Here is a 57671-nt window from a genome sequence, read left to right as displayed (position 1 = left end):
CAGCCGGGCCCCCGAGCTGCTGCACGGCAAGACCTCCCTGGTGACCCACGAGGGCACCGGCGTCTTCCGGGGACTGCCGACGCCGTTCACGGCCACCCGCTATCACTCCCTCGCGGTCGAGCGGGAGACCTGGCCGGACGAGCTGGAGATCACCGCCTGGACGGAGAGCGGGGTCGCGATGGGCCTCAGACACCGCGAGCTGCCGGTCGAAGGGGTGCAGTTCCACCCCGAGTCGGTGCTCACCGAGTGGGGGCACCGGATGCTCGCCAACTGGCTGGTCGCCTGTGGTGACGCGGGGGCGGTGGACCGCTCGGCGGGGCTCGCCCCGGTGGTGGGCAAGGCCGGGGCGTGACCTCGCTCCGCCCCGAGCGGGACCCGTGGCGGACGCCACAAGGCTCCGAGCAGAGCCCGTGGCTGACGCCACAGCAGCATCAGGAGCCCTCCTGGTACCCGGCGAAAGGCTTGGGCCCCACGGAGCCCGTAGCGGCCACGGAGGGCCCCGCACGGGTGGTGTCCCAGCCACTGCCCCCCGAGGACCACGCGACGTTAACGCTGCGCCGGGTCCGGGAGCCGGCCACGGGGCCGCCCACCGGGGGGCGTGCGGAGCGGCGCAGAGCGGCCCGACGGGCGCGCAAGGACAGCGTCGGGGTGATCGTGAGCCGGCTGACGGGCGAGCTGTTCATCACCGTGGGCGCCCTGATGCTGCTGTTCGTCGCCTACCAGCTGTGGTGGACGAACGTGATCGCCCAGCGCCAGGCGGGCGGAGCCGCGAACAACCTCCAGCACGCCTGGGAGGAGAGCGGCGGCGAGGACCGGGCCGCCGGGGCGTTCTCCCCCGGCCAGGGCTTCGCGATCCTCTACATCCCGAAGCTGGACGTGAAGGCTCCCGTCGCCGAGGGCATCGGCAAGAAGAAGGTGCTGGACCGGGGCATGGTCGGGCACTACGCCGAGGGCCCGCTCAAGACCGCGATGCCGTGGGACGCGAAGGGCAACTTCTCGCTCGCCGGACACCGCAACACCCACGGCGAGCCGTTCCGCTACGTCAACCGGCTGCGTCCCGGCGACAAGATCGTCGTGGAGACCAGCAGCACCTTCTACACGTATGAGATGACGAGCCGCCTGGATCAGACCTCGCCGGCGAACGTCGCGGTCATCGCCCCCGTACCGGTCGGATCGGGCTTCACGGGGCCGGGCCGCTACCTCACCCTCACCACCTGCACTCCGGAATTCACCAGTACGTATCGAATGATCGTCTGGGGCAAGATGGTCGACGAGCGGCCCCGGAGCAAGGGAAAGCCGGACGCCCTCGTCGAGTGAGACAGCAGAGCGAAACGGGGTACGACGCGGTGGCACGGATCGACGACGACGGGCCCGGCCGCCCGGCCCGCACACGGGGGAGGATCGCCGCCGCCGTCAGCCTCTTCGGTGAACTGCTGATCACGGCGGGCGTCCTGATGGCCCTGTTCGTCGTCTACTCCCTGTGGTGGACGAACGTGCTGGCCGACCGCGAGGCGAAGAAGCAGGGCAACCACGTGCGCCAGAACTGGGCCAAGGGCCCGGGCGCCCTGGACACCAAGGACGGCATCGGCTTCCTGCACGTGCCGTCGATGAAGAACGGCGAGGTGCTCGTCCGGAGCGGCACGAGCAGCTCCGTCCTCAACGAGGGCGTGGCCGGGTTCTACCGCGCGCCGGTGAAGTCCGCGATGCCGTGGGACGCGAAGGGCAACTTCACGCTGGCCGCCCACCGGGACGGCCACGGCGCGAAGTTCCACAACATCCACAAGGTCAAGGTCGGCGACCCGGTCGTCTTCGAGACCCGCGACACCTGGTACGTCTACAAGGTCTACTCCGAGCTGAAGGAGACCTCGAAGTACAACGTCGAGGTCCTGGATCCGCTGCCGAAGGAGTCCGGCGCGAAGAAGCCCGGCCGCTTCCTCACCCTGACGACCTGCACGCCCGTCTACACCTCCGACTACCGCTACATCGTCTGGGCGGAGCTGGAGCGCACGGAGAAGGTCGACAGCGAGCGGACCCGTCCGAAGGAATTGCGCTAGCGGTGTCCTCAATCGCCGGACGGGCTTATTTCAGCCCGTCCGGCGATTGAGGACGCGCCCGCAGGGCGCCCGCCGCCGCAGGCGGCAAGACGGCCCGCCGTCGGCAGGACAAACCGCGGAGCGTCTAGTGACGCCGCCCGAAGGGCCCGCCGAAGAGGCCGCCTCCGTTGTCACCGCCGGTGGAGCCCGGAGTGCCGGTGGTGCCCGGGGTGCCCGTGTCCCCGGGAGCGCCGCCGATGGTGGTGAGGTTGACGGGCGTGTCCTTCGGGACCTGCGTGCCGCCCACCGGGTCGGAGATCATCACCACGGCGTTGTCGTCCTGCGGGCCGGTGATGCTGCCGACCTTCAGACCCGAGTCCGTCAGTGTCTTCTTGACGTCCTTGAGCTTCTGGCCGACCACACCCGGCACGCTGATCTTCTGGCCCGCCTTGGCGACGAAGAGGGTGACCGTGGAGTTCGGCTGCGCGGTGGTGTTGCCGTCGGGGCTCTGCCGGAGGACGTTGCCGGGCGGCTGGTCCGACTCCTCCTCGTCCTTGGCGACCTTGAAGCCGAGGTCGGTGAGCTGCTTCTTCGCGGCGTCGAAGGGCTGGCCGACGACGGACGGGACGGTCTTGGAGGCGGGGGTCGAGGCGACGGAGAGGGTGATCTCCGTGCCCTTCTCGGCCTTCGTGCTGCCCTTGGGGTCCTGGTCGATCACGATGCCGGCGGTCCGGTCGGACTCGACCTGCTTCTGCCGGACGGTGAAGCCCTTGGCCTTGAGCTCCGCCTCGGCCTCTTCGAACTTGGATCCCCGGACATCCGGCACGGAGACCTTCTCCGCGCCCTTGGAGAGCACGACCTTGACCTCGGAGCCGCGGTCCACCTTGGCGTTGGCCTTGGGGTTCTGGTCGCAGACCTTGCCCTTGGGCTGGTCGCAGAAGGTCTCGCCGTCCTGGGTGACCTTGAAGTCGCCGTTCTCGCCCATCTTCTGGGCGGAGGCCAGCGTCTCGCCGGTCAGCGTCGGCACGGTCACCTGGCTGTTGTTGCCACCGCCGCCGAAGAGCGACTTGCCGATGAAGATCGCCCCGACGAGCACCAGGACACCCGCGACGACCAGAAGGATCGTCGAGAGGTTGCTCTTCTTGGCACCGCCGCGCCGGCCGTCGCGGTCGTCGTAGCCGTAACCGCCGTCGTCGTCGCGCACGGGCGGCAGCATGGAGGTCTGCCCGGCCGGGTCCTGCGGGCGGAGCATCGTGGTCGGCTGGTCCTCGCCGTAGCCGCCGGGGGCGCCGTAGCCACCCGCAGCGTGCGAGGCCGTGGCCGCCACGGGCTGGCCGTCGAGGGCCGCCTCGATGTCGGCGCGCATCTCGTCGGCCGACTGGTAGCGGTAGTCCGGGTCCTTGGTCAGCGCCTTGAGGACGATGGCGTCCATCTCGGGCGTGATCTCCGGGTCGTGGACGCTCGGCGGGTTCGGCTCTTCCCGGACGTGCTGATAGGCGACCGCCACGGGCGAGTCACCGACGAAGGGGGGCCGGACCGTCAGCAGTTCGTACAGCAGACAGCCGGTGGAGTACAGGTCGGACCGCGCGTCGACCTGCTCGCCCTTGGCCTGCTCGGGGGAGAGGTACTGGGCGGTGCCGATGACGGCCGCGGTCTGCGTCATGGTCATGCCGGAGTCGCCCATCGCCCGGGCGATGCCGAAGTCCATGACCTTGACCTGGCCGGTGCGCGTCAGCATGACGTTCGCCGGCTTGATGTCGCGGTGGACGATGCCGGCGCGGTGGGAGTACTCGAGCGCCTGGAGGACGCCGATGGTCATCTCCAGCGAGCGCTCGGGCAGCAGCTTCCGGCCCGAGTGCAGCAGCTCGCGCAGCGTCGACCCGTCCACGTACTCCATGACGATGTACGGGATCGAGACCCCGTCGACGTAGTCCTCGCCGGTGTCGTAGACGGCGACGATCGACGGGTGGTTGAGCGAGGCGGCCGACTGGGCCTCACGGCGGAACCGGGCCTGGAAGGACGGGTCCCGGGCGAGGTCCACCCGGAGCGTCTTCACGGCGACGGTGCGGCCGAGCCGGGTGTCGTGGGCGAGATAGACCTCGGCCATGCCACCACGGCCGAGCACCGAGCCCAGCTCGTACCGGCCGCCGAGGCGACGCGGCTCTTCCATAGCTCCAGCCCTTCCGTTTTCCTGACCGCACCGGCGTGGGTCCGGCGGTGTGCTGTCCGGGCATACCGTACCCGGAGCACCGTGCGCCTCCTGGGCGCCACCGTCACCTGATATACGACCGGTACCGTCCGGGGACCGGACGGCCACGGAGGTGAGCGGCGTCACTTCTCCGTGCTGAGTACCGCCTCCATGACGCCCTTCGCGACCGGCGCGGCGAGCCTGCCGCCCGCGATGTCGTCACGGGTGGTCTCGGAGCCCTCGATGACGACGGCCACGGCGACCGGCGAGCCGTCCTTCCCCTTGGCGTAGGAGATGAACCACGCGTACGGGTTGCCGCTGTTGTCGACGCCGTGCTGGGCGGTACCGGTCTTGCCGCCGACGGTGACGCCGTCGATCTGGGCGTTGGTTCCGGTGCCCTTCTCGACCACCGTCTCCATGATCGACTGAAGCTTCTGCGCGTTGTCGGAGCTGAGCGGCTGGCTCAGCTGCTTCGGCTGGTGCGTCTCGATCACATTGAGGTTCGGGGCGCGCAGCTTGTCGACCATGTACGGCTCCATGAGCTTGCCGTTGTTGGCGACCGCGGCGGCCACCATGGCCATCTGGAGCGGCGTGGCGCGGTTGGAGGCCTGGCCGATGCCCGCCATGGCGTTCTGCGGGCGGTTGTCCTTGGGGTAGACGCTCTCGGCGGCGCGGACGGGCGTGTCGAGCTTCGGGTTGTTGAAGCCGAACTTCTCCGCCTGCTCGATCATCTTCTTATTGCCGAGGTCGGCGCTGACCTTGCCGAAGACCGTGTTGCAGGAGTACTGGAGGGCGACCCGCAGCGAGGCTTCCTTGCAGGGGATGTTGCCCTCGTTCTGGAGCTGCACCCGGGTGTCCGGCAGCGTCCAGGGCAGCGGCGAGTCGGTCTTGGCGTCGACGTCCTTGTACAGACCGTTCTGCAGCGCGGCCGCGGCCGTGACGACCTTGAAGGTCGAGCCCGGCGGGTAGGTCTGCTTGAGCGCCCGGTTCAGCATCGGCTGGTTCTTGTCGCTCGTCAGCTCCTTCCACGCCTTCTCGTCGTCGCTGCCCGCGATGCGCGAGGGGTCGTAGGAGGGCGTGGAGGCGAGGGCGAGGATCTTGCCGGTGCGCGGGTCGAGCGCGGCGACGGCACCGCGCTTGTTGCCCAGGCCCTTGAAGGCGGCCTCCTGGGCCTTGGCGTTCAGGGTGGTGATCACGTCACCGCCCTTCTTGCCCTTGCCGGTGATCATGTCGACCGTGCGGTTGAAGAACAGCCGGTCGTCGTCGCCGGTCAGCACCGGGTCGTCGAGCTTCTCCAGCTGGTTCGCGCCGTAGACCTGCGAGGCGTAGCCCGTGACCGGCGCCCACATCTCGCCGTTCTTGTACGTGCGCTTGTACTTGAAGTCGGTGTTGTCGGTCTCCTTGGACCCGGTGACCGTCTGGCCGTCGACGATGATGTTGCCGCGCGGCTGGCTGTAGCGGGCGATCAGGACCCGGCGGTTGTTCTCGTGGGTCTTGAGCTCCTCGGCCTGGACGAACTGGATCCAGTTGTCGCGCATCATCAGGGCGAGGACGAGAAGGCCACAGAAGATCGCGATCCGGCGCACGGGCTTGTTCACGGGCGGACCACCTGGGTCATCTCGGCGTCGGGGGACGGTGCGGGGGCCGGGGCCGGGCGGCGCGCGGTGTCGCTGATCTTGACGAGGATGGCGACGAGGGCCCAGTTGGCCAGGACGGACGAACCACCCTGCGCCATGAACGGCATGGTCATACCGGTCAGCGGGATCAGGCCCATGACGCCGCCGGCGACGACGAAGACCTGAATGCCGAAGGCGGCGGACAGACCACAGGCCAGCAGCTTGCCGAACGGGTCACGGGCGGCGAGGGCGGTGCGCAGACCGCGCTCCACGATCAGCCCGTAGATCAGCAGTATGGCCATGACGCCCGCCAGCCCCAGCTCCTCGCCGACGGTGGCGAGGATGAAGTCGGAGTTGGCGGCGAAGCCGATGAGGTCGGAGTGGCCCTGGCCCCAGCCGGTGCCGAAGACGCCACCGGAGCCGAAGGCCATCAGCGCCTGGGCGATCTGGTCGGAGGAGCCGTCCTTGAACGCGTCGAACGGGTGCAGCCAGGCGTCGACGCGCTGCTGGACGTGCGGCTCGAAGGTGTTCACGAAGACCGCGCCGCCGGCCGACATCAGCAGACCGAAGACGATCCAGCTGGTGCGCTCGGTCGCGACGTAGAGCATCACGACGAACATGCCGAAGAACAGCAGCGAGGTACCGAGGTCGGTCTCGAAGACGAGGATCAGGATGCTGACCGCCCAGACGACCAGGATGGGACCGAGGTCCCGGCCGCGCGGCAGATAGAGCCCCATGAAGCGACGACTGGCCAGGGCCAGGGCGTCGCGTTTCACCATGAGATAGCCGGCGAAGAAGATCGCCAAGATGATTTTCGCGAACTCACCCGGCTGCAGCGAGCCCAGACCCGGGATCGTGATCCAGATGCGCGCACCGAACTTCGCCGGGAAGAACATCGGCGCGACGAGCAGGATCAGCGCCACCACCATGGAGATATAGGTGTAGCGCTGGAGGATGCGGTGGTCCTTGAGGAAGATCAGGACTGCCACGAAGAGAGCGATGCCGAGGGCCGAGAACAGCAGCTGGTTGGGCGCGCTGGGGTGGAAGAACTTCTTCGCCATCAGCCGCGGCGCCTGGTCGAGCCGCCAGATGATGACCAGCCCGATCCCGTTGAGGAGGGTGGCCAGCGGCAGCAGCAGCGGGTCGGCGTAGCGGGCGAACTTCCGCACCACCACATGGCCGACACCGGCCAGCAGGCCGAGGCCGAGGCCGTAGCCGAGCATGCCGGAGGGCATCTCGCCGTCGAGGGCGAGACCGACGTTGGCGTACGCGAAGCACGGGATGAGCACCGAGAAGGCGAGCAGCGCCAGCTCGGTGTTGCGCCGGCTCGGCGGGCCCGCGGTGCTGATCGTCGTCGTGTTGGTGGTGCTCGACGACATGGATGGCATGGATGGCATTGATGGCATGGCTTTGATGGCCCCCTACGGCTTTACTGCTGAGCGCTGCTGCACTGCGGGACCAACTTCTGCTCTTCCTCGCTGAGGGTGGGACCCGGGGACGGGACGGGGGTGGCCCGGACGTCGGCCCGTTCGCCTGTCCTGGGGTCCTTCGGGGCCTTCGGGTCGTCCTGGGCGGCACCGGGCGCGTTGCCCGTCTTGTCGCCGTTCTGCTTCTCGGTCTCCCGCTGCTGCTGCTCGGCCTTGCGCCGCTCGTCCGCCTTCTTGCAGGCGCCGGCGAGCGTGCCGAGGTCCTTGATCTTCTGCCGGGCCTGGTCGAGGCTGCCGACTGCGATCGTGTCCTCGACACGGGTGCGCTGGTCCACGGGGAGGTACTTGAGTTCGATCTCGCGGTGGTCCTCGTAGACCTTGCTGAGGCCCACCCACGCCAGATCCTGGTTGATGCCCTGGTAGACGGCCACGTGGTCGTTGTCCTTGGCGCCCACGTAGTACTGCGTCTGGGTCCATTCGTAGCCGGCGTAGAGACCGCCGCCGACGATGCCGAGCACCACGGCGATGATGAGCGACCGCTTGAGCCACTTGCCACCGCGGGGCGGCTTGACGAAGTCCTCGTCGGAGAACGAGCCGAAGGCACCGTCCGGCGCGCCGCCTATGGCCGGGTCGCCGCTGCCGGGCGGGCCGAAGCCGCCCCCGGCCGCCCCGGGGCCCTGCGGCGGCACGGGCCGGTTGGCCCGGCCCAGCTCCGCTGCCCGGCCGGCCGGGGTCTGCATGGCGCCGTCGTCCCCCAGCTGGAGCTGGTTCTCGGCGACCGCGCCCACGATCACCGGGGTGTCGTTGAGCTGTGCCGTGAGGGTGTCGCCGCCGTCGATCTCCAGCACGTCCGCGACGATGCAGGTGATGTTGTCGGGACCGCCGCCGCGCAGGGCGAGCTGGATCAGCTCCTGGATGGTCTCGTGCGGGCCCTGGTAGCTGGCGAGCGTCTCCTCCATCGTCTGATGGCTGACGACGCCGGAGAGCCCGTCGGAGCAGATCAGATAGCGGTCGCCCGCCCGGACCTCGCGGATCGACAGATCGGGCTCCACGTGGTCACCGCTGCCCAGCGCGCGCATCAGCAGGGAGCGCTGCGGGTGGGTGGTGGCCTCCTCCTCGGTGATCCGGCCCTCGTCGACGAGCCGCTGCACCCAGGTGTGGTCCTGTGTGATCTGGGTCAGCACGCCGTCGCGCAGCAGGTACGCGCGCGAGTCGCCGACGTGCACCAGGCCGAGCCGCTGACCGGTCCACAGCAGCGCGGTCAGGGTGGTGCCCATGCCCTCGAGCTGCGGATCCTCCTCGACCATGGCGCGCAGCTGGTCGTTCGCGCGCTGCACGGCGGTGCCGAGGGAGGTCAGGATGTCCGAGCCGGGGACGTCGTCGTCCAGCGACACGAGGGTGGAGATCACCTCGGAGCTGGCGACCTCGCCCGCGGCCTGGCCGCCCATGCCGTCGGCGATGGCGAGCAGCCGGGGGCCGGCGTAACCGGAGTCCTCGTTGCCCTCCCGGATCATCCCCTTGTGAGATCCGGCGGCGAAGCGCAGTGACAGACTCATGCGCACCTCGCCCGACGGCTCCGGGTACATCCGCACGGTGCCCACCCTCCGGTCGTCATGGTCCTACTACTTCCGCAGCTCGATGACGGTCTTGCCGATGCGGATCGGCGCGCCGAGCGGGATCGGGGTCGGGGTGGTCAGCCGGGTCCGGTCGAGATAGGTGCCGTTGGTGGACCCCAGGTCCTCGACGATCCACTGGCCGTCGCGGTCGGGGTAGATCCTGGCATGCCGGCTGGAGGCGTAGTCGTCGTCCAGCACGATCGTCGAGTCATGGGCGCGGCCCAGGGAGATGGTCTGGCCCTGGAGGGCGACCGTGGTCCCGGTGAGGGTGCCCTCGGAGACCACCAGCTTGGTGGGGGCGCCGCGTCGGCCGCGCTCCGCACGTCGGCCGCCGGACTGTTGCTGCTGTCGCTGCTGCGGCGGCGCGGTCTGCTGCGCACGCTGCGGCTGGCGGTCCTGTCCACCGCGGCGTGAGCCGCGCTGCGTGACACGCGTGCCGAACAGGTCGCTGCGAATGACCTGGACGGCCACGATGACGAACAGCCACAGTACGGCGAGGAAACCCAACCGCATGACCGTGAGGGTCAGCTCTGACATTGCCCCCGCTTCACCCTTCGGCTTGCCGATAAACGATGGTGGTGCTGCCCACGACGACGCGCGAGCCGTCGCGGAGCGTAGCGCGCGTGGTGTGCTGCCCGTCCACCACGATGCCGTTTGTCGAACCCAGGTCCTGGATGGTCGCGGGGGTTCCGACCCGGATTTCGCAGTGCCGGCGGGATACGCCGGGGTCGTCGATCCGTACGTCCGCTTCGGTGCTGCGGCCCAGTACGAGGGTGGGCCGGGAAATCTGGTGACGTGTGCCGTTGATCTCGATCCAACGGCGGGTCTGGGTGCCGGGGACGGCGCCCGGCCCGGGGCCGCCCGCACGGGGCGCGGGGCGGCCGGGAGCGCCGGGCGGCGGGGACGAGGGCATCGGCGGCGGACCGGCCGGCTGAGCCGGATAGCCCGCGCCGTGCGTGATCCCCCCACCGGCCGCGCCGCGGGGTGCGGCGGGCTGCTGGCCCTGCGGGTCCTGCGATTCGCTGGAGGCGAGGGTGCGGCTGCGCACCCGGTACAGCCCGGTGTCGAGGTCGTCGGCCTTCTCCAGATGGACCTTGATGGTCCCCATGAAGGTGTACCGCTGCTGCTTGGCGTAGTCGCGGACCATGCCGGAGAGCTCGTCCCCGAGCTGCCCGGAGTACGGGCTGAGCCGCTCGAAGTCCGGGGCGCTCAGCTCGACGATGAAGTCGTTCGGGACGACGGTCCGGTCACGGTTCCAGATGGTGGCGTTGTTGTCGCACTCGCGCTGGAGTGCGCCCGCGATCTCGACGGGCTGCACCTCGGACTTGAACACCTTGGCGAAGGTGCCGTTCACGAGACCCTCGAGTCGCTGCTCGAAGCGCTTCAGTACTCCCACGGGGCACCTCCTTCCCTCAGTGACGTTCCTGATGCTCAGTGTCGTTCCTGATACTGCTTACTGATCGTATCCACGCGTCGGGAAAACGGCTGGTTCCCCTTCGGCGCCAGGAGTGACGAGTGTCGCCTTCCCGCCGCCCACTGCGCGCTCCACTAGGGATCGTAGAGGCGGCCGTGAGTCAGTGTCCCGCAACCGGTGCGGTCCCCGCCGGACCGACGGACCGGGCGGCAGGGAAGTGGTGTGAAGGCACCCTCCACAGCGTGCTAATGTTCTGCATGTCGAAAGGCGAACGCACAAGACCCGGGCGGACAGTCCGAAGAAAGTGCGGGAGTCCCAGACAGCACCCATGCGCGGGTGGCGGAATAGGCAGACGCGCTGGATTCAGGTTCCAGTGCCCGAAAGGGCGTGGGGGTTCAACTCCCCCCTCGCGCACAGAGCGGGAACGGGTCTCTCCCGGTGATGAGAATCACCGGGAGGGGCCCGTTTCTCGTTGTCCGGAAGCGTGGCCGGAGCTCGGTCCGGAGTTCGGTCCGAAGCTCGGCCGCCCGAAGCGGTCCGGCGACGTGACATGCGGCACCACGACGGATGCGCCGGGCATGCGCCGCGAATACTTCTGCGGGCGCAGCGCATGTACGACTTCGGGCCCGGCGCGAGGCGTCCGGGCCCGGAGATCGTGCGACGTGCGCCGCGATTGCGGTGTCAGCCGGCGAGACGGGCGACGAGGGCCTTGGCCTTGGCGGCGGCTTCCTCGTCGGCCTTGGCCCGGGAGGCCTCGGCCTTGCCGACCAGCTCGGCCATGGCGGGCACGGTGGCGGCCAGGGTCAGCTCGGGAACGATGAAGTCGACCTCCAGGCCGAGCATGCCGGTCAGCACCTTCTCCAGGTAGTTCGTCACGAACTCGAAGGACTCACGCGGCGTCCCCGGCGCGTACGAGCCGCCCCGGCTGGCGACGACGGTGACCGGGGTGCCGGCGGCGGAGGGCTTCTCGCCGGCCGTGCGACCCATGATGATCACCTGGTCCAGCCACGCCTTGAGGCTGGAGGGGATCGTGAAGTTGTACATCGGGGTGCCGATCAGCACCGCGTCCGCCCGCTCCAGCTCCTCCGCCAGCTCGACGCGCAGGTCGTACGCGGCGCGCTGCTCGTCGGTGAACTCGGCCGGGTCGACGGAGCCCACGCTGAGCGCGGTGGCGGTTATGTGCGGCAGCGGGTTCGCGGCGAGGTCGCGGTAGACGACCGTGCCCTCGGGGTGCTGCTCCTCCCAGGTCTTGCGGAAGACGGCGGTGACATCGCGGGAGGCGGAGCCCTGGGGGAGGGCGGAGGAGTCGAGGTGCAGCAGCGTGGCCATGGGTTCTCCAAACAACGGGCTGTATCGCCGCGGTTGCCTACGGCGAACGGTGATGTAGTTCCGTATGCAACTAGTATTAGCACAGTCACTTACTTTTTCGCAGCACCTAAGGTGAACGCAGTACTCTGGTCCCATGGCGGACCACAGCGAGCAGGCGTGCAAGAAGGCGGACGAGGGGATGACGCGCGTCTTCGAGCTGTTCGGCAAGCGCTGGACGGGGCTGATCGTGGCCACCCTGCTGCCGGGGCGGGCGCACTTCGCCGACCTGCGACGGGCCATCCCGGGGATCAGTGAGCGGATGCTCTCCGACCGCCTCACGGAGCTGGGCGCGGCCGGTCTGCTGGTACGGGAAGTGGAATCTGGCCCTCCGCTTCGTGTCTCCTACCGGCTGACCGAGGCGGGGCAGGCGATGGAGCCGGCGCTCAAGGAGCTGGGGCGGTGGGCGCGGCGCTATCTGGGGGACAGCGCGCAGTGCCCGCGCGAGTTCAGCTGACCTTCCGCACACCGCCGGTGGGCGTCCTGTGGAGAAACGCCGGGACACCGGCCGCCGTCGGTACCTCGCTGTACGGTCGGGGCAGTTGACGCTTGCCGCTTGACGCCGCGTGACGCTGCGCCAGGGGTGGAGGGGGAGGTGGCGCGCGATGACGCGACTGCCGCACGTGCCGGGTTTCGCGCGATCGGTGACGGGTGGGGCGGGGGGCTCGGAAGGTTCGGGGGATTGGGGAGCCGGTGAGGCACCCGCCTCCGGAGCGCCGCACCGATCGTCACGCCCATCGCCGTCCCCGTCGCCGTCCCAACCGTCGCCCAAGGCCGTCGGGAAGGCGCTGCGGGCGCGGGTGCCGCGCTCCGCGCACGCCGAGTGGGAGGCCGGTGCGGGGCGGCCCGGCGCGGTGGAGACGGTCGAGGCGGCCAACGCGGGACGGCTGCCCGAGCTGACGCCCATCCGCGTCGGCCGGATGGCGGCCTCCCCCTTCGCCTTCCTGCGCGGCTCGGCCGGACTCATGGGGTACGACCTGGTGGGCACCGCCGTGACGGGGGTGGGCGCGCAGATCTGCGGCGACGCGCACGCCGCGAACTTCGGGCTCTACGGCGACGCCCGCGGCGGCCTCGTCATCGACATGAACGACTTCGACGAGACCCTCCACGCGCCCTGGGAATGGGACGTGAAGCGGCTCGCCGCCTCGCTGGTGCTGGCGGGGCGGGAGGCGGGTGCGGACGAGGACACCTGCCGGGAGGCGGCCCGCGACGCGGTGGGCGCCTACCGCCGCACGATGCGTCTGCTGGCCAGGCTGCCGGCGATAGAGGCGTGGAACGCGATCGCCGACGAACGGCTCGTCTCGCACGCGGACGCCAAGGACCTGCTGGGCACGCTGGAGCGGGTCTCGGAGAAGGCCCGGCGGAACACGAGCGCGCGCTTCGCGGCGAAGGCGACGGAGCGGACCGAGGACGGCGGTCTGCGCTTCGTGGACGCGCCTCCGGTGCTGCGGCGGGTGCCGCACGACGAGGCGGCGTCGGTCGCCCTGGCGCTCGGCGCGTATCTCGGGACGCTCCCGGAGGAGATGGTGCCGCTGCTCGCGCGCTACGAGGTGCAGGACGTGGCGTTCCGGGTGGTGGGCACGGGGAGCGTGGGGCTGCGCTCGTACGTGGTGCTGCTGCTCGACCACCGGGGCGAGCCGCTGGTGCTCCAGGTGAAGGAGGCCCGTTCCTCGGCGCTGCTGTCCCATGCGGCGAAGGCGGGCTTCGCGGCGCCGGAGATCCGCCACGAGGGGCAGCGCGTGGTCCTGGGGCAGAAGCGGATGCAGGTCGTCAGTGATGTGCTGCTCGGCTGGGCGACGGTCGACGGGCGGCCGTACCAGGTGCGGCAGTTCCGCAACCGCAAGGGCAGCGTCGACCCCGCGGCGCTCGCCCCGGCCGAGCTGGACGACTACGGGCGGATGACGGGCGCGCTGCTCGCGCGGGCGCACGCGCACAGCGCCGATCCGCGGCTGATCGCCGGGTACTGCGGCAAGGGCGACGAGCTGGACGACGCGGTCGCGCGGTTCGCGGTGGCGTACGCGGACCGCACGGAGGCCGACCACGCGGAGCTGGTGGCGGCGGTGCGGGGCGGCCGGGTGGCGGCGGAGACGGGGATATAGCCGGGCTCGGGGGATATGGCCCGGGCTCAGGGGCACGGAAGGGACCGGGGCAGCGGCCTCGGGCATGCGGGGCCCGCGGGGCGGGTGGGAACTCGTAGGCTGGGCGGGTGACGAATCCGGAAGCCGAGCAGAGTCAGAACACCGAGCAGCCGGACACACGGCGCCTGGAACAGGCCGTGCGGACGGCCGAGCAGGCGCTGATCGAATTCGAGATCGCGGTGGAGACCTTCCGGGTGGAGGTGGAGAACTTCTCCCGGCTGCACCACCAGCGGCTCGGCCCGATGTACGCGCGGCTCGACGAGCTGGACGCGCGGATCGCGGAGGCCGTCGCGGCCCGGACCGGTGACGCCGAGGATCTGCGGCGGGCCCGGGAGGCACGGGCGCTGGTGCAGCCGATGCCCGGTGTGGAGGAGCTCTTCGGCGGCTGGCTGGACTCCGAGGGGCTCTCGCCCGAGGCGTCGGCGATGCTCACGGAGAAGCCCGTGCAGCCCCCGAAGCGGGTGCGCCCGAGCGACGAGGCGCGGCGCGCCTTCCGTGAGCTGGTCCGTCAGGCGCACCCCGATCTGGCGCGGGACGAGACGGACCGGCAGCGGCGCGAGGAGTTCATCGTGCGGGTCAACGCCGCGTACGCCGACGGCAACGCCGCGCTGCTGGCCGAGCTGGCCGCGGAGTGGGCCGCCGGGCCGGTGCCGGAGGAGCCGCTGCCGAGCCCGAGCGAGGAGCTGTACGCGCGGCTGGAGTGGCTGGCCCGGCGCAAGGAGCTGCTGTCGGCGGTGGCCGGGGAACTGGAGTCCTCCGCGATCGGCGCGATGATCAAGATGGCGCCCGACGACCCGGACCAGCTGCTGGAGGAGATCGCCGAGCAGCTGCTCGCCCAGGTCGCCGAGCGCGAGGCATACCTGGCCACGCTGGTCGGGTAGCGTCGGGGACATGCATTTCGGTTCTGGGGTACCCACGGTCGGTGTCGACGCGCTCTCGTCCGACGATTTCCTGCTGGACGTCCGTGAGAGCGATGAGTGGGCGGCCGGGCACGCGGAAGGCGCGCTGCACATCCCGATGAGCGACTTCGTCGCCCGGTTCGGCGAGCTGACGGAGAAGGCTCCCGACGGCGGCCGGATCAACGTCATCTGCCGCTCCGGTGGGCGCTCCGCGCAGGTCACCACCTACCTCGTCCAGCAGGGCCTGGACGCGGTGAACGTCGACGGCGGCATGCAGGTCTGGGAGGCCGCAGGCCGCCCGGTCGTCGATGGAAACGGCGCTCCCGGCACGGTCATCTAGCCGCACGGTCATCTAGCCGCACGGTCATCCGGCAGCACGGTTATCCGGCCGGTCGCGCGGCATTGGTCATCCGGCCGGTCGCGCGACCGGCCGGCTCCACGGCGCCCGGCCGAGGGGGCAGGTGGCGTCCTCAGCCGACGTCGTCCTCAGCCGAGGGGGTGGGCGGCCAGCAGGTCGCCCAGCGCCTCCTCATGGGCGGCGGCGGGGCCCAGGGAGAGCTCCAGCTGCTTGGCCCAGGCGTGATAGCGGTGCAGGGGGTAGTCGGTGTCCGCGCCCAGGCCCCCGTGCAGATGCTGCGCGGTCTGCACGACGCGGCGGACCCCCTCCGAGGCCCAGACCTTCGCGACGGCGATGTCCGCCGCGGCCGGGAGCGCCGCGTCCGCCCCCGACTCGATGCGCCAGGCCGCCTGCCACAGGGTGGCCTCCATCGCGCGCAGGTCGATATACCGGTCGGCGGCCTGGACGGCGACCGCCTGGAACGTGGCGATGGGGTGGCCGAACTGCACCCGCTTCCCCGCGTACTCACTCGTCATACGGGCCACCTCCTCCCCGAGCCCCAGCGCGAGGGCGCAGGTGCCGGTGGTGAGCAGCCCGCGCAGCCACTCCCACGCGCCCGCGGCCGTGATGACCTCGTCGTCCTCGGCCCGCACACCGTCGAGACGCACCTCCGCGTACCGCTCGCCGTTGGTGGAGATCTGATCGGCGAGCGTCACCCCGGGCCGGTCCCGGGGGACGAGCGCGAGGACGGTGCGGCCCTCGCCGGTGTGGGCGGGGATCAGGATCCGGTCCGCGCCCCATGCCCAGGGCACGGCCGTCTGTACGCCGTCGAGGGACCAGTGGGGTGCGCCGGTGCCCTCGGGCCGTGCGGTGACGGCCAGTTCGGCCCGGTCGTGGCCGGTGCGGCCGTTGGCGGCCACGGTGACGACACTCTCGCCGCGGCCGATCAGTGACAGCAACCGGTCCGCCGCGGCGCCGCCGTACCTGCCGAGGACGAGCGCCGCCCCACCCGCCTCCAGCAGGGGCACCCGGGCCAGCACCCGCGCGGACTCGCGCAGCACCAGGCACAGGGCGATCGGCCCGAGCCCCGCGCCGCCGTGCTCGGGGGCGACGGTCAGGCTCAGCAGATCGGCGTCGGCGAGCCTGCGCCACAGCGCGCGGTCGAAGTCCTCGGCCACCGCGCCCCGGGTGAGCGCCGGGCTGGGCACGCTGTCGGGGGTGACCCCGGTGAAGACCGCTCGGGCCGCTTCGACGGCGGCCTGCTGCTCCTCGGTGAAGGTGAAGTCCACTGCCGGTCCTCCCACACGCCGCTGACACCTGAAGACGCGCTTGGCGATGCGCCTGGAGGCGCACCCGCGTGGAGACGCGTCTGCCGGAGACCCGTCTGATGGGGCGTCAAGGTAGAACAGGTTGCAGGAATTGGGAACCGGTAGGGGAGGGTGGGCGAGTGCGGCCGCCACCGTCGGCTGTGGGGGCGTCGTGGGTCCCATGGGTGTCGTGGGCCTCGTGGGTCCACTCGGCCCGGTCGTCAGCGGTCGAAGTCCAGCTCCACCTCCTCGGTGGCCGGATGTGACTGGCAGGCCAGCACGTACCCCGCGGCCAGCTCCTCCGGCTCCAGTGCGAAATTCCGGTCCATCCGCACCTCGCCCGTGACCAGGAAGGCGCGGCACGTCCCACAGACGCCGCCCTTGCAGGCGTAGGGCGCGTCGGCGCGGTTGCGCAGCACCGTCTCCAGCAGCGACTCCCCCTCCCGCACCGGCCAGCTGCCGCTGCGGCCGTCCAGCTTCGCGGTCACCGTGCTGTCCGACGCCCGGGCCACCGGGGCCGCGGCCGCCGTGTCCGGCTCCGCCACCGGGCCCGCCTGCTCGCCCGCTCCCTCATCCGCTTCCTCGTCCACATGGAAGATCTCCTGGTGGACGCGGTCGCGGCCGACCCCGAGCCCGTGCAGGGCCCGCTCGGCACCGCGCACCAGCCCGTACGGGCCGCACAGGAACCAGCCGTCGACGGTGTCCACCGGGAGCAGCGCCGGCAGCAGCCGGGACAGCCGCTCCTCGTCCAGCCGCCCGGACGGCAGCCCTGCCTGCTGTTCCTCGCGGGAGAGGGCGTGCACGAGCTGGAAGCGCGTGGGATAGCGGTCCTTGAGGTCGGCGACCTCCTCGAGGAACATCGTGGACGACGCGGTGCGGTCGCTGCGGATCAGACAGAAGCGGGTATCGGGCTCCCGCGCGAGCGCGGCCGAGACCATGCTCAGCACGGGCGTGATGCCGCTGCCGCCGACGATCGCGGCGAAGTGCCCGGGGCGCGGCTCCAGCACGAACCGGCCGGCCGGGGCCATCACCTCCACCGTGTCCCCGACCGCCAGCTCCTTGAGCGCGTAGGTGGAGAACGCGCCGCCGTCCACGAGCCGGACCCCCACCTTCAGCGCCGCCGGCCCGTCCGCGCCGGGCACTTGGCCGCAGATGGAGTAGGTGCGGCGTATCTCGGCGCCTTCCACCATCCGGCGGAAGGCGAGGTGCTGGCCGGGGGTGTAGCGGAAGACCGGGCGCAGCTCGGGGGGCACGGCGAAGGTCACGGCGACCGCGTCGTCGGTGAGCGGGTCGACGGCCGCCACCCGTAGCGGGTGGAAGGCGCCGTGGCGGGCCGCTGCCATCTACAACTCCTTGAAGTGGTCGAACGGTTCGCGGCACGCTTCGCAGCGGCGCAGAGCCTTGCAGGCGGTGGAGGAGAAGCGGCTCAGCAGGGTGGTGTCGGTGGAGCCGCAGTGCGGGCAGCGGATGGCCAGCTGCACGAGCACCGGGCCCCCGGGGCGGTCCGCCGGCCGGGCGGCGGTGGGCCTCGGGGGCGCCACCCCGAACTCCTCCAGCTTGCGGCGGCCTTCGGCGCTGATCGCGTCCGTGGTCCAGGGCGGGGAGAGGACCGTGCGGACCTCCACCTCGGCTATGCCGTGGTCGTGCAGGACGCGCTCGATGTCCGCCGACATGGCCTCGATGGCCGGACAGCCGGTGTAGGTGGGGGTCAGCTCCACCTCCACCCGGCCGGGGCCGACGAGGTGCAGGCCGCGCAGCACGCCGAGCTCGGCCAGGGTGACGACGGGGAGCTCCGGGTCGGGGACGGAACCGGCCAGGGCGCGGAGCTCTTCCTCGAGCGGGGTCACGGTCACCATGTCGCCCCCGGGTGGCTGCGGTGCAGATGCTGCATCTCGGCGAGCATCCGCCCGAACGGCTCGGTGTGGATGCCCTGGCGGCCGGCACCGGCCGTCCAGGCGCCGAGCTGGGGCCCGGTGGGCAGCGCCAGGGTGGCCTGGTCCACGGTCTTGGTGACGAGGGTCAGCCAGCCGTCGCGCAGGGCGGTCCAGTCGACGTCGAGCCCGTCGACCGGCTGGAAGAGCTCGCCCGTGAACCGCCACAGGTCGTCGAGGCCCGTGCGCATCCGCCGGTGGCTCTCCTCGGTGCCGTCCCCGAGGCGCAGGGTCCAGTGCTCGGCGTGGTCGCGGTGGTAGGAGACCTCCTTGACCGCCTTCGCCGCCAGCGGGGCGAAGGGGCCGTCCCCTGCCGCCAACTGCCCGTACAGCAGCTCCTGGTAGGTGGCGAAGTAGAGCTGGCGGGCGATGGTGTGGGCGAAGTCGCCGTTCGGCTGCTCGACGAGCTGGACGTTGCGGAAGGCCCGCTCTTCGCGGAGATAGGCCAGCTCGTCCTCGTCGCCGGCGAGGGAGAGGAGGGTCCGGGCCTGGCCGAGCAGGTCCAGCGCGATATTGGCGAGCGCGACCTCCTCCTCCAGGACGGGTGCGTGCCCGGCCCACTCCCCCAGCCGGTGGGAGAGCACGAGGGCGTCGTCGCCGAGGGCCAGGGCGGCGATCGGCGGCACGGTGCTCGCGGGTGCCCCGGTCATAGGTGCCGCACCCCTTCCGGGATGTCGTAGAAGGTCGGGTGGCGGTAGGGCTTGTCGGCCGCCGGCTCGAAGAAGGGGTCCTTCTCGTCCGGGGAGGAGGCGGTGATCCCGGCGGAGGGCACCACCCAGATCGAAACGCCCTCCGAGCGCCGTGTGTAGAGGTCGCGGGCGTTGCGCAGCGCCATCTCCGCGTCGGGTGCGTGCAGACTGCCGGCGTGGGTGTGGGCCAGGCCGCGCCTGCTGCGCACGAACACCTCCCACAAGGGCCAATCAGCGCTGGTCATGCCCGTGCCTCCCGGTGTGCGTCGGTGTGCTTCCCCGCGTACGCGGCGGCGGCCTCGCGTACCCAGGCGCCTTCTTCGTGGGCCCGTCGGCGTTGGTTGATCCGCTGGTCGTTGCACGGGCCGTTGCCCCGCAGGACCTCGTGGAACTCGTCCCAGTCGATGGCGCCGAAGTCGTGGTGACCGCGCTCCTCGTTCCACCGGAGGTCCGGGTCGGGGAGGGTCAGCCCGAGCGATTCGGCCTGGGGGACGCAGATGTCGACGAAGCGCTGGCGCAGCTCGTCGTTGGAGTGGCGCTTGATCTTCCAGGCCATCGACTGGGCGGAGTGCGCGGACTCCTCGTCGGGCGGGCCGAACATCATCAGGGACGGCCACCACCAGCGGTCCACCGCGTCCTGGGCCATCGCGTGCTGGGCCTCGGTGCCACGGCTGAGGGCGAGCAGCAGCTCGTACCCCTGGCGCTGGTGGAAGGACTCCTCCTTGCAGATGCGGACCATGGCCCGGGCGTACGGCCCGTAGGAACAGCGGCAGAGCGGGACCTGGTTGGTGATCGCGGCGCCGTCCACGAGCCAGCCGATGGCGCCCACGTCCGCCCAGGTCAACGTGGGGTAGTTGAAGATCGAGGAGTATCGCTGGCGCCCCGCGTGGAGCTTGTCGAGCAGCTCCTCGCGCCCGGTGCCCAAGGTCTCGGCGGCGCTGTAGAGATACAGGCCGTGGCCCGCCTCGTCCTGCACCTTGGCCATGAGGATCGCCTTGCGCCGCAGCGAGGGGGCCCTGGTGATCCAATTGGCCTCGGGCTGCATGCCGATGATCTCGGAGTGGGCGTGCTGTGCGATCTGCCGGACGAGCGTGGCGCGATAGGCGTCCGGCATCCAGTCCCGTGGCTCGATGCGCTCATCGGCGGCCACGGTGGCGTCGAAAACCGCCTCGTACGCCCCCGCTTCCGGCGCCGTCGTCGTCATGCCGTGCCCCCTCGATCTCTGGAACTCCCTACCGACCGATCGTTCGGTTCAATGGTGTGCCGAGGGCTCGGAAGGTGTCAAGCCTGTGGATAACTCCGCGGCCGCTGTGCCTGGTGGGGCGGCGTGGGTACCGTTCGGGTGCACAGCAACGGGTGGCGGGCGGAATCGGGGCGGGACATGGAGCGGGACGACGGGCACGAACGGACGGCCGGTATCGCCGGGCTGTCCCTCCCCTCACGCATCGCCGTCGCCATCGGCGTGGCGGGCGTGGCGGTCGCGGTCGCGGTGCACGTGTCGATGATGTTCCTGCACGTCGCACCGTCGAACACGATCAGCAAGCAGCACGGATCGGCCATCGACGACTACGTGTACCCGGAGTTCGAACAGAACTGGAAGTTCTTCGCGCCCAACCCGCTGCAGCAGAACGTCGCCGTTCAGGCACGAGCCGAGCTGCGCGGCCCCGACGGCCGGGCCGTGGTCACGCCCTGGACCGATCTGTCGGCCCAGGACGGGGCCGCCCTGCGCCACAACCTTCTCCCCAGCCACACGCAGCAGAACGAGCTCCGCCGCGCCTGGGACTTCTACGCGGGCACGCACGACGCGCGGGAGCAGCCCAACGGGATGCGCGGCAGGCTCGCCGAGCAGTACATCCGGCGCATCGCCGTGCTCCGTCTGGGTGGTGAGCGGAACGGGCGGACGGTCGAGCGCGTGCAGGTACGGGCCGTGACCACCGCCATAGCCCCGCCGCCCTGGAGCGACGAGAAGGTCGACACGCGACCCGTCCACCGCCTGCTGGGCTGGTGGCCGGTCACCACCGCCGATCTCCCGGAGGCGAAGAACCGGTGAGCTCCTCCCAGAACCCGGCCCCGGACAGGAAGCGGGACGCGCCGGCCGGCGCCGGGCTCGCGGCACGCGTCGACAGCGCGCTCGCCCGCGGCGTCACCCGCGTCACCGGCTCCGCCCTCGGCACGTACCAGACGGCCGTGCTGCGGATCGGTCTCTCCTTCACCTGGCTGTTCTTCCTGCTCCGCGAGTGGCCCAACCGCCATGAGCTGTACGGGCCCGACGGTCCGTGGAGCTGGGACATGGCCCGTCGGCTGACCGACGACAACCGCGCCTTCACCGCCCTGATGTGGTCCGACAGCGGCATCTGGTTTGAGACCGTCTACGTCCTGGCGATCGTCTCCAGCGCCCTGCTGATGCTCGGTTGGCGCACCCGGACCATGTCGGTCCTCGCCATGATCGGGGTGCTGTCGCTCCAGAACCGCAGCATCTTCGTCGGGGACGGCGGCGACAACGTCCTGCACCTGATGGCCCTGTACATGGTCTTCACCCGCTGCGGGCGGGTGTGGTCCCTCGACGCGCGCCGCGCCGCCCGCCGGGAGAAGGCCCCCGGGACCGGCTCCGGGACAGGCGACCGGGACCTCACCGGCATCGTGCTCTGGACGCTCTGCGGCCTCGCCCTCGTCATCGCCCAGGCGATCGGCGACACCCGCCTGGAGTGGACGGCCGACGGCCCGGTGCCGGGCATCGGGTGGGCCACGGTCCTGTGGGGCCTGTGGGCCGCCCAGGGGCTGTGGTGGCTCGCGCGGCGCCACGCGCCCGGGGAGCCGCGCACCGTCCTGGACGCCTTCGCGAATCTGGCGCACAACGGCGCCCTGCTCGTGATCATGGTGGAGGTCTGTCTGATCTACGCCACGGCGGGCTGGTACAAGATCCAGGGCTCGCGCTGGCAGGACGGCACCGCGCTCTTCTACCCGATGCACATCGACTACTTCTCGCCCTGGCCAGCGCTGTCCCACGCGCTGGCGAGCAGCGGGACGGTCGTGCTGCTCCTCAGCTACGGCACCGTGGCCGTGCAGGTCGCCTTCCCCTTCACCCTGCTGAACCGGCGGGTGAAGAACGTCCTGCTCGCCGTGATGATGGCCGAACACCTCGGCATCGCCCTCACCCTCGGCCTCCCGTTCTTCTCCCTCGCGATGATCGTCGCGGACGCGGTCTTCCTTCCCACCTCCTTCCTGCGCCGCACGGGAGCCCTCGTCGGCCGTGCGGGCAACAGGCTGCCCCTCGCCCGCAGGGGTGCGGTCCCGGCCCCACGGGAGAGCGAGGACGGGGCGGCCGGCACTCGCACGCTGGTGGGCTGAGCCAGGGGCGGCGGCCGGAATCCGGCCCGTAGGCTGAGGGCATGATCGAGGACGAGGCCGGAAACGCCCTGCGGCTCTGGGGCGAGGAGACCGCCGCCGACGCCGTGCTGCTCGACGGCTTCCACGCCCTGAAGCACGCCCTGCGCTTCGGCGCCGAGGTGCGGGTGGCGGTCACCGCCGACAAGAACTCCGCCCTGGAGCTCGCGGCCGAGCTGGCCGACGACCTGACCGACGTGCTCGACGAGCGCCTCGTCGAGATCCCGGCGCCGACCCTGCGGGAGCTGCTGCCCCGGGTGCACCCCACCCAGGTGGCCGCACTGGCGGTCAGGCCCGACCGCCGGGCGAACCTCGACGCCATGTCGCGGGCTCCCCGGCAGGCACCGGTCGTCGTCCTCGACAATCCCCGCAACCTCGGCAACGTCGGGGTCGTGATCCGGCTCGCCGCCGGATTCGGGGCCACGGGCGTGATCACCACCGGCGACATCGACCCCTGGCACCCGAACGCCGTACGGGCGGGCGCGGGCCTGCACTACGCCACCGCCGTGGAGCGCCTGCCGCTCCCCGAACTGCCGCCCGGCCCGCTGTACGCACTGGACCCGGAGGGGGACGACATCAGGTCCATCCCCCTGCCGGACGACGCGCTGATCGCCTTCGGCTCCGAGCGGCACGGCATCTCCCCCGAGCTGCGGGAACGGGCGACCAGGCTGGTCGCCCTCCCCATGCGGCCCCAGGTCTCCAGCTACAACCTCGCGACCAGCGTCGCCATGGCGCTCTTCCACTGGGGAGGCCCGGACCCGGCCCAGCGGGGCTGAACCGCCGACAACGAGGGGCGGCTACGCCAGGCGGCTACGACGGGCGGCGCACCTCGACGGTGCGGAAACGCGTCGCGACGAACGCGCTGTCGCACAGCACCGCGTTGGCCGCGGGGTTGCCGCCCGAGCCGTGGAAGTCCGAGAAGGCAGCCGTCTGGTTGACGTACACCCCACCGGTGAGGTTCAGGGAGAGCTGGGCGCACTCCTCCAGGCAGGCCTCCTCGACCAGGCGCTCGACCTCCGGCGAGGTGGTGTACGCGCCGACCGTCATCGCGCCCTTCTCCCGGATGGTCCGCCGCAGCAGCTCCACCGCGTCCCGGGCCGAGTCGACGGCCACGGCGAACGCCACCGGGCCGAAGCACTCCGACAGATAGGCCGCCTCGGCGTCGGGCTTGGCGCCGTCCAGCTTCACGATCACCGGCGTCCGGACCGTGGCCTCGGGGAAGTCGGGATTGGTCACCTGGCGGGAGGCGAGGGCGACCTCGCCGAGCTGCGCGGCCGCGGCGATGCGCTCCTTGACCTGGTCGTTCACGATGGCGCCCAGCAGCGCGTTCGCCCGGGCGTCATCACCGAGCAGGCCCTCGACGGCGCCCGCCAGATCGGTGACCACCTCGTCGTAGGACTTGGGCCCGGCGTCGGTGGTGATGCCCTCGCGCGGGATGAGGAAGTTCTGCGGGGTGGTGCACATCTGGCCGCTGTAGAGGGACAGCGAGAAGGCGAGATTGCTCAGCAGGCCCTTGTAGTCGTCGGTGGAGTCGATGACGACGGTGTTGACCCCGGCCTTCTCCGTGAAGACCTGCGCCTGGCGGGCGTTGGCCTCCAGCCAGTCGCCGAAGGCGGTCGAGCCGGTGTAGTCGATGATGCGGATCTCCGGGCGGGTGGCCAGTGCCTTGGCGATCCCCTCGCCGTCCCGCTCGGCGGCCAGCGTGACCAGGTCGGGGGAGAACCCGGCATCGTTCAGCACCTCGCGGGCGATCCGCACGGTGAGGGCCAGGGGCAGCACCGCGCGTGGGTGCGGCTTGACCAGGACCGCGTTACCGGTGGCGAGGGAGGCGAACAGCCCGGGGTAGCCGTTCCAGGTGGGGAAGGTGTTGCAGCCGATGAGCAGTGAGATGCCGCGCGGTACGGCGGTGAACTGCTTGCTCAGCGCCAGGGGATCCCGCTTGCCCTGCGGCTTGGACCACTCGGCCGCGCCCGGCGTACGGACCTGCTCGGCGTAGGCGTACGCGACGGCCTCCAGGCCGCGGTCCTGCGCGTGCGGCCCACCGGCCTGGAACGCCATCATGAACGCCTGGCCGCTGGTGTGCATGACCGCGTGCGCGAATTCGTGCGTACGGGCGTTGATCCGGGCCAGGATCTCCGCACAGACCACGGCCCGGACCTCGGGCCCCGCCTCGCGCCACTCCGGCATCGCCGCGCGCATGGCCGGCAGCAGCCGCTCGACGTCGGGGTGCGGATACTCGACGCCCAGCTCCGGCCCGTACGGGGAGATTTCGGCCCCCGTCCACCCCTGTGCCCCCGGCTGGTCGAGCTCGAAGCGCTTGCCGCGCAGGGCCTCGAAGGCCGCCTGGCCCTCGGCCGCGCTCAGGCTGCCGGGCACGGCACCCTCCGCCCCGTACGCCTTCGGGTGCTCGGGGTAGGGCGACCAATAGGCACGCGTGCGGATGGCTTCCAGAGCCTGGTCGAGAGTGGGGCGGTGCTTCTCGATCAACTGGGCGGTGGTGGATCCGGCGGTCACGGCTGACCAACTCCTTGTCGAGCTGGGCTCGGAGAGGCGACAGGCTTCGGGCAACTTCGGAAACAAGGTCGGGCGAAGACTTCGGGGGCCCGGGAACATCCCCCGGTAGATACAGTAACCGAACGATCGGTCGGGACAAGGGGGCCCGGCGAAGCTGTGGACAACTCATCGGGGAGGATCACCGACATGACCGCAATCGAGCCGGACCGCGCCGTCGCCGTCGTCGGCACCGGCACCATGGGCCAGGGAATCGCCCAGGTCGCCCTGGTCGCCGGCCACCCGGTGCGGCTGTACGACGCCGTACCCGGCCGCGCCGCCGAGGCCGCCCGGAGCATCACCGCACGTCTCGACCGCCTGGTGGAGAAGGGCAAGATCGCGGCGGCCGACCGCGACGCGGCCCGCGCCCGGATCGGCCCGGCGACGCGGGTGGCCGAACTCGCCGACTCCTCGCTCGTCATCGAGGCGATTGTGGAGCAACTGGCGGCCAAGCAGAAGCTGTTCACGGACCTCGAATCGGTCATTCCCGACGACTGCCTGCTCGCCACCAACACCTCGTCCCTGTCGGTGACCGCGATCGCCGGTGCCCTGCGCCTGCCCGGCCGCTTCGTCGGCCTGCACTTCTTCAACCCCGCCCCGCTGCTGCCGCTGGTGGAGGTGGTCCGCGGCTCCGCCACGGACGAGGCGGCGGCGGACCGCGCCTACGCCACGGTGGCCGCCTGGGGGAAACGACCGGTGCGCTGCGCCGACACCCCGGGGTTCATCGTCAACCGCCTCGCCCGCCCCTTCTACGCCGAGGCCTTCCGCGTCCACGAGGAGGGCTTCGCCGACCCCGCGACGATCGACGCCGTCCTGCGCGAGAGCGGCGGCTTCGCCATGGGGCCCTTCGAGCTGACCGACCTCATCGGCCAGGATGTGAACGAAGCCGTCACCCGTTCGGTCCATGAGGCCTTCTTCCACGATCCGAAATTCACGCCGTCGCTCGCGCAGCGACGCCTCGTGGAGGCGGGGAGTCTCGGCCGGAAGTCGGGGCGCGGGTGGTTCGCGTACGGGGAGGGCGCGCGGAAGCCCGAGCCGCGTACGGCGGAGCCGTGCGACCCTCCTGCGGAGATCGTCCTGCACGGCGGCTTGTACGGGCCTTCCGCCGTACTGCACGAGCTGATCGAGGAATCGGGCGTCAAGGTCACCACGGCCCCCGTCCCGGACGGGGGCCCGGGGTTCATCGCCCTGCCCGACGGGGCGCGGCTCTCCCTGACCGACGGCAGCGCCGCCACGACGGATGCGCACGGGGCCGCTGTCCGTTTCGACCTGGCCCTCGACTACCGCACCTGCACCCGGGTCGCCCTCGCGCCCTCCGAGCTCGCCTCCCCCGAGGACGTCCGGGCCGCGATCGGCCTGTTCCAGGCCCTCGGCAAGAAGGTCAGCGTCATCGGCGACGCGCCGGGCCTGATCGTCGCCCGTACGGTCGCGATGCTCGTCGACCTCGCCCACGACGCGGTCGGCCGCGGCGTGGCGAGCCCCGAGGACATCGACACCGCCATGCGGCAGGGCGTGAACTACCCCCGCGGCCCGCTGGAGTGGGGCCGCGTGCTCGGCGCGGCCTGGACGGACCGGCTGCTGCACCACCTGCACGAGGAATATCCGGGCGGCCGCTACGCCGCCTGTCAGCCCCTGCGCCGCCGTGCGGCCGTCGAAGAGAGCCTGCTCTAATCATGACCATGGCCAAGCGCGACACCTACACGCCCGAATCGCTGCTCGCGGTCGCCGTCCAGGTGTTCATCGAGCGGGGCTACGACGGCACGTCCATGGAGCATCTCTCCAAGGCGGCCGGCATTTCCAAGTCCTCGATCTACCACCACGTCAAGGGCAAGGAAGAGCTGCTGCGGCTCGCGATAAGCCGCGCGCTCGACGAGCTCTTCGCCGTCCTCCGGGAGCCGGGCGCCGAGCAGGGCCGGGCGATCGACCGGCTGGAGTACGTCACCCGGCGCACCGTGGAAGTGCTGATGAGCGAGCTGCCCTATGTGACGCTGCTGCTGCGCGTCCGGGGCAATACGGACACCGAGCGCTGGGCCATGGAGCGCCGCCGCGAGTTCGATCACGAGGTCGCCGAGCTGCTCAGGCGGGCCGCGGCCGACGGTGATCTCCGGGCCGACGTGGAGGTGCGGCTGGCGACCCGGCTGCTCTTCGGAATGATCAATTCCGTAGTGGAGTGGTACCGCCCCGAGCGCGGTGGCGCCGCGACGAGCGACGAGGTCGCCGACGCCGTGATCGCCACGGCCTTCGCGGGGCTGCGTACGTACCGCTGAGGTCCTGACGGTGGTGGTCCGGCCGCCGGACCGCCACCGCCACGGCCCGGCACGCCCTAGCCGCCCCCGCCCTCCTGGAGATCGGTCTCCTCGAAGACCAGCAGCGTGCGGGTGCTCAACACCTCGTCCATGGCCTGGATGCGGGTGAGCACCAGCTCGCGCAAGGCGCGGTTGTCCTTGGTGTGCACGAGCAGCAGCACATCGAAATCCCCGCTGACCAGGGCGATGTGCGCGGCCCCGGGCAGCGCGTACAGCTTTTCCCGCACGCTGCGCCAGGAATTCTGGACGATCTTCAGCGTGATGTACGCCGACGCCCCCTGCCCGGCCCGCTCCTGGTCGATCAGCGCGCTGAAGCCGCGTATGACGCCGTCGTCGATCAGGCGGTTGATACGCGCGTAAGCGTTGGCGCGCGAGACGTGCACCCGCTCGGCCACGGACCGGATCGAGGCGCGGCCGTCGGACTGGAGCATGTACAGGATGGAACGGTCGATGTCGTCGAGCGGGCGCGCGGGGGCCCTCGCTCCCGACGTGGCCATCTGTTCCTCCGGCATACCGTCCCGCCTCCCCTTCATGGACGCCCTGTCCATATCTCAGGCTGTGGAGAACCGTTTGTCCACAGGCTCGGGCCGCCTGTAGCCAAAATGCGCCGACGACCGAACAATCGGTAGGGAGAGCGCGGGTTTCCTTCGGTAACGCGTTCCGGTCAAGCTCGTCCTTGAGGAGGTGCTCGTCATGACGGTCCTGGAGCAGCCCGGTTCGTACCGGCCCACCCCGCCCCCTGCCTGGCAGCCTCGCACCGACCCCACGCCGCTGCTGCCCGACGCGGAGCCGTTCCGTCTGCTGGGCACCGACGCCGCCGCGGATCTGGACCCGGAGCTGCTGCGCCGCCTGTACGGGCAGCTCGTGCGCGGCCGCCGTTACAACACCCAGGCCACCGCGCTGACGCGCCAGGGCAGGCTGGCCGTGTATCCCTCCTCCACCGGTCAGGAGGCCTGCGAGGTCGCCGCCGCGCTCGTCCTGCAGGAGCAGGACTGGCTCTTCCCCAGCTATCGCGACACGCTCGCCGCCGTCGCCCGCGGCCTGGACCCCGTCCAGGCGCTCACCCTGCTGCGCGGTGACTGGCACACCGGCTACGACCCGCACGAGCACCGGGTGGCCCCCCTGTGCACCCCGCTGGCCACCCAACTCCCGCACGCGGTCGGCCTCGCGCACGCCGCGCGCCTGAAGGGGGACGACGTCGTCGCGCTCGCCATGGTCGGCGACGGTGGCACCAGCGAGGGCGATTTCCACGAGGCGCTCAACTTCGCCGCGGTCTGGCAGGCGCCGGTCGTCTTCCTCGTGCAGAACAACGGCTTCGCGATCTCCGTGCCCCTGGCGAAGCAGACCGCCGCCCCCTCCCTCGCCCACAAGGCCGTCGGCTACGGCATGCCCGGCCGGCTGGTCGACGGCAATGACGCGGCAGCCGTCCACCAGGTCCTGTCCGAGGCGATGCGACGTGCCCGCAGCGGTGGCGGCCCCACCCTCGTGGAAGCCGTCACCTACCGCATCGACGCCCACACCAACGCGGACGATGCCACGCGCTACCGCCCCGACGCCGAGGTCGAGATGTGGCGCGGCCACGACCCGATCCTGCTGCTGGAGCAGGAGTTGACCAGCCGGAAGCTGCTGGACGAGGCCGGCATGGAGGCCGAGCGGCAGGCCGCCGAGCGGATGGCCGCCGATCTGCGTGAGCGGATGAACCAGGACCCCTTGCTCGACCCGATGGATCTCTTCACCCATGTTTACGCCGAGCAGACCGTCCAACTGCGCGAGCAGGCCGACCGGCTGCGGGCCGAGCTGGCCGCCGCCGAGGAGCTCTCCCCCGGCCACCAGGAAGGAACGCAGCGATGACCGCCGCGGCCGTCGACACCGCCCGTAAACCCGTATCGATGGCGCAGGCGCTGGGCCGGGCGCTGCGCGACGCCATGGCCGACGATCCGTCCGTCCATGTCCTCGGCGAGGACGTCGGCGCGCTGGGCGGCGTCTTCCGGGTCACCGACGGCCTGACGAAGGAGTTCGGCGAGGACCGCTGCACGGACACACCACTGGCCGAGGCGGGCATTCTCGGCGCGGCCGTGGGCATGGCGATGTACGGGCTGCGGCCGGTGGTCGAGATGCAGTTCGACGCCTTCGCCTATCCGGCGTTCGAGCAGCTCATCAGCCACGTCTCCCGCATGCGGAACCGGACGCGCGGCGCGATGCCGATGCCGATCACCGTGCGGGTGCCCTACGGCGGCGGGATCGGTGGCGTCGAGCACCACAGCGACTCCTCCGAGGCGTACTACATGGCGACGCCGGGGCTCCATGTGGTGGCGCCGGCGACCGTCGCCGATGCCTACGGGCTGCTGCGGGCCGCGATCGCCTCCGACGACCCGGTGATCTTCCTGGAGCCCAAGCGGCTCTACTGGTCGAAGTCCGACTGGTCGCCGGACCGGCCCGAGCAGGTGCCGGGCATCGGCCGTGCGGTCGTCCGACGGGCGGGCACGTCGGCGACGCTCATCACCTACGGGCCGTCCCTGCCGGTCTGTCTGGAGGCCGCGCGGGCGGCCACCGCCGAGGGGTGGGATCTGGAGGTCGTCGACCTGCGGTCGCTGGTCCCCTTCGACGAGGAGACGGTCTGCGCGTCCGTGCGCCGCACCGGGCGGGCCGTGGTGGTCCACGAGTCGACCGGTTTCGGCGGCCCGGGCGGGGAGATCGCGGCCCGGATCACCGAGCGGTGCTTCCACCACCTGGAGGCGCCGGTGCTGCGGGTCGCCGGGTTCGACATCCCGTATCCGCCCCCGATGCTCGAACGGCACCACCTCCCCGGGGTGGACCGGGTGCTGGACGCGGTCGCGCGGTTGCAGTGGGAGTCGGAGTGGACCGCGGGGTCCGAGGGGGGTACGCGCTGATGGCCGTGGTGCGTGAGTTCACGCTGCCCGACCTGGGGGAGGGCCTCACCGAAGCGGAGGTCGTCCGCTGGCTCGTGAAGGTGGGTGACGTGGTCGCCGTCGACCAGCCGGTCGTCGAGGTCGAGACGGCGAAGGCGATGGTGGAGGTCCCCTGCCCCTACGGCGGCGTGGTGACGGCCCGCTTCGGGGACGAGGGCACGGAACTGCCGGTGGGAGCGCCCCTGCTGACCGTCGCGGTCGGCGACCCGGCCCACGCGGACGTTGACCCGGCTTCCCCCGTCGGCCCTTCCACCGCCACGGAATCCGCCGAGGCCGAGGGGTCGGGGAACGTGCTGGTCGGGTACGGCACACAGGCCCCCGCGGCCCGGCGGCGCCGGGTCCGCCCGGAGACGGGCGGCTCCCGTACGAACCCGGGCCCGGCCGGCCGGACCCCGGCGCAGCCGTCCCCGTCGACGGTCACGCCACCGGTCCCGCAGCCGGACGCCCCGGCGACCACCGCCGTGGCGGTGATATCGCCGCTCGTACGGCGGCTCGCCCGTGAACACGGCGTGGACCTGCGGCAGGTGCGGGGCACCGGCCCCGACGGGCTGATCCTCCGGGCGGACGTCGAGGGCGCGGCGCGCGCCCTGGAGCAGCGCGCGCAGAGCGAGGCGCGGCCGGCACCGCAAGCCGCCCCGCGCGCCCACGCGATGCGAACAGCCGTGGCGGAGACCGGGGCTGAGCGCGTCCCGTTGCGCGGAGTGCGGGGTGCGGTCGCCGAGAAGCTGAGCAGGAGCCGACGGGAGATCCCGGACGCCACCTGCTGGGTGGACGCGGACGCGACGGAGCTGATGGCCGCCCGCCGCGCGATGAACGCCGGCGGCGGCGAGAAGGTGTCGCTGCTGGCCCTGCTGGCACGCATCTGCACGGCCGCGCTGGCCAAGTACCCGGAGCTCAACGCGACCGTGGACACCGAGGCGCGGGAGATCGTACGGCTGCCGGGGGTCCACCTGGGGTTCGCCGCCCAGACCGAGCGCGGCCTGGTCGTCCCCGTGGTCCGCGACGCACACACGCGGGACGCGGTCGGGCTGTCCCTGGAGATCGCACGGCTCACGGAGGCCGCACGGACGGGGACGCTCGCCCCGGCGGAGCTGACCGGCGGCACCTTCACCCTGAACAACTACGGGGTGTTCGGGGTCGACGGCTCGACGCCGATCCTCAACCACCCCGAGGCGGCGATGCTCGGTGTCGGCCGCATCGTGCCGAAGCCCTGGGTGCATGAGGGGGAGTTGGCGGTGCGGCAGGTGGTGCAGCTGTCCTTCACCTTCGACCACCGGGTCTGTGACGGCGGTACGGCGGGCGGCTTCCTGCGGTACGTGGCCGACTGCGTCGAACGGCCGGCGGTGCTGCTGCGGTCCCTCTGACGGGACGCCCCACCGGGACGGGGCCACGAAAAGGCCGGGGCCGGGCCGGTAGCGGGATCGGCTCGGTGCTTCGGGGAGCGCCATACTCGTCGGATGCGGATGACTGGTTACGACGCGGTGGTGCTCGCCGGAGGAGCGGCGCGCCGGCTCGGCGGGGCGGACAAGCCCGCTGTGCGCGTGGGCGGGCGCACGCTGCTGGACCGGGTGCTCGGCGCGTGCGCGGACGCCGGGGAGACCGTCGTGGTGGGGCCGCGCCGGCCGACCGCGCGCAGCGTCCGGTGGGCGCGTGAGGAGCCGACCGGCGGCGGTCCGCTCGCCGCGCTCGCCGCCGGGCTGAAGCACACCGGTGCGCCCACCACGCTCGTCGTCTCCGCCGACCTCCCCTTCCTGCGGGCCGACACCGTACGGGCCCTGCTCGCGGCGGCCGCCACGGGTGAGGTCGAAGGGGCGCTGCTCTGCGACGCCGACGGACGCGAACAGCCGCTCGTCGCCGCCTACCGGACCGAGCCGCTCCGCCGTGAGCTGGCGCTCCTCGCCACCGAGTACGGCAGCCTCGTCGGACTGCCGCTGCGACTGCTCACGGCCGAGCTGTCGCTCGGCCGGCTTCCGCACCCCACCGCGTCTTTCGATTGCGACACCTGGGAGGACGTTGCCGCCGCCCGCGCGCGCATCAGGGACGATGGGAGCGTGCTGGATGAATGGATCTCCGCGGCCAAGGCCGAGCTGGGCATCGAACTGGATGTCGACGTGACCGCCCTCCTCGATCTCGCGCGCGACGCCGCGCACGGTGTGGCCCGCCCCGCCGCGCCCTTGACGACGTTCCTCGTCGGCTATGCCGCGGCCCAGCGGGGCGGTGGGACCGAAGCCGTCGCCGACGCGACCCGCAAGGCCGTCGCCCTCGCCGCGAGATGGACCGAGGAGGCTCAGACGGACCAGGGGAACCAGGCGAGCCCAGGTGCCCCAAGTTCCCCAGGAGACGATGCCGCCGGGCAGGCGGACAAGGCGGGGGGATCGGCGTGACGGACCGGGACGCGGACGCTGCTCTGGACCGTGCGGCCGAAGAGGCGCTCGCGCTGTTCGCCGACGACCGGAGGACATCGGGCGACCGGCGCGAGAGCCACGTCCGCCGGCCACAACGTGCCTCGGACCTCGCGGAAACGGTGCGCTGGAACGTGGCCGACTGGGCCGCCGAGGACTGGGGAGGACCCGCGCCCCAGGACGCCCACGCCGCCGACAGCGCCGCCGACGGCGCCTCCAGCCGCAGCGCCTCCGCCACCCCTTCCGACGGTCCCTCCAAGGGCTCCTCGTTCAACGACGAGTTGTTCAACAGCGACCCCTTCAGCGAAGCGGCGTCCGGTGACCGGCCCGCCGCCGACGACCGCTCCCGCCGGCCCGATCCGTCCCCCGAGCCGAACCGGCCCCCCGAGCCGAACCGGACCACCGAGCCCGACCAGCCCGCCGACGTGCCGAACGAAGCCCCCGAGGCCCGCGCGCACGCCACGCCCTGGCACGCCGCCCGTACCGCCGCCGCCCGCGCCGCCCAGCCTCTCCCGTCGGTCGTGCGCCCCCTCGGCGAGGCGCTGGGCCAGACCCTCGCCGAGCCCCTCGCCGCGCTCACCGACCTGCCGTCCTTCGACACCTCCGCCATGGACGGCTGGGCTGTCGCGGGCCCCGGGCCCTGGCGGCTCCCCTCGGAGAACGCCACCCCCGAAGGCACGGGAACCAGCACCGGCACCGGCATCCTCGCCGGTCACGCCGAGGCCGCGCCCCTCAGCGACGGCGACGCCGTCCGGATCGCCACCGGCGCCCGTGTGCCCCCCGGCGCCACCGCCGTCCTGCGCAGCGAGCACGGCAAGGTGCGCGGCGAGGGCCGCGAGCTCTACGCCAGTCGGCACATCACCCAGGGCCAGGACATCCGGCCCCGGGGCCAGGAGTGCCGCCGGGGCGACGCGCTGCTGCCCGCCGGCGCCCTCGTCACCCCCGTCGTGCTCGGTCTCGCCGCCGCCGCGGGCTACGACGAACTGACCGTCACTTCCCGCCCCCGGGTGGAGGTCCTCGTCCTCGGCGACGAGCTGCTGCGCGCGGGTCTGCCCCACGACGGCCGGATCCGGGACGCGCTCGGCCCCCTGCTCGGCCCCTGGCTGCGCGCGCTCGGCGCGGAAGTCGTGGCGACCCGGCACGTGGGTGACGACCCGGAGGCGCTGCACACCGCCGTCTCCGCGTCGACCGCCGACGTCGTCGTCACCACGGGCGGCACGGCCGCGGGGCCCGTCGACCACGTCCACCCCACCCTCCGCCGCCTCGGCGCCGAACAGCTCGTCGACGGTGTCCAGGTGCGACCGGGCCACCCGATGCTGCTCGCCCGCCTCGCGCCCGGCCGGTATCTGGTCGGGCTTCCCGGCAATCCCCTCGCCGCCGTCTCCGGGCTGCTCACCCTCGCCGAGCCGCTGCTCCGCACGCTCTCCGCCCGCCCGGCCCCGCCTCCCTACCGGGCACGGCTGACCGAGGCGGTCCAGGGCCACCCCGTCGACACGCGCCTGATTCCGGTGGTCTACCAGCACGGTGACCGGGCGCGTCCGCTCCGCTTCCACGGCCCCGCCATGCTGCGCGGCATCGCCGCCGCCGACGCGCTGGCCGTCGTCCCGCCCGGCGGTGCGGACCAGGGCGCCGAGGCCGAGATCCTCGACCTGCCGTGGACGGCCGACGGGATCGGCATCAGCGCCGACACCACCACAGGCACCGGCGGTACGCCGTGAAGCTGCCCGCCCACGACGCCACCGACCGTTCCACGCACCCGGACCCGGCCGTCTCCCCGCCCGCTCACCACGGCGTCTCCCCGGCGGACCGTGCGGGCCAGCACGACACCGAGCACCGGATCATGTTGCCCCGCTACACGGCGGGCCCGCTCCGCCAGGTGGCCCGGCGGCTGCTCATGGCGCTGTTGGTCATGGTCGCGACGGTCCTCATCGTCTACTCGGACAGCGCCGGCTACCACGACAACGCCGACGGCAAGGTCGACTTCCTCGACGCCGTCTATTACTCCACCGTCACCCTGTCCACCACCGGATACGGCGACATCGTCCCGTACAGCGACAGCGCCCGACTGAGCAATGTGCTGCTCGTGACGCCGCTGCGCGTTCTCTTCCTGATCATTCTGGTCGGCACCACCCTCGAGGTCCTCACCGAGCGGACCCGTGACCAGTGGCGCTTGACCCGATGGAGGTCCGCCTTGCGAGAGCACACCGTCGTCATCGGCTTCGGGACGAAGGGCAGGTCGGCCGTGCAGACCCTCACCGCGACCGGGCTGGCCAACGCGCGGGTCGTGGTCGTCGACCCGAACCCCAAGGTCGTCGAGTCGGCGACCGCGCACGGATACGCGGGCGTCGTCGGTGACGCGACCCGCAGCGACGTGCTGTTGCGCGCCGAGGTCCAGAAGGCCCGTCAGATCATCATCGCCACCCAGCGCGACGACACCGCCGTGCTCGTCACGCTCACCGCGCGCCAGCTCAACCGCGGCGCGAAGATCGTCGCGGCCGTACGGGAGGAGGAGAACGCCCCGCTGCTGCGGCAGTCCGGCGCGGACGCCGTGATCACGAGCGCGAGCGCGGCGGGCCGGCTGCTCGGGCTGTCCGTGCTCAGCCCCAGCGCGGGCACGGTCATGGAGGACCTGATCCAGCAGGGCAGCGGCCTCGACCTCGTCGAGCGGCCGGTGGTCAAGTCCGAGGTGGGGCGCGGCGTGCGGGACACGGACGACCTCGTGGTCTCCGTCCTGCGCGGGCACCGGCTGATCGGCTACGACGACCCCGAGGCGAGCCCGCTGAAGACGACGGACCGCCTGATCACGATCGTCCGGGCGCGGCCCAACGGGTCCGGCGCGTAACCGGCCCTCCGGCCCCCCCGCTCCCACGTTGCCCCCATGTTTCTCCAACGCCCGCCGGAGAGAAGCGAACCGGCGAGGAAAACAGGCCCACGCGTCGCGTGTGCCTCGCAGGCCCCGGGAGTAGCCTCGCGACCATGCATGCGATCACCATTCCCGAACCCGGCGGACCCGACGCCCTCGTCTGGGCCGAGGTCCCCGACCCGGTACCCGACGCGGGAGAGGTCCTGGTCGAGGTCGTGGCCGGCGGTGTCAACCGCGCCGACCTGATGCAGCGCCAGGGGTTCTACGACCCGCCGCCCGGTGCCTCCCCGTACCCGGGCCTGGAGTGCTCCGGCCGGATCGCGGCGCTCGGGCCCGGTGTGAGCGGCTGGGCGGTCGGCGACGAGGTCTGCGCGCTGCTGTCCGGCGGCGGCTACGCGGAGAAGGTCTGCGTGCCGGTGGGCCAGCTGCTGCCCGTGCCCGACGGCGTCGACCTCGTCACCGCCGCCGCGCTGCCCGAGGTGACGGCCACGGTCTGGTCGAACGTCTTCCTCGTCGCCCAGCTGCGCCCCGGCGAGACCTTCCTCGTGCACGGCGGCGGCAGCGGCATCGGCACCATGGCCGTGCAGTTGGCGAAGGCCGTGGGCGCGCGGGTCGCGGTCACGGCGGGCGGGCCGGAGAAGCTCGAACGCTGTCGTGAGCTGGGCGCGGACATCCTCATCGACTACCGCGAGCAGGACTTCGTCGAGGAGCTGGACAAGGTCACGGGCGGCGTCGGCGCGGACGTCATCCTCGACATCGTCGGCGCGAAGTACCTCCAGCGGAACGTGGACGCCCTCGCCGTCAGCGGCCGGCTGGCGATCATCGGTCTCCAGGGCGGCCGCAAGGGCGAGCTGGACCTGGGCAAGCTGCTGACGAAGCGGGCGGCCGTGACGGCGACCTCGCTGCGCGCACGGCCCCCGGCGGAGAAGGCCACGATCGTGGCGGCGGTCCGGGAGCACGTCTGGCCGCTGATCGCCGGCGGGCGGGTACGGGCGGTGGTCGACCGGACGATGCCGATGCGGGACGCCGCCGCCGCGCACCGCGTGCTGGAGGAGAGCTCGCACGTGGGGAAGGTGCTCCTCACGACGTGAGGGGTCACGACGCGAGGGATCACGGCATGAGAGATCGCGCGATGTGACGGGTACGGCCGGTGCCGGTGGGCACCGGCCGTACCCGTTTCGCCCCCACCTGTACCGCCTCTCCCACCCCACCCGTAGGCCGTCGACACTCACCACCCTCCCGTCACTCCTGGTCAACCATTCGGCGCCCTGTCACCCACCTGGCCGTTCAGCGGGCAGGTGGCCCGGGGGCGTGTGAGGCTTGGTGTGTCGGGAGGGGGTGGCTCCTGCGAAGGGTGGCGCCGTGGGTGGCGGAGTGCGGAAGACGACGAGCTCGGTCGGCACACAGGCCGGGGCACAGGCGGGCACACAGGCCGGAACACCGACCGGATGGCCGGTGGCCACAGCCGGACTGTTCTTTACGGCCTTCACGGCCCTCCTGCTCATAGCCACCGGCGCGCACGCCGAGGAAAAGGCCGTCCCCAGCGCACCTCCGTCCGCGCCCCCCGCCTCCGCCCCCCTCGCACCGCTCCGCGTGATCCCCTCCCCCTCCTCGTCGTCCTCCCTGCTCACCGAGCGGCTCGCCGGGAGCACGGCCGGGGAAGGCCGCACGCACCCCGGCCGGGCCACGTCCTCGCCCGACAGCCCCGCCGACAGCGCCGCCGCGTCCGCCGAGCCCTCCGGCTCCCCCTCGGCCCCACAGCCGCCCGCCGAGAGCCCGGAACCGGCCCGCGAGCCCGCCGCGGCGCCCGAGCCGCCCTTCAACACCCCACCGCCCCGGGCCCGCCTCGAAGCCGCACAGCCGTACGTCCCCGGGCCCGCCCCACGTACGTACGAGCCGAGCGCGGGCCCCTGGGACGCCCTGGACGCCACGGGCTCCGAGCACGCCGAGGAGTCGTCCGACCCGGTCATGCGCGTCCTGCCGCTCGGTACCGGCATGACCCTCACCGGCCTCGGCCTGGGCTTCCTCGGTCTGCGGCTGCGCCGCGGCTGACGCGGCCCCGGTTCCGCGCCGGTTCCACGTTTGATCCCCGGTACTCGCCTAACGGACGGCGCGCCGGGGCTGCGCATGGGCCGTGCATCGGTTCTGTCCTCCGAACGGGTGCAGGAGGTATACATAGGGCCCAGCCACGGCCCGCCGACCGGCCCACCCAAGGGGAAGCACCGCACCATGACCGGTTCAGCGCCGCAGGCCAGGACGCCCCTGCCCGGGCGGCCCGTGCTGGAGCTCAGGAATCTGACCCGCACCCATGGCACCGGGCCCGCCGAGGTGCACGCCCTGTGCGGCATCGACATGGCCGTGCAGCCGGGGGAGCTGGTGGCGGTCATGGGCCCCTCGGGGTCCGGGAAGTCGACGCTGCTGACGCTCGCGGGCGGGCTGGACGTGCCGACGTCCGGGCAGGTGATCGTGGAGGGCCGGGACATCGCGACGCTGAGCCGCCGCGCGCTGGCGGCCATGCGGCGCCGGTCGATCGGCTATGTGTTCCAGGACTACAACCTCGTGCCCGCCCTCACCGCCGCCGAGAACATCGCCCTGCCCCGTGAGCTGGACGGCGTGCCCACCCGCAAGGCCCGCGCCGAGGCGATGGACGCGCTGGCCGAGCTGGACCTCACCGGCGTCGCCAAGCGCTTCCCCGACGAGATGTCCGGCGGCCAGCAGCAGCGCGTGGCCATCGCCCGCGCCCTCGTCGGCGACCGCCGCCTCGTGCTCGCCGACGAGCCGACCGGGGCCCTGGACTCCCGGACCGGCGAGGCGATCCTCGCGCTGCTGCGGGCGCGCTGCGACGCGGGCGCGGCGGGCGTGATGGTCACCCACGAACCGCGGTACGCGGCCTGGGCCGACCGCGTGGTGTTCCTGCGCGACGGCACGATGGTCGACCAGACGCTGACCGCGCGCGCCGAGGCGCAGCTCGCGGCCGGGGAACCCCGGTGAAGCGCGTCTCCGGCATACGCGTGCCGCGCGTCACGGGCATCCCCGCCTGGCGTGCGGCCCTGCGGATCGCCCGTCGTGACGCGCTGCGCGCCAAGGCCCGCAGCGCGCTCGTCGTCGTCATGATCGCGCTGCCGGTGCTGGCCGTGACGGTGGCGGACGTGACGTACCACAGCGCCGGTCCGACCCGGGCGCAGGAGGTCACCCGGGAACTGGGTGCGGCGGACGCGCAGTTCAGCGACGCCGGGTACGGCCCGGGGCCGGTCGTGCAGATGCCCGACGCGAGCCGCGTGGGGACCCCGCGCGGCAGCGCGGACGAGACGGAGAACGACGGTGCCGCGGGCCGGCCCGTCGACGTCGCCGCCGTCCTCGCCACCCTGCTGCCCAAGGGCACCCGCACGGTCACCTCGGAGGACGTCGACGGGCTGGTCCGCACGACCCACGGGCTGCGGCGCGTCACCGTCCGGGAGATGCCCGCCGCCGACGCCTTGCTGCGCGGCAAGGTCGACGTCCGCCGCGGCCTCCTGCCCGACGAGCCCCACGAACTGGCCGCCACCACCGCCTTCCTGGAGTCCTCCGGGCTGCACGTCGGCTCGCACACCCGGATCAAGGGCCTGGCCCGGGAGTTCCGGATCACCGCGGCCGTGGAGCTGCCGGGCGATCTGAACGGCGAGTACCTCATCGCCCGGCCGCACGCCGTGATCGAACCGTGGCGGGCCCAGGCCGAGCGCGACAAACGGGCCGCGCCACCGCACCCGATGCCCAAGGAGTACTACGTCGCCGCCAAGGACGGCGGGGTGACCTGGCAGGACGTACGGGCCGCCAACGAGCGCGGCGTGCTCGTCCGCTCCCGCGCCGTGCTGCGCGACCCGCCGCCGGATGCCGCCGTGCCGGCCGCCCGGACGCCGGGCGTCGGCATCGGACCCGGCTCCGCCACGGACACCGGCATGGGCTCCCGCCGGGCGACCGTGGCGCTGGCGACCGTCGCCGCAATGGCGGTCCTGGAGATCGTGCTGCTCGCGGGCCCGGCCTTCGCCGTGGGGGCCCGCCGCGCCCGCCGTCAGCTCGGGCTGATCGGCATCTGCGGCGCCGACCGCGGGCAGCTACGGGCCGTGGTGCTGGCGGGCGGCGTGGTGCTCGGCACCGCCGGCGCCGTCCTCGGGGTGCTCCTCGGGCTCGGGCTCAGCGTGCTGTGCCGACCGGTGTTCGAGGAGTGGGACGGGCAGCGCTTCGGGCCCGTCACCGCCGTTCCGTCGCACCTGCTGACCATCGTCGGCCTCGGAGTGCTCACGGGCGTGCTGGCCGCGCTCGTCCCCGCGCTCGTCGCGGGCCGCCAGTCGGTGCTCCAGTCGCTGGCCGGCCGCCGCGGCGTGCGGCACGGCTCCCGGGTGCTGCCGGCGCTCGGCCTCGCGGCGATCCTGCTGGGCGGCGGCCTCGCCCTGGTCGGCGGGGCGACGGGCAGCGGCTGGGCAGTCGTCGCCGCGGGCTCGGTCGTCGCCGAACTCGGCATGCTGGCGTGTGTCCCCGTGCTGGTCGGCGCCTGCGCCCGGTTCGGAAGCCGGCTGCCGCTCGCCGCCCGGTTCGCGCTGCGCGACGCGGCCCGCAACCGCGGCCGCACCGCCCCCGCCGTCGCCGCCGTGACCGCCGCGGTGGCCGGGACGGTCGCGGTGGCGACGTACACGGTCAGCCTGGTCGCCGAGGACCGCTTCGGATACGAGCCGCTGCTGCGGCCCGGCACGGTCGCGCTGCTGGTCGACTCGTACGCGAACGAGGGCGGGCACCCGGAGAAGGCGCTGCCCGCTCTCCGCCGGGCCATGGAGCACGCCCTTCCGGTCACCGGTGAGCGTGCCGACGTCGACCGGGTCTGGGCGGGCGCCGACTGCTACACCCGCGCCGCCGGGGACGACTGCGGCGAGATCGAGCTCGTCCGCCCCGCCACCCACCGCTGCCCGCTGGAGGGACCGACCGGCCGGGACCTCGCCGAGCGCCTCAGCGCGGAGGAACACCGGCGGCTGCGGCGCGGCCCCGAGTGCGTGGACGCCGGCGGTTTCTCCCCCATCGGCGACGCCGGGGAGAAGGTCCTGGTCGGCGACGCCCGGCTGCTGCGCACCTACGTCGGGCTGCGCGACCCGGCGGCCGAAAGGGCCCTGGCCGAGGGCAAACCGGTGCTCCTGAACAGCGCCTACGCGCAGGACGGCCGCGTCCAGCTGAAGATCACCCCGACCGGTGAGCCGCTCACGACGGCCGGCACCCCGGGCACGCCCGGCACCACCGGCCCGCACAGCGCTCCCGGCACGACCGGGCCGGGCGACCGGGGCAGCGGCTCCGGCCGTACCACCGGCCACAGGGGCCCTGTGGCCCCCACCCGCCCCGCGCCCCCGGACCCGTCCCGCAAGGTCTTCCTCGACGCCTACGTCGCCCCCGAGGCCTATGCCGCCACGCCCGGCGTGCGGCTGATCCTGCCCGCCGTCCTCGCGCAGCGGCTGAATCTGCACACCGCCCCGGCGGGGTCCTTCTACGCCGTGCGCCACACCCCGGACAAGGCCGAGGAGGAGCGGGCGAACGCCGTCCTCGACCGGGGGGACGCGGCGACCAGCCTCTACATCGAGCGCGGGCCCCAGAGCGACGCGGACGACTTCTTCCTGATGGTCCTCGCCGTCTTCGCGGGCGTGGTGACCATAGGGGCCGCCGTCGTCACCACCGGTCTGGCCAAGGCGGACGCGGAGGCCGATCTGACCACGCTCAGCGCGGTGGGCGCGCCGCCGGGGGTGCGGCGCGGCTTCGCCGGCTTCCAGTGCGCGGGCGTCGCGGGGCTCGGCGTGCTGCTGGGCTCCGTCGCCGGAGTGGTGCCCGCAGTGGCGCTCCGGCTGGTCGACGGGCGCGACGCGCTGGCCGCCATGCGCCGCGATCCGCTGGTCCCCGCCCATACCCCGATCGAGCTGCCCTGGTCCACGCTGACGGTGCTCGCGGTGGGTGTCCCGGTGCTCGCCGGCCTGCTCGCGGCCTGTTCCACGCGGTCCCGCACGGCACTGCCCCGGCGCGCGGGATAGGCCCTCGCACGCCGGAGTACGACCCGGGGCGTGCGAGGAAGGTGGATCAGGCGTGTACGGGGGCATCAACCGGGGGAAACCACGGGTGCGAGAGAATGGCGGCATGGAGATGCCGAGGAATGAACGGTCGCAGGAGAGCCCACAGGTCCTGGTCGTAGGCCCGGACGGCATGGCTCTCGGCAACGCCAACCCCGGCGGCGGGGTCGGTGACGACGAGTCGCGCGAGGTCCCGGTGACGGAGATGGTCGAACAGCCGGCGAAGGTCATGCGCATCGGCAGCATGATCAAGCAGCTGCTGGAGGAGGTCCGGGCGGCTCCTCTGGACGAGGCGAGCCGGGTCCGGCTCAAGGACATCCACCACAGCTCCGTCAAGGAGCTGGAGGACGGCCTGGCGCCGGAGTTGGTGGAGGAGCTGGAGCGCCTGTCGCTCCCGTTCACCGACGACGCCATTCCGACCGAGGCCGAACTGCGCATCGCGCAGGCGCAGTTGGTCGGCTGGCTGGAGGGTCTGTTCCACGGCATCCAGACCGCGCTGTTCGCCCAGCAGATGGCGGCGCGCGCCCAGTTGGAGCAGATGCGCAGGGCTCTGCCGCCCGGCGTGATGGGTGAGGACGACGACGAGGGCCACCATGGCGGTGCCCGCTCGGGCCCGTATCTGTAGATCCGTCAGGATTCCGCGGCTCCCCGAAGTCACCGAGCAGTTCGTGCCCGGTGCGTCCCGCAGGACGCACCGGGCACGCGCGTGTGCGGGACCTTACGCGGGGTCGCCCGTCGAGACGGTGAGCACGAACTGCGCGCTCGGCGACTTCGGGTCGAACGGGTCACCCGCGGCCGGCACCTGGTTGAGCACCGTGCCCTTGCCCCAGGTGTTCTCGGGCGCGACGTCGACCCGGTACTTCCAGCCGGCGGCCTGGAGGCACTCCTTCACCGAGTCGATGTAGATGTACTTGAAGTCGGGCGCGGACTTCTTCGTCTTGTCGTTGTAGACGTCGTAGGCCTTGCTGCACTTCTCGGGGGCGATGGTCTTGGACTTGTCGCCGTCCTTGTGGCTGCTCTGCGGCGCGGCGCCACCGGTGCCGCCACCCGTCGTCGTGCCCGCCACGGGCGACTGCGAGGACGTGGTCCTCCCGGCCTCTTCCTTCTTGCCCCCGTCGCCGTTCAGCGAGATGGCGGCGATCACGCCGACGACCGCGAGGACCGCGACGACGCCCGAGCCGATCAGCACGCCCTTGTTGCTCTTGCCGCCGCTGCCGCCCGCGCCGCCACCGTGCGCGGCCGGGGCCGGGGACGGGGTGATCGTGTACGGGGGCGGGGTGTGCGCGGCCGGGCCGGGCTGCTGGTAGGGCTGGGCGGGCGTCTGGTAGCCCTGGTTGGCCGGTGCCGGGGTGCCCGGGCCGTAGCTGTTGTACGGGCTGTGGGCGGTCGGCTGGTAGGGCGTCTGCACGCTCTGCGGGCCGGGCGCCGGGGCCTGCTGGTCGACGGGCGGGAAGACGGCCGAGCCGACGCCCGCACCGCTGCGCGCCGGCGGGCCGCCCGAGATGATGATCGGCGAGGGCGCGGCCTGCGCCGTGCCCGCCACCCGCGCGCACTCGTCCCGCATGGACTCGGCACTGGGGAAGCGCTCGTTCGGGTTCTTCTTCAGCGCCCGGGCGACGAGCGCGTCGACGGCCGGCGGGATCGAGCTGTTGATCGTCGACGGCGCGACCGGCTCCTCCTGGACATGCGCGTAGGCGATGGCCAGCGGGGAGTCCGCGTCGAAGGGCAGCCGGCCGGTCAGCAGCTCGAAGAGCATGATGCCCGTCGAGTACAGGTCGGAGCGGGCGTCGACGCCGCGGCCGAGGGCCTGCTCGGGGGAGAGGTACTGCGGGGTGCCGACGACCATGCCGGTCTGGGTCATCGAGGTGACCCCGGACTGCATGGCGCGCGCGATGCCGAAGTCCATGACCTTGACCACGTTGCGCTTGGTCATCATCACGTTGCCGGGCTTGATGTCGCGGTGGACGAGGCCCATCTCGTGGCTGACCTCAAGCGCCGCCAGCACATCGGCGGTGATCTTCAGCGCCTTCTCGGTGGGCATCGCGCCGTACTGGCGGACGTCCGCGTCGAGCACGGAGCGCAGCGGCTGGCCCTCGACGTACTCCATGACGATGTACGGCATGGTCGAACCGTCGAGGTCGTCCTCGCCCGTATCGAATACCGAGACGATGTTCGTGTGTGTGAGTTTGGCGACGGACTGCGCCTCGCGGCGGAAGCGCTCGCGGAAGGACGCCTCACGGCCCAGCTCGGTGTGCAGGGTCTTGATAGCGACCTGGCGGTCGAGGACACTGTCGTAGGCCAGGTGTACGGAGGCCATGCCGCCTTCGCCGAGCAGATCACGCAGCTGGTAGCGGCCGCCGCCGACGGAACGTCCTGTGTAGCGGCCTTGTGCGCCGTCCTGGCTCATGGTGTTGCTTCCCCCTCGGCACACGGCCTGGCGTACTGACTGGCGTACTGATCCGGCGTACCGGTCCACCTGATCGACATATCTCGGCCAAGTCTGCCCGAGGGCGCGGGCACGTCAAGCCACGTGCCCGTTCCGTGACCGGATACGCGACAAGCCGTCACGAGATTTGCCTTGCTTCGCCCTGTACAGGTTTCATAGCCGGTCCATCCCGGACCGGCGCGCCTCGCGGAGCCTGTAGCGTGCCTTAGCGGAAGACAGCTTTCATCGAGTTTCCCCGCGCTTTCGCCTCCCACGCGAAGCGGCCACACACGACGGCGAGGACTGATGGCACAGACGCAGAGCGCCCAGGGTCCGTCCGACCCTGACGCCAACGGGGGCGGCATGCCCGATGTGCCTGAAATGTGGGGCAATGGCGGCCTGGTCGGCGACGGACGCTACCGCCTCACCCACAGACTCGGCCGCGGCGGCATGGCCGAGGTGTTCGCCGCCGAGGACGTACGCCTCGGCCGCACCGTCGCGGTCAAGCTGCTGCGCGCGGACCTCGCCGAGGACCCGGTGTCCAAGGCGCGCTTCACCCGCGAGGCACAGTCCGTCGCCGGTCTGAACCACCACGCGGTTGTCGCCGTCTACGACTCCGGCGAGGATCACGTCGGCCGCAACGTCGTGCCGTACATCGTCATGGAGTTGGTTGAAGGCCGCACTATCCGCGACCTGTTGCTCGGCGCCGAGGCACCGCCCGTCGAGCAGGCCCTGATCATCGTCTCGGGCGTGCTCGAGGCGCTGGCCTACAGCCACCAGCACGGCATCGTGCACCGTGACATCAAGCCCGCCAACGTGATCATCACGCACAACGGCGCCGTCAAGGTCATGGACTTCGGCATCGCCCGCGCCCTGCACGGCGCGGCCTCCACCATGACCCAGACCGGCATGGTCATGGGCACCCCGCAGTACCTCTCCCCCGAACAGGCCCTCGGCAAGACCGTCGACGCCCGCTCGGACCTCTACGCCACCGGCTGTCTGCTCTACGAACTGCTCGCGCTGCGCCCGCCCTTCACCGGCGAGACCCCGCTCTCGGTGGTCTACCAGCACGTCCAGGACACTCCCGTGGCGCCGTCCCAGGTGCTGGAGTCGGTTCCGCCGGAGCTCGACGGGCTCGTCATGCGCTCCCTCGCCAAGGACCCGGACGACCGGTTCCAGAGCGCGGAGGAGATGCGCGGTCTGGTCCAGTACTCGCTGCAGATGCTGCACGACTCCGGCAGCCACACGGGCGCCTGGAACACCGGCCCGGTCGCGCACACCGGTGCCGCCACCACGGCCATGGGCATGGCGAGCACCACGGCCCTGCCGCACCCGCCGCACGGCGACACCTCGCAGCAGCCGATCGTCCCGTCCCGCAACGGTGGTGACGAGGGCGGCTTCGACGGCTACGGCGGCGGTCACGGCGGTCGCAACGGCGGCGGCAGGGGCAAGATGTGGCTGGTCGCCGCCCTCGCGGTGATAGCGATCGCGGTGGGTGTGGTCTTCGCTGTGAACCAGGGCAACAAGACGGACGGCGGCACCCAGAAGAAGAAGCCGGACAAGACCACCACCGCGCCCAGCTCGCCGAGCCCCGGCACCTCCAAGAGCCCCGAGAAGCACTCGCCCTCCGCCGAGCCGGGCGGCACCACGGGCAACACGGGCGAGGACGAGCCGGATCCCGAGTGGACCCGGGACACGGGCAACCGTCCGACCAAGGAACCGACCAAGGACCCGACGACCGGGCCCACGACCGGCCCGACGACCGGGCCGACGACCCCGGTCACCCAGGACCCGACGACGGGACCGACGGACGACCCCAAGCCGCCCACGAACCCCCCGGGCGGCGCGGGCGGCACGGAGGGTGGTGCCGTACAGGGCGCCACCGGCTGAGCGACGACAGCCGAGAAGCAATGAGGCCGGGCCCCTCCCGGCCCGCCCCGGTCCACCATGGACCCGGAGCGGGCCCGGAAGGGGCCTGTAGCCGTTTCTGAGGGCCTCACGGGCCCGCGCCGCGTAAATCCCTCACCCGCCCTCGCTCAGTCCGTGAAAGCCCCGCGTACGGCCTCGTACTCGCGCGTCCACCACACCGACAGCGCCGACGACGCGGGGAAGCCGGGGTCGGCGCGGTGGTCACCGAGCTGGTAGCGCCAGCGCAGCATCCAGAAGTCGTTGAGCCGCTCCCACCACACCCGGTGCACGGCGGCGGCCAGTTCGGCCTCGCTCGCGCCCGTCGCGCCCCGGTACGCGCGCGCGTACGGGCGTACCTTCGCGAGGTCCAGCGTGCCGCCGGGGCGCAGGAAGAAGATCACGGCGGCCCGTACGGCCTCCTCCGCGCGCGGCTGGACGCCCAGACGGTCCCAGTCGACGATCGCGGCGGGTTCGGCGCCCCGGTAGAGCAGGTTGAGCGGGTGGAAGTCGCCGTGCACCCAGCCCCGGGCGGGGGTGGCGCAGGGGGTCGGCCTGCGGTGGGCGTGCGCCTCCAGCAGGGCGCGGCGCTCGACGAGGCGGTGTTCGGCCAGTTCGTCGAAGGGGTCGCGGGGTCGGCCCTTGCGGCGGACCAGCGTCAGGAGCTCCTCGATGAGGGCGTAGGTGTCCTCGGGATCGGCCGCGGCGTCCGGGGCGGGCCCGGAGCCCTCACAGGCCCCTTCCGGGCCCTCCATGACCTGCTCCAGGCAGGTGTGGACGTGGCCGAGCAGGGTGCCGAGGCGGCGGGACTGGGCGGCGGTGAGCTCCTCGCCGTCGCGGTGCCGGCCGTCGACCCAGGGGTGCAGGGCGTAGCAGCGGCCGCCGAGGACGGTGACCGTGGAGCCCTCGGCGTCGGCGACGGGAGGGGCTACGGGCAGGCCGAGCGCGCCCAGCCGGAGCGTCACATGGTGCTGGCGGGCGATGGCGGCCTGGTCGCCGTCGAGGTGGTGCTTGAGGAAGAAGCGGCCACGGGTGGTGGAGAGGCGGTAACCGCGGTTGAGGAGGCCCTCGGTCAGCGGTTCGCAGGAGACGGGCTCACCGTCGAGTCCGTAGCGGCCCAGCAGGGTGCGCAGGGTGCCGCCGTCGGGCCCCTGAGTTCCGGCGTGAACAGGTCCGGCGTGTACAGGGGAGACAAGTGAGCGCGGCACGTGTCAAATGTTAGATCACGGGGAGTGCGTGAACTGTCGCGCGGGGACGCCTTCCAGGTGATGCAGGCTGATGAACTGCGGTTCGACGCACAGGTATTCGGGATCGAAGGGCGCTCCGTCCGCGGTGCGCGGGGGCCGGCCGAACAGCTCGATCTCGGCGGCGCTCGGGGTGAAGAGCCGGGCCATGCCCACGAATTGGACGGTCCACACGTCCTCGTCGCCCTCCTGGCGGCCGCTGAGGTTGTCGGCGCTGTACGCGACGACGCTGCCGTCGCACGCCTGGGCGTAGCCGAAGCCGCCGTGCAGGCGCAGCAGGACGCGGGAGGAGGGCGCCGAAGAGGGCGCCGATGCCGCCGAGGGGGCGTCGACCACGATGTGGCGGGCGACGGTGACGAAGGGGAGGGCGCGCATGCTGACCGAGGCCCGGCCGTAGGGGGTGCGGGCGAGCAGCTCGAGCGCTCGGTGCTCGTCGGTCGCCTCAAGGCGGTCCGTCGCCTGGGACGGTCCGGTCGGTCGGGGGGAGCCGGACAGGCGGGAAAGCCCGGAAAGTCCGGAAAGCTCAGAAAGCATGGTCACTACTGTGCCCGCTGGGGGTGGTGCGGAGGAAGGGGACACCCGCCCCTTTCGCCGCGGGACGTTGGTCCCGATTCCCCGCGTTTCGCCGGCCGGCCGGCCGGTCGGGCCGGTCGGACTGGGCGGACTGGGCGGGCCGGCCGGTCAGCGGGACTTCTCCGCCTGGAGCCGGGCCACGTAGGCGGCGGCCTGGGAGCGGCGCTCCATGCCCAGCTTGGAGAGCAGGCTGGAGACGTAGTTCTTGATCGTCTTCTCGGCGAGGTGCAGCCGCTCGCCGATGACGCGGTTGGTCAGGCCCTCGCCGATCAGATCCAGGATCCGGCGCTCCTGGTCGGTGAGGTTCGCGAGCCGGTCGTCGCCCTTGGGGTCCTTGCCGTCGCGCAGCCGCTCCAGCACCCGGGCGGTCGCGACCGGGTCCAGCAGGGATTTGCCGGCGGCCACGTCGCGCACCGCCGAGAGCAGTTCATTGCCGCGGATGGCTTTCAGGACATAGCCCGACGCGCCTGCCATGATCGCGTCAAACAGTGCTTCGTCGTCCGCGAACGACGTGAGCATCAAACATTTGATGTTTTCGTCCTGAGAACGGATCTCGCGGCATACTTCTACTCCGCTGCCATCCGGAAGGCGCACGTCCAGAACGGCCACATCCGGCCTGGTGGCGGGAATGCGCACGAGTGCGTCGGCGACCGTCCCGGCCTCGCCCACGACCTCGATGTCCTCCTCCACGGAGAGCATCTCGTGGACGCCCCGACGGACGACCTCATGGTCGTCGAGCAGAAATACCGTGATTTTTCGTTGTTCGGGCACACGATCAGTCTCACACATCGACTCTTCCCCTGCTCTTGTCCTCCGGGATAACGTGCGGTCGTTCCGGCAGTCCGCAGGGCTGTGCTCACAAGGCTGTGACCAGTAGCGGAACCCCGCTTTGCGTATTTACTTGGAAATCCAAGCAAAATCGCAGGTCAGTAGGGGTTTCGCAGGAATGCGGCCTTCTGGGTAACGTGCTTATTGCAGGCCTTTAGCCGGGGCGCCTGTCACGCCCGGTTCCGGCCTCGGCACACCCACCCCGTGTGCCGTCGGGGATCGAGCGAGCCTTCCCCTGTCTCACGGCGGGGGGACCCCCTCTGGCCGCCGGCGACCCCGGGGGCCGGACAGACGGAGGAGCACACGTGACCGTGGACAGCACTGCCGCGCGCAAGCCGCGACGCAGCAGCAGCAAGCGCGCCGGGAAGCCGGCCGCCTCGCCGGGGCAGCCGGAGCTCGTGCAACTGCTGACGCCCGAAGGCGTACGGGTCGAGCACCCGGATTACTCCATCGACCTGACGCCCGAGGAACTGCGCGGCCTGTACCGGGACATGGTGCTGACCCGCAGGTTCGACGCCGAGGCCACCACCTTGCAGCGGCAGGGCGAGCTGGGTCTGTGGGCCTCGCTGCTCGGCCAGGAGGCCGCGCAGATCGGCTCCGGCCGGGCCACCCGCCCCGACGACTACGTCTTCCCCACCTACCGCGAGCACGGCGTCGCCTGGTGCCGCGGGGTCGACCCGACCAATCTGCTGGGGATGTTCCGCGGGGTCAACCACGGCGGCTGGGACCCCAACGAGAACAACTTCCACCTCTACACCATCGTCATCGGCTCGCAGGCGCTGCACGCGACCGGTTACGCCATGGGCGTGGCCAAGGACGGCGCCGACTCCGCCGTGATCGCCTACTTCGGCGACGGCGCGTCCAGCCAGGGCGACGTCGCGGAGGCGTTCACCTTCTCGGCCGTCTACAACGCCCCGGTCGTCTTCTTCTGCCAGAACAACCAGTGGGCCATCTCCGAGCCCACCGAGCGGCAGACCCGCGTCCCGCTCTACCAGCGCGCCCAGGGCTACGGCTTCCCCGGCGTCCGCGTCGACGGCAATGACGTCCTCGCCGTCCTCGCCGTCACCAAGGCCGCCCTCGAGCGTGCCCGCACCGGCCAGGGGCCGATGCTCATCGAGGCCTTCACGTACCGCATGGGCGCCCACACCACCTCCGACGACCCGACGAAGTACCGCCGGGACGAGGAGCGCGAGCAGTGGGAGGCCAAGGACCCGATCCTGCGGCTGCGCGCCTACCTCGAGAGCGAGGGCAACGCCGACGAAACGTTCTTCGCCGGGCTGGAGACCGAGGCCGACGCCCTCGCCAAGCGGGTGCGCGACGCCGTCCGGAGCATGCCGGACCCCGACAACATGGCCATCTTCGAGAACATCTACGCCGACGGCCACGCCCTCGTCGACGAAGAGCGCGCCCAATTCGCCGCATACCAGGCGTCCTTCGCAGAGGAGAGCAACTGATCATGGCTGCCGAGAAGCTCTCCATCGTCAAGGCCATCAACGCCTCGCTGCGCACCGCCCTGGAGACCGACCCCAAGGTCCTGATCATGGGTGAGGACGTCGGCAAGCTCGGCGGCGTCTTCCGGGTCACCGACGGCCTGCAGAAGGACTTCGGCGAGGACCGGGTGATCGACACCCCGCTCGCCGAGTCCGGCATCGTCGGCACCGCGATCGGCCTGGCGCTGCGCGGCTACCGCCCCGTGGTGGAGATCCAGTTCGACGGGTTCGTCTTCCCCGCGTACGACCAGATCGTCACCCAGCTCGCCAAGATGCACGCCCGCGCGCTCGGCAAGATCAAGCTGCCGGTCGTCATCCGCATCCCCTACGGCGGTGCGATCGGCGCCGTCGAGCACCACAGCGAGTCCCCCGAGGCGCTCTTCGCGCACGTCCCGGGCCTCAAGTGCGTCTCCCCGTCGAACGCCGCCGACGCCTACTGGATGCTCCAGCAGGCCATCCAGAGCGACGACCCGGTCATCTTCTTCGAGCCCAAGCGCCGCTACCACGACCGCTCCGAGGTCGACACCGAGGCGATCCCCGGCCCGCTGCACGCCGCCCGCACCGCCCGCCCGGGCACGGACCTCACCCTCGCCGCCTACGGGCCGATGGTGAAGACCTGTCTGGAGGCCGCCGCGGCGGCCGAGGAGGAGGGCAAGTCCCTGGAGGTCCTGGACCTGCGCTCGATGTCGCCCATCGACTTCGACGCGATCCAGGCGTCCGTGGAGAAGACCCGCCGACTGGTGATCGTGCATGAGGCCCCGGTCTTCCTGGGCACCGGCTCCGAGATCGCCGCCCGGATCACCGAGCGCTGCTTCTACCACCTGGAGGCCCCCGTCCTGCGGGTCGGCGGCTACCACGCTCCCTATCCGCCGTCGCGTCTCGAGGACGAGTACCTTCCGGGCCTGGACCGGGTACTCGACGCCGTAGACCGCGCGTTGGCGTACTGAGGGCCGAGGAGAGTCGTGACGATGACTGCAAGCACTGCCAACGACCAGCGCTTCCGCGAGTTCAAGATGCCCGACGTGGGCGAGGGGCTCACCGAGGCCGAGATCCTCAAGTGGTACGTGGCCGTCGGGGACACCGTCTCCGACGGGCAGGTGGTCTGCGAGGTCGAGACCGCCAAGGCCGCCGTCGAGCTGCCGATCCCCTTCGACGGAGTGGTGCACGAGCTGCGCTTCGGCGAGGGCGTGACGGTGGACGTCGGCACCGCGATCATTTCGGTCGACACCCAGCCCGGTGCGGGCCCGGCCGAGCCCGCCGCCCCGGCGGAGCCCGCCGCGGCGCCCGTGGCCGAGCCCGAGCCGGAGCCGCAGGGCCGCCAGGCCGTGCTGGTCGGCTACGGCGCCGCGCCGTCCTCGACCAAGCGCCGCGCCCGCAAGGCACAGCCCGCGCCGGTGCAGCAGCACATGGCCGCCGCGATCCAGGCGGAGATGAACGGCCACGCGGCCCCGACGACTGCCCCGGCGCCCGCCGCGCCTGTCGCGACTGCCGCACCCGTGGAGACCGCCGGCCGGCCCCTGGCCAAGCCGCCGGTCCGCAAGCTCGCCAAGGACCTCGGCGTCGACCTCGCGACGGTCGTCCCGACCGGCACGGACGGCATCGTGACCCGCGAGGACGTCCACGCGGCCGTGGCCGCGCGCACGGCACCGGCCCCGGTCACGGAGGAGCCGGCGGCCCCCGCCGCGCCCGCCCCGGCCCTCGCGGCCGTTCCCGCCGCTCCGGCCGACCTCGCCGCCCGCGAGACCCGGATCCCGGTCAAGGGCGTACGGAAGGCCACCGCCCAGGCGATGGTCGCGAGCGCCTTCACCGCGCCGCACGTCACGGAGTTCGTCACCGTCGATGTCACCCGCACGATGAAGCTCGTCCAGCAGCTCAAGACCGACCCCGACATGGCCGGGCTGCGCGTCAACCCGCTGCTGCTCGTCGCGAAGGCGCTGCTCGTCGCGATCAAGCGCAACCCGGACGTCAACGCGACCTGGGACGAGGCCAACCAGGAGATCGTCCGCAAGGACTACGTGAACCTCGGCATCGCCGCGGCCACCCCGCGCGGTCTGATCGTCCCGAACATCAAGGACGCCGGGGCCAAGACCCTTCCCCAGCTGTCCGCGGCGCTCGGCGAGCTGATCTCCACGGCCCGCGAGGGGAAGACCAGCCCGGCGGACATGTCCGGCGGCACGGTCACCATCACCAACGTCGGCGTCTTCGGCGTCGACACCGGCACGCCCATCCTCAACCCGGGCGAGTCCGCGATCCTGGCGTTCGGCGCGGTCAAGCTCCAGCCCTGGGTCCACAAGGGCAAGGTCAAGCCCCGCCAGGTCACCACCCTGGCGCTGTCCTTCGACCACCGCCTGGTCGACGGGGAACTCGGCTCCAAGGTCCTCGCGGACGTGGCCGCCGTTCTGGAGAACCCCAAGCGCCTGATCACCTGGGGCTGACCCACGCGCGCGTGCCTGTTCGAAAGCCGCTTCGAAAAGCCCCTTCGGAAGCCCCTGAACAGGACGAAGGGCCCGGACGCTCCCTCCTCACCCCCCTCCAGCGAGGAGAGAGCGGCGTCCGGGCCCTCTGCCCGTATGCGGAGCGGCCTCGGGATATACCACCCCTGGCAGAGGGTGGAATGGCCCGTGCTGCGCAATTTACTTAAGATTGACCAACACTTGCAGTGTCGGAATTTGGAGGACGCGTGAACCGCGTCGACGGCGAGTCCATCAGCCGCCTGCTGCGCGCCTGGCGGTCCCGCGTCGACGCCCGGACCGTCCCCGAACTGCGCGGCCTTTACCCCCGCCCCGGCCGCCGGCTCTCCCAGGCGCACGTGGCCCGGATGACCGGGGTGAGCGAAGGCTGGTACCGCGCCCTGGAGGCGGGCCGCCGCCAGGACTTCTCCGAGAGCTTCCTGCTCCGCGTCGCGCAGGCGCTGCGCCTCAGCGAGGCCGAGACCCTGACCCTCTTCCTCGCCGTCTGCGGCCGCCGCCCGCCCGGCCTGCTCGCCCCCGATCCCACGGACCTGCCCCGCGGCGTCCAGGCCCTGCTCGAACAGCAGGTCTCCTACCCCGCCTACCTCTCCGACGTCGCCTGGAACGTCGTCGCCGCCAACCCCCTGATGGGCGAGTGGTTCCCCTGGGTCCTGCGCCCCGGCGCGAACCTCATGCGCTGGACCCTGCTGGACCCCGAGGCCCGCGAGCAGATGCTCGACTGGGAGGACAGCTGCGCCCGCATCTACCTCGCCATGCTCCGCGTGGCCGCCAACAGCAACCCGGACAACGCCGAACTGCGCACCCTCGTCCGCGACATCCTCGAAGCCGATGCCGACTGCCGCCGCATATGGTCCGAGGAATCCGACGTCGTCGAGCACCGCGACGGCCACGTCTTCCGGCTGCGCCTGCCGTACCACGGCAACGCGGAAATCCGCGTGACCACCCACGTCCTCCTCCCCATACAGCGCCCGGACCTGCGCTTCGTCTTCATCACCCCCATGGACGGCTGGGCCGGGGTGTAAGTGGTGTCGGGCCGTCATGCGGCTGTCCGCATCGCGAAACGCCACTCCCCACGCATACCTGTTGTATCTATGCTGTGCGCATGTCAGCCACCGCCACCGTCAAGCGTCCTGCCGCCGACCGCGTGTACGCGCATGTGAAGGACGCCGTGCTGCAGCGGCGGTACGAGGGCGGGACGCTGCTGACCGAGGGGGACCTGGCCGGTGAGGTGGGCGTCTCGCGGACTCCGGTGCGGGAGGCGCTGCTCAGACTCGAGGCCGAGGGGCTGCTCAAGCTCTACCCGAAGAAGGGGGCGTTGGTGCTGGCCGTGTCCGCGCAGGAGATCGCGGACGTGGTGGAGACCCGGCTGCTGGTGGAGAAGCACGCGGCCGGGAAGGCCGTGCCCGCCCCGCCCGCGCTGCTCGCCCGGCTGGAGGAGCTCGTCGAGGACATGCGGCGGCAGGCCGCGGCCGGGGACCTCGCCGCGGTGTCCGTCAGCGACCGGGCCTTCCACGCCGAGATCGTGCGCAGCGCGGGCAACCAGATCCTCGCGCGGCTGTACGACCAGCTCCGCGACCGGCAGTTGCGGATGGGCGTCGCCGTGATGCACGCCCACCCCGACCGGATCGCGAAGAACATCGCCGAGCACACCGAGATCCTCGAAGCGCTGCGCGCCGGGGACGCGGAGGCGGCCATCGGCATCGTCGACCAGCACGTCAGCTGGGTGCGGAACCTGGCACAGGGCCACGAACGATGACAGGGGGAGAGGCGATGAGCGGGGGTTCCACCGGGCTGCCCGGCGACCCACCCGGCGGGCGGCGGGCGATGGCCGTCTGGGGGCTGGGCGTCGGGGTCTACTTCGTCGCGATCGTCTTCCGCACCAGCCTCGGTGTGGCCGGCATCGACGCCGCCGAGCGGTTCCACATCAACGCGTCCGCCCTGTCGACGTTCTCCATACTCCAGCTGCTGGTCTACGCCGGCATGCAGATACCCGTCGGCCTGATGGTCGACCGGCTCGGCACGAAGAAGGTGCTGGCGCTCGGCGTCGTGCTCTTCACCGCCGGGCAGTTCGCGTTCGCGCTCTCCCACTCGTACGGCATGGCCCTCGCCAGCCGCGGGCTGCTCGGGTGCGGTGACGCGATGACGTTCATCAGCGTGCTGCGGCTCGGCGCGCGATGGCTCCCCGCCCGGCACGGGCCGATGATCGCGCAGGTCGCGGCGCTGTTCGGGATGGCGGGCAATCTGATCTCGACCCTGCTGCTCGCGCGGCTGCTGCACAGCGCGGGCTGGACGACGACGTTCGCGGGCAGCGCGACGGCCGGCGTGGTGGTCCTCGTCCTGCTGCTGCTCTTCCTCAAGGACCACCCCGAGGGCTACGCACCCGTGCCTCCCTCCCATGCGGGCAGCGGGTTCGTCCGGCAGCAGATCGTCCGCGCCTGGCGGGAGCCGGGGACGCGGCTGGGGATGTGGGTGCACTTCACCACCGGCTTCCCGGCGATGGTCTTCCTGCTGCTGTGGGGGATGCCCTATCTCGTCGAGGCGCAGGGCCTGAGCCGCGGCACCGCGGGCGCCCTGCTCACCCTCGTCGTGCTGTCGAACATGGCCATCGGCCTCGTCTACGGCCAGATCATCGGCCGCCACCGGGCCGCCCGGCTGCCGCTCGCCCTCGGCACCGTCGCCGCGACCGCCCTGCTGTGGGCGTCGACCGTCGTCTGGCCCGGCACGCACGCCCCGATGTGGCTGCTGATCGCGGAGTGCGTGGTCCTCGGCGCCTGCGGACCGGCCTCGATGATCGGCTTCGACTTCGCCCGCCCCGCCAACCCGCCCGAGCGCCAGGGCACGGCCTCGGGCATCGTGAACATGGGCGGGTTCGTCGCCTGCATGACCACCCTGCTGGCCGTGGGCCTGCTGCTGGACGCCACCGGCGGCAACTACCGGGTCGCCTTCGCGTCCGTGTTCGTGCTGGAGGCGCTCGGCCTGTCCCAGATCCTGCGGCTGCGCACAAGGGCGCAGCGGCGGGAACGGGAGCGGGTGGTGGCGTCGCGGGTGGAGACGGTCCACGTGCCGGTCTGACGTGGCACCGGCCGGCTCACGGCGTGCGCGGGCTCACGGCGTGACGGCGAACTCCCGGAGGATCGCCGCCGCCAGCCCCCGCTCGCCCTCGACCTTCACCCGGTCCGCCACCGCCTCCGGCCGGACCCGTCCGCACGCCAGCCGGGCGTACGTCTCCCAGTCCAGCGCGAGCGTCGCCGTCGGCCCCAGCGACACACTGCTGTCGATCGCCCCCCTGCCCTGCGCGTCGATCCGCACCGTCCGCAGGAACTCCAGCGGCCCGTGCACGTCGAAGACGACCGCCGACCCCGCCGGGGCGCCCGCGTCCATCGCGACGACCTTGGGCAGGGCGAGGAGCAGGAAGTCACGGGTGAGGGCCGCGCCCGGGGAGTCGAGGTTGCCGGGCTTGCCCAGGGCGCGCCGCAGGTCCTGCTCGTGCGTCCACACGTCGAAGGCCCTTATCGTGAGCGCCCGTTCCAGCGTCTGCTCGTTGCCACTGCCCAGCGGCCAGCGGACCGGCGCCTGCGGGGAGCGCGTCTCGTTGCGCAGCTGCCGCGAGCGCCGGATGATCGTGTACTCCAGCTCGGACGTCATCTCCAGCGCCGTGTGGCAGCGCCGCACATCGACCTGCACCTCGATGTACCGCGAGAACTCGTCGGTCACGTGGTAGAGATCGCGCGGCAGCGTGTGCATCGGCCGTGGCTCGCCCAGCATTTCGCACTCGACGCCGATGACGTGCGAGACCACGTCGCGCACGGACCACCCGGGGCATTCGGTGGCCCGGTTCCATTCGCTCTCCGCGAGCGGTCTCACCAACTCGTTGATGGCCTCGATGGAATGGGTCCAGGCGTCGATGGCGGGCTGGAGGCTTGGGTGGACGGTCACGGGACCCCTCGGGCGGTGCGGTACGTACGCGGACTGACTGCTCGGATGGGCTGCGCTGCTACTGCCGTGCTGCTACTGGAGTTCGGTTAAGTGCTGTATGGGTTCTACGCAGTTAAGTTACGCTGCGCACGGGCGCCCCGGCAGGGCTTTCGACGACGAACGCGTGCCGCGCCGACGGTTCGAATGCTGAGAGTGGTGGTACTGTGCGCGCCTCTTTGATCCAGATCGGTGTGGACCCGGACGAGCCGGTCGCCGAGCGCCGGACGCGAGTGGCGTCCCTCGTGCGCGAGCAGCGCGGCAGCGACCTCGTGGTGCTGCCCGAGCTGTGGACCGTGGGCGCCTTCGCGTACGAGTCCTTCGCCGAGGAGGCCGAACCGCTGGACGGCCCCACGGCCGAGGCCATGGCGGCCGCCGCCTGGGACACCGGTGTCTGGCTGCACGCGGGCTCGATCGTCGAGCGCGCTGCGCCCGACAGCGGCTCCGCCGCGGGCGACGGCCCGCTCTACAACACCTCCCTCGTCTTCTCGCCCAACGGCGACCTCGTCCGCACCTACCGCAAGATCCACCGCTTCGGCTTCGACAAGGGCGAGGCCGTCATGATGGCCCCCGGCTCCGAGGTCGTCACCGTGCCGCTGCCGCAGACCACCCTCGGCCTCGCGACCTGCTACGACCTGCGCTTCCCCGAGCTGTTCCGCGCGCTCGTCGACGCGGGCGCGCAGACTCTGGTCGTCCCCGCGGGCTGGCCGGCGCGGCGCCGCGAGCACTGGACGCTGTTCGCCAAGGCACGGGCCGTGGAGAACCAGTCGTACGTCCTCGCCTGCGACACCGCCGGCACCCACGCGGGCGTCGAGCAGGCCGGGCACAGCATCGTGGTCGACCCCTGGGGCGAGGTCCTGGCCGAGGCGGGCCCGGGCGAGGAGATCCTCACCGTCGAGCTGGACACCGCCCGCGTCGCCAAGGTCCGCGACGACTTCCCGGCCCTGAAGGACCGGGTCCTGGGCCGGAAGTAGCCCGCCCAGGGCCCTCCCGGCCCGGCAGGAATACCCGCAGCGACCGGTGATGTTGGATAGGGGCATGGCCCCACACGCACGCGTCCGCGCCCCCGAACTCATCGGAAAGGGCGGCTGGCTGAACACCGGCGGCACCGCCCTGACCCTGGCTGCCCTGCGAGGACGCATTGTCATCCTCGACTTCTGGACGTTTTGCTGTGTGAACTGCCTGCACGTCCTCGACGAGCTGCGCGAGCTGGAGGAGAAGCACCGCGACACCGTCGTGATCATCGGTGTGCACTCGCCGAAGTTCGTCCACGAGGCCGAGCACCAGGCCGTCG

52 protein-coding genes and 1 tRNA gene (2 of these 53 only partly in view) are annotated in these 57671 nt (G+C 72.0%); 33 read left to right on the top strand and 20 right to left on the bottom strand.

All coding sequences use genetic code 11. The features are described 5' to 3' along the window. The 3 genes from JO379_RS16970 to JO379_RS16960 all read left to right on the top strand — a co-directional run. On the top strand, positions 1-352 hold the 3' portion of the coding sequence (locus JO379_RS16970) for an aminodeoxychorismate/anthranilate synthase component II (protein ID WP_130878622.1). Its footprint begins 287 nt before the window's first position; 352 of the gene's 639 nt are visible here — the last part of the coding sequence; the start codon falls outside the window, past its left edge; the stop codon is at positions 350-352. 296 nt (positions 353-648) lie between these two features. Next, a complete protein-coding gene (locus JO379_RS16965; RefSeq protein ID WP_372449091.1) occupies positions 649-1317 on the top strand; it encodes a class E sortase in 669 nt (222 codons plus the stop codon). A 29-nt stretch (positions 1318-1346) separates the two neighbouring features. Beyond that, positions 1347-2054 (top strand): class E sortase, encoded by a 708-nt coding sequence (locus JO379_RS16960; protein WP_130878823.1) that lies wholly within the window; start codon positions 1347-1349, stop codon positions 2052-2054. A gap of 124 nt (positions 2055-2178) precedes the next feature. Here the strand turns inward: JO379_RS16960 and pknB are convergent, their stop codons facing one another. The 6 genes from pknB to JO379_RS16930 all read right to left on the bottom strand — a co-directional run bounded on the left by pknB (position 2179) and on the right by JO379_RS16930 (position 10276). Next, entirely contained in the window at positions 2179-4203 is a 2025-nt protein-coding gene (pknB, locus tag JO379_RS16955; RefSeq protein ID WP_209515580.1) for a Stk1 family PASTA domain-containing Ser/Thr kinase, read from the bottom strand. Positions 4204-4364: 161 nt separating this feature from the next. Then, entirely contained in the window at positions 4365-5819 is a 1455-nt protein-coding gene (locus JO379_RS16950; RefSeq protein ID WP_130878625.1) for a penicillin-binding transpeptidase domain-containing protein, read from the bottom strand. Beyond that, positions 5816-7216, bottom strand: coding sequence for an FtsW/RodA/SpoVE family cell cycle protein (locus JO379_RS16945; protein WP_130878626.1), 1401 nt, complete (start codon positions 7214-7216; stop codon positions 5816-5818). The genes JO379_RS16950 and JO379_RS16945 overlap by 4 nt, the downstream gene beginning before the upstream one ends. 50 nt (positions 7217-7266) lie before the next feature. Continuing rightward, a complete protein-coding gene (locus JO379_RS16940; RefSeq protein WP_242626118.1) occupies positions 7267-8820 on the bottom strand; it encodes a Stp1/IreP family PP2C-type Ser/Thr phosphatase in 1554 nt (517 codons plus the stop codon). A 66-nt stretch (positions 8821-8886) separates the two neighbouring features. Then, positions 8887-9417 (bottom strand): FHA domain-containing protein FhaB/FipA, encoded by a 531-nt coding sequence (locus tag JO379_RS16935; protein WP_130878628.1) that lies wholly within the window; start codon positions 9415-9417, stop codon positions 8887-8889. A gap of 10 nt (positions 9418-9427) precedes the next feature. After that, positions 9428-10276, bottom strand: a complete 849-nt coding sequence (locus JO379_RS16930) for an FHA domain-containing protein (protein ID WP_130878629.1) — start codon at positions 10274-10276, stop codon at positions 9428-9430. A gap of 348 nt (positions 10277-10624) precedes the next feature. Between JO379_RS16930 and JO379_RS16925 the strand changes: the two genes are divergently transcribed. After that, positions 10625-10708, top strand: a tRNA-Leu gene (locus JO379_RS16925). A 267-nt stretch (positions 10709-10975) separates the two neighbouring features. Here JO379_RS16925 and JO379_RS16920 read toward each other — a convergent pair. Further along, the gene (locus JO379_RS16920; RefSeq protein WP_130878630.1) at positions 10976-11623 is read right to left on the bottom strand and encodes an FMN-dependent NADH-azoreductase; all 648 of its coding nucleotides are present in this window, start codon (positions 11621-11623) and stop codon (positions 10976-10978) included. A 133-nt stretch (positions 11624-11756) separates the two neighbouring features. Between JO379_RS16920 and JO379_RS16915 the strand changes: the two genes are divergently transcribed. The 4 genes from JO379_RS16915 to JO379_RS16900 all read left to right on the top strand — a co-directional run bounded on the left by JO379_RS16915 (position 11757) and on the right by JO379_RS16900 (position 15036). After that, positions 11757-12116, top strand: a complete 360-nt coding sequence (locus tag JO379_RS16915; protein WP_130878631.1) for a winged helix-turn-helix transcriptional regulator — start codon at positions 11757-11759, stop codon at positions 12114-12116. Between the two features lie 148 nt (positions 12117-12264). Further along, positions 12265-13758: a DUF2252 domain-containing protein gene (locus JO379_RS16910; protein ID WP_130878632.1), complete on the top strand. Its 1494-nt coding sequence runs from the start codon at positions 12265-12267 to the stop codon at positions 13756-13758. 107 nt (positions 13759-13865) lie between these two features. After that, entirely contained in the window at positions 13866-14678 is an 813-nt protein-coding gene (locus tag JO379_RS16905) for a J domain-containing protein (RefSeq protein ID WP_130878633.1), read from the top strand. A 10-nt stretch (positions 14679-14688) separates the two neighbouring features. Then, entirely contained in the window at positions 14689-15036 is a 348-nt protein-coding gene (locus JO379_RS16900) for a rhodanese-like domain-containing protein (protein WP_130878634.1), read from the top strand. 146 nt (positions 15037-15182) lie between these two features. On the opposite strand, the gene JO379_RS16895 is transcribed toward JO379_RS16900, so the two are convergent. The 6 genes from JO379_RS16895 to paaA form a co-directional block, all read right to left on the bottom strand. After that, entirely contained in the window at positions 15183-16322 is a 1140-nt protein-coding gene (locus JO379_RS16895) for an acyl-CoA dehydrogenase family protein (protein ID WP_130878635.1), read from the bottom strand. A 239-nt stretch (positions 16323-16561) separates the two neighbouring features. Continuing rightward, a complete protein-coding gene (locus tag JO379_RS16890; RefSeq protein WP_130878636.1) occupies positions 16562-17683 on the bottom strand; it encodes a 2Fe-2S iron-sulfur cluster-binding protein in 1122 nt (373 codons plus the stop codon). Then, positions 17684-18196, bottom strand: coding sequence for a 1,2-phenylacetyl-CoA epoxidase subunit PaaD (paaD, locus tag JO379_RS16885; protein ID WP_130878637.1), 513 nt, complete (start codon positions 18194-18196; stop codon positions 17684-17686). After that, complete coding sequence (gene paaC / locus JO379_RS16880; protein WP_130878638.1) at positions 18190-18921, bottom strand: 1,2-phenylacetyl-CoA epoxidase subunit PaaC; 732 nt, start codon at positions 18919-18921, stop codon at positions 18190-18192. Before paaC ends, paaD begins: the two co-directional genes overlap by 7 nt. Next, the gene (gene paaB, locus JO379_RS16875; RefSeq protein ID WP_130878639.1) at positions 18918-19205 is read right to left on the bottom strand and encodes a 1,2-phenylacetyl-CoA epoxidase subunit PaaB; all 288 of its coding nucleotides are present in this window, start codon (positions 19203-19205) and stop codon (positions 18918-18920) included. Before paaB ends, paaC begins: the two co-directional genes overlap by 4 nt. Next, positions 19202-20164: a 1,2-phenylacetyl-CoA epoxidase subunit PaaA gene (gene paaA, locus JO379_RS16870; RefSeq protein WP_130878640.1), complete on the bottom strand. Its 963-nt coding sequence runs from the start codon at positions 20162-20164 to the stop codon at positions 19202-19204. Before paaA ends, paaB begins: the two co-directional genes overlap by 4 nt. 138 nt (positions 20165-20302) lie before the next feature. On the opposite strand from paaA, the gene JO379_RS16865 reads away from it, so the two are divergent. The 3 genes from JO379_RS16865 to JO379_RS16855 are packed head-to-tail and all read left to right on the top strand — an operon-like array spanning position 20303 to position 23120. Next, positions 20303-21010 (top strand): DUF5819 family protein, encoded by a 708-nt coding sequence (locus JO379_RS16865; protein ID WP_307842031.1) that lies wholly within the window; start codon positions 20303-20305, stop codon positions 21008-21010. Then, a complete protein-coding gene (locus JO379_RS16860) occupies positions 21007-22308 on the top strand; it encodes an HTTM domain-containing protein (protein ID WP_242626119.1) in 1302 nt (433 codons plus the stop codon). Before JO379_RS16865 ends, JO379_RS16860 begins: the two co-directional genes overlap by 4 nt. A 41-nt stretch (positions 22309-22349) precedes the next feature. Further along, positions 22350-23120, top strand: coding sequence for a TrmH family RNA methyltransferase (locus tag JO379_RS16855; RefSeq protein WP_209515577.1), 771 nt, complete (start codon positions 22350-22352; stop codon positions 23118-23120). Between the two features lie 34 nt (positions 23121-23154). On the opposite strand, the gene paaN is transcribed toward JO379_RS16855, so the two are convergent. Then, on the bottom strand, positions 23155-24858 hold the full coding sequence (paaN, locus tag JO379_RS16850; RefSeq protein ID WP_130878642.1) for a phenylacetic acid degradation protein PaaN: 1704 nt from the start codon (positions 24856-24858) through the stop codon (positions 23155-23157). A gap of 186 nt (positions 24859-25044) precedes the next feature. Between paaN and JO379_RS16845 the strand changes: the two genes are divergently transcribed. Both JO379_RS16845 and JO379_RS16840 read left to right on the top strand, forming a co-directional pair. Beyond that, positions 25045-26565: a 3-hydroxyacyl-CoA dehydrogenase gene (locus JO379_RS16845; RefSeq protein ID WP_130878643.1), complete on the top strand. Its 1521-nt coding sequence runs from the start codon at positions 25045-25047 to the stop codon at positions 26563-26565. A gap of 2 nt (positions 26566-26567) precedes the next feature. Continuing rightward, entirely contained in the window at positions 26568-27161 is a 594-nt protein-coding gene (locus tag JO379_RS16840; RefSeq protein ID WP_130878644.1) for a TetR/AcrR family transcriptional regulator, read from the top strand. A 56-nt stretch (positions 27162-27217) separates the two neighbouring features. Here the strand turns inward: JO379_RS16840 and JO379_RS16835 are convergent, their stop codons facing one another. Then, positions 27218-27712 (bottom strand): Lrp/AsnC family transcriptional regulator, encoded by a 495-nt coding sequence (locus JO379_RS16835; RefSeq protein WP_130878645.1) that lies wholly within the window; start codon positions 27710-27712, stop codon positions 27218-27220. Between the two features lie 181 nt (positions 27713-27893). Between JO379_RS16835 and pdhA (JO379_RS16830) the strand changes: the two genes are divergently transcribed. From pdhA (JO379_RS16830) to JO379_RS16780, 11 genes are all read left to right on the top strand, one after another. Beyond that, positions 27894-29051 (top strand): pyruvate dehydrogenase (acetyl-transferring) E1 component subunit alpha, encoded by a 1158-nt coding sequence (gene pdhA, locus JO379_RS16830; RefSeq protein ID WP_130878646.1) that lies wholly within the window; start codon positions 27894-27896, stop codon positions 29049-29051. Further along, positions 29048-30091, top strand: coding sequence for an alpha-ketoacid dehydrogenase subunit beta (locus JO379_RS16825; protein ID WP_209515574.1), 1044 nt, complete (start codon positions 29048-29050; stop codon positions 30089-30091). The genes pdhA (JO379_RS16830) and JO379_RS16825 overlap by 4 nt, the downstream gene beginning before the upstream one ends. Beyond that, on the top strand, positions 30091-31494 hold the full coding sequence (locus tag JO379_RS16820; protein WP_209515571.1) for a dihydrolipoamide acetyltransferase family protein: 1404 nt from the start codon (positions 30091-30093) through the stop codon (positions 31492-31494). The genes JO379_RS16825 and JO379_RS16820 overlap by 1 nt, the downstream gene beginning before the upstream one ends. Positions 31495-31593: 99 nt before the next feature. Next, positions 31594-32514, top strand: a complete 921-nt coding sequence (locus tag JO379_RS16815; RefSeq protein ID WP_209518728.1) for an NTP transferase domain-containing protein — start codon at positions 31594-31596, stop codon at positions 32512-32514. Beyond that, positions 32511-34250 (top strand): molybdopterin molybdotransferase MoeA, encoded by a 1740-nt coding sequence (locus tag JO379_RS16810; protein WP_307842030.1) that lies wholly within the window; start codon positions 32511-32513, stop codon positions 34248-34250. The genes JO379_RS16815 and JO379_RS16810 overlap by 4 nt, the downstream gene beginning before the upstream one ends. Continuing rightward, on the top strand, positions 34247-35374 hold the full coding sequence (locus JO379_RS16805) for a potassium channel family protein (RefSeq protein WP_372449090.1): 1128 nt from the start codon (positions 34247-34249) through the stop codon (positions 35372-35374). Before JO379_RS16810 ends, JO379_RS16805 begins: the two co-directional genes overlap by 4 nt. 134 nt (positions 35375-35508) lie before the next feature. Next, positions 35509-36486: an NAD(P)H-quinone oxidoreductase gene (locus JO379_RS16800; RefSeq protein WP_130878650.1), complete on the top strand. Its 978-nt coding sequence runs from the start codon at positions 35509-35511 to the stop codon at positions 36484-36486. 283 nt (positions 36487-36769) lie between these two features. Then, the gene (locus JO379_RS16795; protein WP_209515566.1) at positions 36770-37447 is read left to right on the top strand and encodes a hypothetical protein; all 678 of its coding nucleotides are present in this window, start codon (positions 36770-36772) and stop codon (positions 37445-37447) included. A gap of 177 nt (positions 37448-37624) precedes the next feature. Further along, positions 37625-38386, top strand: coding sequence for an ABC transporter ATP-binding protein (locus JO379_RS16790; protein ID WP_130878652.1), 762 nt, complete (start codon positions 37625-37627; stop codon positions 38384-38386). Beyond that, positions 38383-41433, top strand: a complete 3051-nt coding sequence (locus tag JO379_RS16785) for an FtsX-like permease family protein (RefSeq protein ID WP_242626121.1) — start codon at positions 38383-38385, stop codon at positions 41431-41433. Before JO379_RS16790 ends, JO379_RS16785 begins: the two co-directional genes overlap by 4 nt. A 103-nt stretch (positions 41434-41536) precedes the next feature. Then, positions 41537-42094, top strand: a complete 558-nt coding sequence (locus JO379_RS16780; protein WP_130878653.1) for a bacterial proteasome activator family protein — start codon at positions 41537-41539, stop codon at positions 42092-42094. A gap of 93 nt (positions 42095-42187) precedes the next feature. Here the strand turns inward: JO379_RS16780 and JO379_RS16775 are convergent, their stop codons facing one another. Further along, entirely contained in the window at positions 42188-43876 is a 1689-nt protein-coding gene (locus JO379_RS16775; protein WP_209515563.1) for a protein kinase domain-containing protein, read from the bottom strand. Positions 43877-44200: 324 nt separating this feature from the next. Between JO379_RS16775 and JO379_RS16770 the strand changes: the two genes are divergently transcribed. Further along, positions 44201-45784, top strand: a complete 1584-nt coding sequence (locus JO379_RS16770; RefSeq protein WP_130878655.1) for a protein kinase domain-containing protein — start codon at positions 44201-44203, stop codon at positions 45782-45784. A gap of 146 nt (positions 45785-45930) precedes the next feature. On the opposite strand, the gene JO379_RS16765 is transcribed toward JO379_RS16770, so the two are convergent. The 3 genes from JO379_RS16765 to JO379_RS16755 form a co-directional block, all read right to left on the bottom strand. Next, on the bottom strand, positions 45931-47007 hold the full coding sequence (locus tag JO379_RS16765; protein WP_130878656.1) for a phosphotransferase: 1077 nt from the start codon (positions 47005-47007) through the stop codon (positions 45931-45933). 15 nt (positions 47008-47022) lie between these two features. Continuing rightward, a complete protein-coding gene (locus tag JO379_RS16760) occupies positions 47023-47577 on the bottom strand; it encodes a pyridoxamine 5'-phosphate oxidase family protein (RefSeq protein WP_245381480.1) in 555 nt (184 codons plus the stop codon). A 147-nt stretch (positions 47578-47724) separates the two neighbouring features. Beyond that, complete coding sequence (locus JO379_RS16755) at positions 47725-48387, bottom strand: response regulator (protein WP_130878657.1); 663 nt, start codon at positions 48385-48387, stop codon at positions 47725-47727. A 362-nt stretch (positions 48388-48749) separates the two neighbouring features. Between JO379_RS16755 and pdhA (JO379_RS16750) the strand changes: the two genes are divergently transcribed. The 6 genes from pdhA (JO379_RS16750) to JO379_RS16725 all read left to right on the top strand — a co-directional run bounded on the left by pdhA (JO379_RS16750) (position 48750) and on the right by JO379_RS16725 (position 55477). Further along, entirely contained in the window at positions 48750-49898 is a 1149-nt protein-coding gene (gene pdhA / locus JO379_RS16750; RefSeq protein WP_130878658.1) for a pyruvate dehydrogenase (acetyl-transferring) E1 component subunit alpha, read from the top strand. A 2-nt stretch (positions 49899-49900) separates the two neighbouring features. Next, complete coding sequence (locus tag JO379_RS16745; protein ID WP_130878659.1) at positions 49901-50881, top strand: alpha-ketoacid dehydrogenase subunit beta; 981 nt, start codon at positions 49901-49903, stop codon at positions 50879-50881. Between the two features lie 21 nt (positions 50882-50902). Next, a complete protein-coding gene (locus tag JO379_RS16740) occupies positions 50903-52369 on the top strand; it encodes a dihydrolipoamide acetyltransferase family protein (RefSeq protein WP_209515562.1) in 1467 nt (488 codons plus the stop codon). 245 nt (positions 52370-52614) lie between these two features. Then, a complete protein-coding gene (locus tag JO379_RS16735) occupies positions 52615-53427 on the top strand; it encodes a helix-turn-helix transcriptional regulator (protein WP_165451562.1) in 813 nt (270 codons plus the stop codon). An 80-nt stretch (positions 53428-53507) separates the two neighbouring features. Then, positions 53508-54161, top strand: coding sequence for a GntR family transcriptional regulator (locus JO379_RS16730; RefSeq protein ID WP_130878662.1), 654 nt, complete (start codon positions 53508-53510; stop codon positions 54159-54161). A 14-nt stretch (positions 54162-54175) separates the two neighbouring features. Beyond that, positions 54176-55477, top strand: coding sequence for an MFS transporter (locus JO379_RS16725; protein ID WP_130878663.1), 1302 nt, complete (start codon positions 54176-54178; stop codon positions 55475-55477). 33 nt (positions 55478-55510) lie between these two features. Here the strand turns inward: JO379_RS16725 and JO379_RS16720 are convergent, their stop codons facing one another. Beyond that, complete coding sequence (locus JO379_RS16720; protein WP_130878664.1) at positions 55511-56341, bottom strand: maleylpyruvate isomerase family mycothiol-dependent enzyme; 831 nt, start codon at positions 56339-56341, stop codon at positions 55511-55513. A 203-nt stretch (positions 56342-56544) separates the two neighbouring features. On the opposite strand from JO379_RS16720, the gene JO379_RS16715 reads away from it, so the two are divergent. Both JO379_RS16715 and JO379_RS16710 read left to right on the top strand, forming a co-directional pair. Then, positions 56545-57351 carry a carbon-nitrogen family hydrolase gene (locus JO379_RS16715; protein WP_130878665.1) on the top strand — a complete coding sequence of 269 codons (807 nt, stop codon included), beginning with the start codon at positions 56545-56547 and terminating at the stop codon, positions 57349-57351. Positions 57352-57415: 64 nt separating this feature from the next. Next, a protein-coding gene (locus tag JO379_RS16710; RefSeq protein ID WP_209515560.1) for an NHL domain-containing thioredoxin family protein crosses the window boundary here: on the top strand, positions 57416-57671 show its 5' portion. It continues 1544 nt past the right edge of the window; 256 of the gene's 1800 nt are visible here — the first part of the coding sequence; it begins with the start codon at positions 57416-57418; its stop codon lies off the right edge, out of view.

The sequence above is a fragment of the Streptomyces syringium genome (assembly GCF_017876625.1).
GTDB classification, from domain to species: domain Bacteria; phylum Actinomycetota; class Actinomycetes; order Streptomycetales; family Streptomycetaceae; genus Streptomyces; species Streptomyces syringius.
This window is presented reverse-complemented; position numbering and strand designations above follow the sequence as displayed.

Coding starts and splice junctions, on each gene's coding strand:
- pknB (WP_209515580.1), bottom strand. CDS start 4,203: ATGGAAGAGCCGCGTCGCCTCGGCGGCCGGTACGAGCTGGGCTCGGTG.
- JO379_RS16945 (WP_130878626.1), bottom strand. CDS start 7,216: ATGTCGTCGAGCACCACCAACACGACGACGATCAGCACCGCGGGCCCG.
- JO379_RS16940 (WP_242626118.1), bottom strand. CDS start 8,820: ATGAGTCTGTCACTGCGCTTCGCCGCCGGATCTCACAAGGGGATGATC.
- JO379_RS16935 (WP_130878628.1), bottom strand. CDS start 9,417: ATGTCAGAGCTGACCCTCACGGTCATGCGGTTGGGTTTCCTCGCCGTA.
- JO379_RS16920 (WP_130878630.1), bottom strand. CDS start 11,623: ATGGCCACGCTGCTGCACCTCGACTCCTCCGCCCTCCCCCAGGGCTCC.
- JO379_RS16915 (WP_130878631.1), top strand. CDS start 11,757: ATGGCGGACCACAGCGAGCAGGCGTGCAAGAAGGCGGACGAGGGGATG.
- JO379_RS16910 (WP_130878632.1), top strand. CDS start 12,265: ATGACGCGACTGCCGCACGTGCCGGGTTTCGCGCGATCGGTGACGGGT.
- JO379_RS16900 (WP_130878634.1), top strand. CDS start 14,689: ATGCATTTCGGTTCTGGGGTACCCACGGTCGGTGTCGACGCGCTCTCG.
- JO379_RS16890 (WP_130878636.1), bottom strand. CDS start 17,683: ATGGCAGCGGCCCGCCACGGCGCCTTCCACCCGCTACGGGTGGCGGCC.
- paaD (WP_130878637.1), bottom strand. CDS start 18,196: ATGGTGACCGTGACCCCGCTCGAGGAAGAGCTCCGCGCCCTGGCCGGT.
- paaC (WP_130878638.1), bottom strand. CDS start 18,921: ATGACCGGGGCACCCGCGAGCACCGTGCCGCCGATCGCCGCCCTGGCC.
- paaB (WP_130878639.1), bottom strand. CDS start 19,205: ATGACCAGCGCTGATTGGCCCTTGTGGGAGGTGTTCGTGCGCAGCAGG.
- paaA (WP_130878640.1), bottom strand. CDS start 20,164: ATGACGACGACGGCGCCGGAAGCGGGGGCGTACGAGGCGGTTTTCGAC.
- JO379_RS16855 (WP_209515577.1), top strand. CDS start 22,350: ATGATCGAGGACGAGGCCGGAAACGCCCTGCGGCTCTGGGGCGAGGAG.
- JO379_RS16845 (WP_130878643.1), top strand. CDS start 25,045: ATGACCGCAATCGAGCCGGACCGCGCCGTCGCCGTCGTCGGCACCGGC.
- JO379_RS16840 (WP_130878644.1), top strand. CDS start 26,568: ATGACCATGGCCAAGCGCGACACCTACACGCCCGAATCGCTGCTCGCG.
- JO379_RS16835 (WP_130878645.1), bottom strand. CDS start 27,712: ATGCCGGAGGAACAGATGGCCACGTCGGGAGCGAGGGCCCCCGCGCGC.
- pdhA (WP_130878646.1), top strand. CDS start 27,894: ATGACGGTCCTGGAGCAGCCCGGTTCGTACCGGCCCACCCCGCCCCCT.
- JO379_RS16825 (WP_209515574.1), top strand. CDS start 29,048: ATGACCGCCGCGGCCGTCGACACCGCCCGTAAACCCGTATCGATGGCG.
- JO379_RS16820 (WP_209515571.1), top strand. CDS start 30,091: ATGGCCGTGGTGCGTGAGTTCACGCTGCCCGACCTGGGGGAGGGCCTC.
- JO379_RS16815 (WP_209518728.1), top strand. CDS start 31,594: ATGACTGGTTACGACGCGGTGGTGCTCGCCGGAGGAGCGGCGCGCCGG.
- JO379_RS16800 (WP_130878650.1), top strand. CDS start 35,509: ATGCATGCGATCACCATTCCCGAACCCGGCGGACCCGACGCCCTCGTC.
- JO379_RS16790 (WP_130878652.1), top strand. CDS start 37,625: ATGACCGGTTCAGCGCCGCAGGCCAGGACGCCCCTGCCCGGGCGGCCC.
- JO379_RS16780 (WP_130878653.1), top strand. CDS start 41,537: ATGGAGATGCCGAGGAATGAACGGTCGCAGGAGAGCCCACAGGTCCTG.
- JO379_RS16775 (WP_209515563.1), bottom strand. CDS start 43,876: ATGAGCCAGGACGGCGCACAAGGCCGCTACACAGGACGTTCCGTCGGC.
- JO379_RS16770 (WP_130878655.1), top strand. CDS start 44,201: ATGGCACAGACGCAGAGCGCCCAGGGTCCGTCCGACCCTGACGCCAAC.
- JO379_RS16760 (WP_245381480.1), bottom strand. CDS start 47,577: ATGCTTTCTGAGCTTTCCGGACTTTCCGGGCTTTCCCGCCTGTCCGGC.
- JO379_RS16745 (WP_130878659.1), top strand. CDS start 49,901: ATGGCTGCCGAGAAGCTCTCCATCGTCAAGGCCATCAACGCCTCGCTG.
- JO379_RS16740 (WP_209515562.1), top strand. CDS start 50,903: ATGACTGCAAGCACTGCCAACGACCAGCGCTTCCGCGAGTTCAAGATG.
- JO379_RS16730 (WP_130878662.1), top strand. CDS start 53,508: ATGTCAGCCACCGCCACCGTCAAGCGTCCTGCCGCCGACCGCGTGTAC.
- JO379_RS16725 (WP_130878663.1), top strand. CDS start 54,176: ATGAGCGGGGGTTCCACCGGGCTGCCCGGCGACCCACCCGGCGGGCGG.